Consider the following 57671-nt stretch of genomic DNA (forward strand, 5'->3'; position numbering starts at 1 on the left):
GCTCCAGCCTGCGCTCCCGGATGAACCGGGAGACCGTGGTCCCCTCCATCCTGAAGAGCTTGTGCAGGTATCCGGTCGAGATGTGCACCGCGGCGGCCACCGTGTCGGGCGTGAGGTTGGCGTCGTCCAGGTGCGCCTCGATGAAGGTCCTGATGCGCAGCAGAAGCGTCTGGGGAGAGCTCGGCGGCGGCGCCCCCGGCTTGCCGAGACGTTCGGAGAACAGGGTCGCGAGCAGGTCGAGGATGTTGTCGGCCAGCTGCAGCGACTGGTTCTCCCCGATCTCGTCCATCTTGGTGACGAGGTTCATCAGCAGCGGCGAGACCAGCGCCCCCAGCCCCTGGCGGCCGGAGATCCGGTTGGCCGTCACCTGGTGCATCTCGTCGCGGCGCAGTCGCAGGAACCGCTGCGGGAACATCAGCACCAGCATCCGGCACGTGTTGTCGAAGGCGACCGTGTACGGCCTGCCGGTGTCGTAGACGGCGAGGTCGCCCGGGGTGAGCGGCGCCTCGCGCCCGTCCTGCATGACCAGGCAGTAGCCCTGCAGCGGCATGCTCAGCTTGTAGTAGTCGTTTTCCGACCTGGCGATCAGGCGACGGGTCCGTTCGGCCCGGTGGGCGTCGGCGGCGACGTCGCTCACCAACATCACCCCGAGGTTCCGGCTGCGGATCTGCCCCCGGAACGTGTCGTCCTGGGCAAGGATCATGTCCAGCGGAACGAACGCCTCGGAGATGGCCGAGCGCCAGAAATCGGCACGCTCACGGGCGGGCAGGTCGGCCGTGCGCAGTAGAGACGACATGCTTCCTCCTGCAGGAATGGTGCACGTAGCGCCTCCGTTTGGCAATGCTCCATCACCATTCCCGCCACATTCCCGTAACCGGATCGGGCTGGAGCGTGTCAGGCAAGTGCTGTGCCGTCAGAGACAAGGCCGGCGGGCACGCCGCCCCGTACAACTGAGTGACCGTCCGCATCGGCCGGTCGGGGCAAGGACAGCGACTCACGGGGAGGCCGTGGAGAACATGGCAGCGTCGACGTTTCTAGGACCGCAGGAGAGCGCGCCGGAGGCCCCCGTCCTGGTGGAGTCGGGCAGGCTGCTCATCGGCGGGGAGTGGGGTCACGGAACCTCGGGGCGGACCTTCACGACCTACGACCCCGCGACGGCCGCCCCGCTGGGAGAACTGGCCGAGGCCGGTCAGGCCGACGTGGACGCCGCGGTCGAGGCGGCCAGGCGGGCCCTCCACGACCCCGCCTGGGCGCAGATGTCGCCGGCGCAGCGCGGCCAGGTGCTCTGGCGGATCGCCGAGCTGATCGAGGCCAACGCCGACGAGCTGGCCTACCTGGAGACCCGGGACCAGGGCCAGCCGCTGGGGGTCGCGCGGGGCGTGTCGGTTCCCGGCGCGGCCGAGCACTTCCGCTACTACGCGGGCTGGACGACCAAGATGGAGGGCGCCACGTCCCCCATCTCGCTGCCGAACACGCTGCACTACACCCGCAGGGAGCCGGTGGGCGTCTGCGCGCTGATCACGCCGTGGAACTTCCCCCTCATGATCCTGACCTGGAAGCTCGCCCCGGCACTGGCCTGCGCGAACACCGTGGTCATCAAGCCGGCCGAGCAGACGTCGCTGACCGCGCTGCGGCTGGCCGAGCTCTGCGCCGAGGCGGGGGTGCCCGCGGGCGTCGTCAACCTCCTCACCGGCGGCCCCGAGGTCGGCCGGGCCCTGGTCGCGCACTCCGGCGTCGACAAGGTGTCCTTCACCGGCTCGACCGAGGTCGGCCGTGAGATCATGCGCGTCTCCGCGGGCAACCTGAAGCGGGTCACCCTGGAGCTGGGCGGCAAGACCCCCACGATCGTGGCGCACGACGCCGACATCGACAGGGCGGTCGCGGGCTGCGTCCAGGGCGCCCTGTTCAACAGCGGCCAGGTGTGCGCCGCCTACGCGAGGTTCTACGTCGACCGCAAGCGGGTGGCGGAGTTCACCGAGAAGGTCGCCGCCGCCGCGGCGGCGCTGCGGCTCGGCCCCGGGCTCGCCGACACGACCGACCTGGGCCCCCTCGTCACCGAGGAGCACCTGCGCAACGTCGACGGATACGTCCGCTCGGGCGTCGAGCAGGGCGCCGAGCTGGTGACCGGGGGCGGCCGCGCCGACGGCGACCTGGAGAAGGGCTTCTTCTACCGCCCCACCGTCTTCGCCGGGGTGACCGACGAGATGACGATCGCCCGCGAGGAGATCTTCGGGCCGGTCATCCCCATCCTCGCCTACGACGACCTCGACGACATCGCCTCCCGGGCCAACGACAGCGAGTTCGGGCTGGCCGCCTCGGTGTGGACGAAGGACCTGGTCACCGCGCACACGCTGGCCGCGGCCGTACGGGCGGGATCGGTGTTCGTCAACATGCTGCACGTCCCGGACCCCGCGGCTCCCTGGGGCGGCTTCAAGGCCAGCGGGATCGGCCGGGAGATGGGCCCCTACGCGCTGGAGGCGTACACCGAGGTCAAGGGAGTCTTCGTCAACCTCGACCGGTGACGTCCCGGTACGCCGGATATCGATGACGTCCCGGCACGCCGGAGACCGGTGACGGTCCGGCGAGCCGGGAGCGAGGCCGACGGGCGCCGATGTTATGGGGAATCGGCGCCCGTCATCCGGCTCTGGCGTTGAGCTCCAGCGCCGGGATGTCGAGCGCGGCCAGCAGCACCGGAGGATCGAACTCGGACGCGGGCCTGATCTCGACGTTGACCTTCCTGGTGACGATGTCGCGCCGGATGTTGATCGGCCCGCAGGTGCCCACGGTCGGCGTCTGCCCCTGGGAGAACTCGCCGCCGGAGAGCCGGTGCACCAGGAGGTACCACGTGCCCTGCGGCACGTCCTGCAACATGTAGGGGCCGGGGCGGCTGAGCAGGGTGTACTGGATGGGCGGGCCCTCCAGGATCCAGTTCGGGAACAGCCCGACGAAAACACGGCCGACCCGTTCCGGCGACGCGCACAGGACCTCGCCGTGGACGATCGTCGGCCGCGGTGGCGAGATGGTCCGGTCTCCCGCGCCGTAGAGCAGGGACATGTCCCCGCCGCTCTGGCGGTACTGGCTGGGCGCGATGCCCACGCTGCCCTTGAAACGCGTGCTGAACGTGCCGACGCTGGTGTATCCGACCTGGTTGCTGATATCGGCGATGGTCAGTGACGTCCGCCGGAGGAGTCGTTTGGCTTCCTGTAGTCGTACGGCCGACAGGAACCGGCCGGGGGAGATGCCGATGGCCTGGCGGAAGACCCGTGAGAAGTGGAACTTGCTGAACATGGCGACCTGTGCCAGGTCGTCGACGGTCAGTTCCTCACCGAAATTCTCCCGCATCATCTCGATCGCCCGCCCGACGGCCTGCAGGGCATCGCTGTCCATCGCTCTGACGTTTGGTAGAGATGTCACACACATCAATGCCACACAATCGACTCGTCCAGATATCGGTGCCCGGCGTGCGGTAGACGTCGATTGACGTTTCGGCGGCCCGCCTCCGGCTGGGAAATTGTCCTCCCGAATTGTCCACTCGTCAATTCCGTATCCCTCGCGGACGGGGGCCGAAAACGGAGTATTTTCCGGGAGGTTATCGGGCCGCCGGAAGGCGCTGACGGGTTGAGCTGCGAATACGTAATCATGTTTCGGGTCCCCGGCATCGGACCCCCTCGTGTGTTCCGTTCCCGTTCTCGGGTCGCCGTCCACCCGCGGTTCGCGAGTCGTTCTCGCATATGTGGGGCGGCCTCGCCGGCTTCACGACATGAAATGCGATATGAAATGTTCGTGTCAGGCGACCGCGATAAACGGCCGCGGGCGGCGGGGCGGCGGGAAAAGCACCCGCCCCGGGATCCACGCCGGCACGGCCGTCGTGTGACGTGACGCTCACACGACGGCCGCACCGACCGTCCATCACGCCGGTGAGGAAACCGCGCTTTCCTCGGGAGCCGTGGCCGGGCGCCGGAGCGCTCGGCTGATCAGCACCGCGAGCGTGAGGAAGACGACGGCGCCGACCACCGCGGCGATGTTCAGGCCGCTGGTGTAGGCGTCGCGGGCGACGCGGAGGAGTTCTTCCGCCGCCGCCGCGGGCATGTCGTGGGCGGTGGCCGCGGCCCCCGCGATCGAGCTGTGCGCGTTCTCGGCCGCCGCGGGCGAGACTCCCGGGACCGGCACGTCGGCCATGGTGAAGCGGTAGACGGCGGTGCCCACGGTGCCCAGCAGCGCCAGGCCCAGGGTGGAGCCGAAGGAGTTGCTGGTCTCCGACATCGAGGCCGCCGCTCCGGCCCGCTCCGGCGGTACGGACCCGACGACCAGGTAGGCGCCCAGCGCGAACAGCGGACCGGCGCCCACGTGGACCAGGACGCCGCCGAGCACCACCAGGGCGAGACCGCCGACCGTGTGAACCTGGGTGATCAGCAGGTAGCCCACGATGCCGACCACCAGGCCGCCGACGATCGCCGTGCGCTGTGACATCTTCTTGACCAGCATCGGGGCCAGCTGGGAGCCGATGGCGATCGCCACGCCGATCGGCAGCAACCACAGCCCGGCCTCCGTCGGGGTGAGCCCGAGGACGCTCTGCACGTACTGGCTGATCAGCAGGAACGTGCCGGCCATGGAGGCGGCGGCGAACATCAGGGAGGCCAGGATGGCGCTGAACGACCCGTTGCCGAGCAGGCGCAGGTCGAGCAGCGGATGCGCCAGGCTCTTCTGCCTGCGGGTGAAGAGCGTGCCGGCGACGATGCCGATCGCGATCGCCACGATCGGCACCACCGGCGACGCGATCTGGTCCGCGGCGAGCTCCTTGAGGCCGTAGATGATCGGCAGGATCGTGACGAGCGACAGGGCCACGCTGACCAGGTCGATCGGGCCCGCGGCGGGGTTGCGGTACTCGGGCAGCAGGAACGGCCCGGCCAGCACCAGCAGCAGCACGACCGGCACGCCGACCAGGAAGGCCGAGCCCCACCAGAAGTGGGCCAGGAGCAGGCCGCCGACGACGGGGCCGAGCGCGGCGCCGAGCATCATGCAGCTCACCCACGCGGCGATGGCCGTTCCGCGCTGCCTGGCGTCGAGGAACATGTTGCTGATCAGCGCGAGTGTCGAGGGCATGAGGGTCGCGCCCGCGATCCCCAGGAGCGCCCGCGCGGTGATCAGCATCGCGGGGGAGGTCGAGTAGGCCGCGACCACCGACAGGACGCCGAACAGCGCCGCGCCGATGAGCAGCAGCCTGCGGCGGCCGATCCGGTCTCCGAGGTTGCCCATCGTGATCAGGAAACCGGCCATCAGGAAGCCGTAGATGTCGGTGATCCACAGCTGTTGCACACCGCTGGTGCCGAGATCCGCGCTGAGGCTGGGCAGTGCCAGATACAGTGCGCCGATGTCCAGTGAGACCACCAGGGTGGGCAGGGCCAGGGCGGCCAGCCCGATCCACTCGCGCCGTCCGGCCCTCACCGGGGGCGCGTCGGGCGTCGTATCCGACATCGGTTCTCCCTCGTCTTCGTCGGAGCTGTCGCGTGCCTGAACGACACCGCTCACTGTGGTTTCTGGTGTGTGTTCCGCCGGTAAATTGACCGCATACTCTGACGCGGGCGGCTGCCGGCCGAAATCGTCCGGCCGTCGGATGGGCTGTTCACCGCCACATCATCGCCGTGGGCACGGGCCCCTGTCGTTGAATCGTCGCAGTTCACCACCGTACGGAGCATCTTGGGGATTGCCATGTGATTCTTCAGGGTCGTTCCGTGACTCTTAAGCGTCGCTTTGCGGTCCCGGGGATATCGGACGGCCCGCCACCGCTTTCTGTCCGGCGATAACTGCCGGAAATTGTGTTATATGTCGCTTTTGGTGGCGCTGTTCCGGGAGGGGGGTGTGGCGCGGCCGAGGGGCGCGGGGCGTGACCTCCGGCGTTCCGCCGCCCGTTTCCCGATGCGTGCGGGGTGGGGAGACTCGCGCGATAAAAGTGAGCAATCCAGGAGATGCGTCGCCGAGCTATGGATCACTAGCCTCTGCCTGTCAAACCGAACAATGCCCCCGTTTTCCCGGCAAACGGCGGCAGAGCCGGGTGGATTCGCCCTAGGTGGTACTTTATGAGCAACATATCGCCTGAAGCAGCCAATCGATCCACTGTCCCATCCGTTCGGCTTCCGTCACTGACGGGAATGCGATTCATCGCGGCGGTACTGGTCTTCCTCTTCCACGCGGGCTTCCAGGGCGTGTTCGCCTCACCCGACGTGGCAGGCGCCTTCTCCTCGGTCGTCAGCGGCGGAGGCTGGACCGGCGTCGGGTTCTTCTTCGTCCTCAGCGGTTTCGTCCTGACCTGGTCGGTGCGCCGGGACGACACGGCCCCCCGCTTCTGGCGGCGCCGGTTCTTCAAGATCTATCCCAACCACCTGCTCACCTTCGTCGTCGCCTTCCTGCTGCTGACCTTCGTCTCGCAACAGGTCATCGCCCCCGGCAACGCGGTCTTCAACCTCCTGCTGCTCCAGGCGTGGTTCCCCCCGCTGGAGATGAATCAGACGGTCAACACCGTCTCCTGGTCGCTCTCCTGCGAGCTGCTGTTCTACCTGGCCTTCCCGCTGCTGATCCGTGTCGTCGGCCGCATCAGGGACGAGCGCCTGTGGCTGTGGGCCGGCGCCGTGATCGCGGTGATCGTCGCGCTCCCGCTCGTGGCCGCCGCGCTGCCGGACCAGCCCGCCCTGCCGTGGACACAGGCGTACTCGCAGCCGCAGTGGTGGCTGGTGTACGTCTTCCCGCTCTCCCGGACGCTCGACTTCGTCTTCGGCATGCTGCTGGCCCGCCTCGTCCAGACCGGCCACCGGATCCCCCTGGGCCTGGGAGGCGCCGCGGTGCTCACGGTCGTCGCCTACGCCGTGGCGCCGCTGCTGCCCGGGACCTTCCCGCTCGTCGCGGTGGCGATCGTCCCGCTCGGCCTGCTCATCGCCGCGGGCGCGGTCGCCGACGTGAACGGCCGGTCGACGTGGCTGTCCGGCCGGACGATGGTCTGGCTCGGCGAGATCTCGTTCGCCTTCTACCTGTGGCACCGGCTGGTCCTGGTCTACGGCGACCAGTGGATCTTCCGGAACGGCAGCTTCGGCACCCCGGTCGCCATCGCGGTGCTCCTGGCGCTGTTCGGGATCACCGTCCTGGTGTCCTGGCTGGTCTTCTCGCTGTTCGAACGCCCCATCATGCGGCGCTTCGCCGGCTCGCGCCGCAGTGACGCCACCGGTGCCGGGACGGTCGCGTCCCAGCCGCCCCTGCCGAACGTCGCCCCCGGCGCAGGCATCGGCGACTGACACCGCCGACACCGCCGACACCACTGGTACCGCCGACACCACTGGTACCGCCGGTGCAGCTGCGTCGCCGGCACCGCTGACCACCGCGCCGGGCAGTCCTGGCCGCCGGCTCCGGGCGCGGTCGGTCCCGGGCGTCGTCGTGGAAGGGGACCGTTTCCACGACGACGCCTGGGACGCCCGGGACGCCCGGGATCACACCCGCTGTCTCGCGCGGTCGCGCCCGTTCAGCCGGACGGGCAGGGTGCGGCAGCCGTTCATGATGAACGTGCCCTGCCCTTCGATCTCCTCGGGCGGCACCCCCAGGGTCAGACCGGGGAAGCGGTCGAACAGCGCCCTGAGGGCGATCTCGGTCTCCATCCAGCCCAGGGGCATGCCGATGCAGCGGTAGATGCCGTGCCCGAAGGACAGGTGCGCCTTGTCGGCGCGGGTGGCGTCGAAGCGGTCCGCGCTCGCGCCGTGGACGGCCGGGTCACGTCCCGCCGCGGCGAACGCGATGAGGACGGGTTCGCCCTTGCGGATGGTGACGCCGCCGATCTCGATGTCCTCGACCGCGAACCGGAACGGCAGGTGCGCCACGGGCGCCTCGGCGCGGAGCGTCTCCTCGATCACCTCCTCCCAGGAAACGTGTCCGGCCGCCAGCAGTTCGCGCTGCCCGGGATGGATGAGCAGCGCGCGCACCGTGTTCGTCACCAGGTTCGTCACCGGCTCGGTGCCGGTGCCGAGCAGCAGGAGCAGCGTGCTCAGGAGCTCGGTGTCGTTCAGCTGGGAACCGTTGTCCTGCGCCGAGATCAGGTCCGTGGTCAGGTCGTCCGCCGGAGCCCGGCGTTTGGCCTCGATCAGCTCCCGCATCTCCCGGCGCCTCCGCTCGGCGTCGGCCGCCAGGTCCTCCGCGGTCCTGGTCGTGTCGACGTGGGCGTCGCTTCCCGGGAGCACCCCCGCCCTGGCCCGCTCGGGCACGCCGATGAGGTCGCCGATCACCCGTGCCGCGAGCGGGTGCGCGTACCTCGCCTTCAGGTCGACCACCTCGTCCGGCGCGGCGGCCGCCAGCTCGTCGAGGAGATCGGCGGCGATCTTCTCGACACCCGACCGCATGGCCTCGACCCGGCGCGGCGTGAACGCCTTGGCGATTAGCCTGCGCAGGCGGCTGTGGTCGCTTCCGTAGGCGGTGGACAGGTTCTCCATCAGCGCCCAGCCGATCAGCGGGAAATCGTGGCCGATCTCGCCCGCGGCGAAGGCGGTCCAGTGCTTGCGCGGGTCCTTCGACAGACGGTGGTCGGCCAGGGCCCGCATGACGGCGTCGTAGCCGGTTATCGACCAGGCGAGCACGCCGCCGGGGAGCTCGATCCGGGCGACCGGCCCCTGCGCCCGCATCCGCGCGGCCTCTTCGTGGATGTCACGGCCGGTTCTGTCGATGACGACGGGACAGAGATTTTCCATACGAACTCCACATCACCGTGAGAATGATCTCCGCTGTCTACGTGCATCGCCGGGACGCGCTCGGAGTTCTCGGATCCCCGGAGATCCGGCGGCTGCGGTCTTCGCGGCGTCGTGCGGGCGACGGCGGGGACACCGGAGCCGGACCGGGCCTTTACCGACGTCGCGGGCACCGCCATTGGCGCGCCCCTCCGTTACGGGATCGTTGAAGCACTGTCGGCTGTGAACGATGATGGGGCGTTTTACCTATGCCCTGCATCTTTCACCGTGCGCTTCACGAAGCCGTCATTCGGGTGTCACCCGCCGACCGAAGTCGGCATAAGTGAGCAATCAGGAAGATGACAGGGCGGAAATGGCGCGTCCACGATCTAGCGGTCAGGCATTCCACACCGTGTGGAAAAGGCAAATCGAGTTGCGGGGGCGACCGCCTGTGTACAGCCGGTACGAAGACGAGACTGCCCGTCCGCCGATTGGGAGCACATGCTGAACCGAAGGAACTTCCTGGTCCTCAGCGGTCTCACCGCGGGCGGGGCGGTGGTGACCCCGGCCCTGCTGAGGACGTCCACGGTGGCGGGCCAGGCCGACCCGCCCCATCATTCGCAGCATCCGGGCGGCGGCTCCGGGGGTGCCGTCGCGTCGGTCGCCGTCGCCCCCTTCTCCGTGCGCATGCCTCTGCTGCCGACGCTGAGGCCGGTGCGCTCCACCCGGACCACCGACATCTACGAGATCGCCATCCAGCCCGCGAACATGAACATCCTGCCCGGCCTGAACACCCCGGGCCTCACCTACGGCGGCGGCTTCGTCGGCCCCACGATCCGGACCAGGACGGGACGCCAGGTCGCCGTCACCTACCGGAACCTGCTCGACATGCCGGCGAACGTGCACCTGCACGGCGGACACGTTCCCGCGAGCAGCGACGGCCACCCGATGGACCTCATCCAGCCGGGCCAGGCGCGGCTGTACGAGTATCCGAACACGCAGCAGGGCGCGACGCTCTGGTATCACGACCACGCCCACCACATGGAGGCCGAACACGTCTACCGGGGGCTGCACGGTTTCTACGTGATCGAGGACGAGGACGAGAGGCACCTGCGCCTGCCCGACGGGAACCACGACGTCCCCATCATGATCCGCGACGCCCAGTTCGACGACACGGGCGCGCTGGTCTACGGCAACCCGGCGCTGCGCACCACCATCCTCGTCAACGGCAGGCCGCAGCCGTACTTCCCCGTGGACGCGCGCAAGTATCGCTTCCGGCTGCTCAACGCCTCCAACGAGGGAACCTTCCGGCTGAACCTCGGCAACGCGGGGATGACGCAGATCGCCTCCGACGGAGGCCTGCTCTCCGCGCCCGTGCCCCGCGATGAGATCGCGCTGAGCGCGGGCGAGCGGGTCGAGATAGTGATCGACTTCTCCCGTTACCCGGTCGGCACCCAGCTGGTCCTCGCCGACGGGACCAGGGGGCCGGTGCTGAGGTTCGACGTCGTACGGCGCGCGGACGACAGGAGCCGCCTGCCGGACGTGCTGCGCCCGCTTCCCCCTCTGCCCCCGGCCACGAACCAGCGCGACGTGGTGTTCTCCTTCGACCTGACCGGCCCGGCCCCCGTGGGGCTGATCAACGGCAAGCCGTACGATCCGGCGCGCGACGACTTCCGGATCAAGCGGGGCACCACCGAGATCTGGCGCGTCACCAACGCCGACACCGAGTTCGGCTTCATGCACAACTTCCACATGCACCTGGCGCAGTTCCGGGTGCTGGACCGCGACGGGAAACCGCCGACGCTCGACGACGCGGGCCGTAAGGACACCGTGTTCGTCGCGCCGGGCTCAACGGTCAGGGTCCAGGCCACCTTCGACACATACCTCGGCAGGTACGCCTACCACTGCCACTTCCTGGAGCACTCCTCCGTCGGGATGATGGCGCAGATGGAGATCATCCCCTAGCGGGGGCGGGGCCGGCGGGCGCTCGTCCGCCCACCGGCCCCGCGGGTGCCCGGCGTCTACTTCTTGACGACGCGGTAGCGGAGGTTGGCCATGTCGCCCGGCCCCTCGACGCTGATCGTCTCCAGGGCGACCCAGTCGCCGCCCGGGTTGTCGAAGAGCCGGACGCCGTCTCCCACCAGGACCGGCACCAGGTGGATCAGAAGCTCGTCGACCAGGCCCGCCTCGATGCACTGCCGGGCCACGTTGGCGCCGGTCACCACGACGTTCTTGCCGTTCGCGGACTCCAGGGCCGTGGCGATGACGTCGCGGACGTCGCCGGAGAAGAACGTGATCGTCGGGTCGACCGACTCGGGGGGCGGCTGACGGGTGAGGACGAACAGCTGCCCCTGCAGGGCGCCGCCGTAGACCTTCTTACCGGTGTCGGGGCCGAGGTTGACGCTGCGCCTGCCCGCCACCATGGCACCGGTCGTCCGGATAATCTCCTGAAACATCTCAGGAGAAACTCCGGAATGCCCGAATGTCCAGTCCATTTCTCCCTTCGGGCCCGCGATGAAGCCGTCCAAGGACATCGTCACGTGCCACAGCACTTTTCCCATACCGCGTCTCCATAGAACTCGTCGTCCGTCCTCTTTCGGCCTCCCACCTTTTCACTTCCGCCGGTGTGAATGTGGCCGAATCATGAAAAAGAACGGCGAGCGGAGCCTCCGGTGTCCTTTACGAAAGACCTGCCGCCCTTCTCTCCGCGCCGTCGGGAAGGGTGAACAACGGATGTCCCGGCCGTTACCGGGACCGGTTTCCGGAGGAAAGGGAGGCGTTGTACTCCTCCAGCAGCCTCTGGGCCTCGGCGCTCGCCCGGGTGAACCGGTCGGCCGGATCGGTGCCGGAGAGCAGGACGTCGTGCATCGCCGTGGCCGTGACCTCCTGGATCGCGGAGAAGTCGCCGAACAGCGCCCCCCGGGTCGCGGGGGAGTCCTTCGTGGCGTCGAGCTGGTCGACGCCGACCCTGAAATGCGGGTTCCGGTCGAACCAGCCCTCCCGCGCCTGCCGGTCGACCGCCGTGCGGGTGGTCGGGACGAAGGTCCGGTCCAGCTCGTACATGTCGGCGGGATGGCGGGGGCCGGAGAGATACTGCAGGAAGGCCAGCGCGCCGTCCCGGGTGGCCTCGTCGAGGCCGGAGGCCAGCCAGAGGGACTCGCCGCCGATCAGGTTGCCCGCGCAGGGGACGCGCCCGTTGTGCGGTGCCCGGCCCACCGCCACCCGGAACCCGGCCTCGCGCGCCGCGCGCAGGATGGGCCCGGTCTCGACCGAGGAGTTGAGCAGGAAGGCGGTGCGCTGCGCGGCGAAGGCGTCGAAGGTGCCCTGCCAGTCCATCTTCTTGCCGGTGTAGAGGTAGTGGCCGTCGCGGTGCAGGCGATGCCACCACGTGACGTAGGCCATCATCTCCGGCGAGGTGAGGTCGACCTTCTCGGCCCGGCCCGAGCGCCCGTTGTCGTGGTCGGCCAGCAGGCCGCCCTGCTGGGCGACCGCCTGCTGGAAGAACCAGCCGTAGTTCGCCCAGGTGATCCCGTGGGACGGACCGTCGCGCAGCCCGGCGACCGCCCGGCAGGCGTCCTCGACCTCCTCCCACGTCCGCGGCACCTCCCGCACGCCCGCCGCCTCGAGCAGCGTCATGTTGGCGTAGAACAGGATGGTCGAGGTGTTGCGCGGCATGGACAGCAGCCGGCCGCCGAGGGAGTAGTAGTTGCGGACGGTGGCCACGATGTCGTCGATCACGACCGGTTCGCCGAGGATCTCCTCCCGGCCGCCGATCGCCTCCTCCAGCGGGACGAACAGCGGGCCGCCGTCCTTCGAGCGGGCGTCGTGGGCCTCCTGGGTGAACGGGTGGTGGTAGGCGACGACGTGCGGGGCCGCACCCCGCTCGACGGCCTGGGCGATCTCCCGCGGGGTCGTCCGCACGTCGACGGGCCGGATGTCGATCGCGTACTCCGGATGGGCGGCGCCGAACTCCTCGGCCCGCCTCCTGACGGGATCGAGCAGCTCCGGCCAGAGGAACCAGTGGTTGAGCCAGACATTAATAATGATCTTGCTTGACAATTCAATTCTCCTTGTTGTGTGGTTCCCGGTCGCACCGAAAAGGCATTTTCCGGGTGCGGTGCCGGTGATATGCACAACTGTCTCTCAAAATACACATGTTCCGTGCCGGAGACCGTTCCCGCATCTTCTGGATTGCTCACCGAGAATCGCCGGGAATCGCCGTCGAATATCACGGTTGACCGCAACCCAGGAGATGCAGCGCCGTCTCGGGTGACATGACACTGACCCCATGGCCGTTTTCGAAGGCAGAACCGAAGTCATCACCCGCGGGGCCGGGCTGCCCGGCCCGCCGCGCGCTCCGGCCGGGGAGCGCCGGGACCCCTACGTGCTGCGCGCCCTGTCCGGCCCCGAGGAGACCGCGCTCGCCGACGCCGTGCTCGCCGACGCCTTCGGCATCGAGGGGCTGGTCGACGGCCCGCCCGAGCACCTTGTCTTCGAGCCGTCCCGCAACCACGTCGCCGAACACCGGGGCGAGATCGTCGCGAACCTGGCGGCGCTCACCAGGAGGATGACCGTTCCCGGCGCCGTCCTGCCCGCGGCGCACATCACCCGCGGGGGCGTACGGCAGACGCACCGCCGCCGCGGCCTGATGACCCGTCTCCTGGGCGGGCAGCTGCGCGAGTCCCGTGACGTGCACGGCGAGTTCCTGGCGGTGTTGTGGGCGAGCGAGGGCCGCATCTACCAGCGGTACGGCTTCGGCATGGCGAGCCAGAACCAGACCTTCCTGATCGACAACCGCGAGGTGCGGCTGAACCGGCCGCCCGACGGGTCCGCGGGACAGCTGCGCGAGGCGGCGCCCGCGCGGGTGGGCCGGGAACTGCGCGCGGTGTACGAACGCGTCCACCCGAGCCGTCCCGGCTGGTCCAGCCGCGACGACAACGTCTGGCACCAGCTGCTGGAGGACCCGCCGCCCCCGTTCCGGCAGGGCTACTCCGCCAAACGCGCGCTCGTGTTCGACGGCCCGGACGGGCCCGAGGGGTACGCGATCTGGAAGCGCAGGCAGGAGTGGGACGGCGGCGTGGCCAAGGGCGAGGCGAGCGTGGTCGAGGTGGTCGCCGCCACGCCCGTCTCCTACGCCGCCCTGTGGCACTTCCTGCTCTCGGTCGACCTGACCAGGACCGTCCGCTGCGACTTCGCCGCCGTGGACGAGCCGCTGCTCCTGCTGGTCAACGAGCCCCGCGACCTCGGCGTCTCGGTCAGCGACGGGCTGTGGGTGCGGCTGCTCGACCTGCCGGGCGCGCTGTCCGCGCGCCGCTACGCCGTCCCGCTGGACGTGGTGATCCAGGTCACCGACGCGATGCTGCCCGAGAACGCCGGCCGCTGGCGCCTGACCGTCCGCGACGGCGAGGCGGCCTGCGTCGCGACCGCCGACGATCCCGACCTCTCCGGCGACGTCGCCGACCTCGGCGCCGCCTACCTCGGCGGCGTCTCGCTCGGCGCGCTGGGCGCCGCCGGACGTGTCCGCGAGCACCGGCCCGGCGCGCTCGCCACCGCGAGCGCCGCCTTCGGCTGGCACGTCGGGCCGTCCGCGCTCGACATTTTCTGACCGGGACGGCGGAATTCGGCAAGCCAAGAGAAACGTGCCGTCGCAGCTGAATGTGAGAACACCGACGTGGGCACAGTAGAACAGTTCTCCGAGGCTCCGGGGAAACCGGTCGCCGGCCCGCCGGAATATCCCGTGCGCCAGGCGCACCGGATAACCGGAATCCTCGACACCGACGCGTTGCGGGCCGCGTGGCGGGAGGTCGTCCGCCGGCACGGGATTCAGCGCGGCGCCTTTCTGGAGTTCGCCGACATGAGCGCGCCGCCCGTCGGCGAGGTGAATTCACGGTTCGAGTGGTTGTACGCCGGACGGCAGGCCGAAGGGGACGGCGGGCGGCACGGCGGGCCGGGCGCGGAACCGCCCACCGCCCGGAAACCCGAACCGCCCGCCGCCCGGAAACCCGAACCGGACGGCGGGCCGGGCGCGGATCCGGACGCCGGTCGGGAGAAGACCCCCTCCGGCGCCTCCGCCGGGGAGGCGGCCGCCCGGCTGATCCTGGTACGGCTGGCCCGCACCGAACACCTCCTGCTGCTCGCGCTGCGCCGGGAGGTCGCCGGCGGCCGGTCGGCGGCGATCCTCACCGCGGAACTGTCGGCCTGTTACGAGGCCGTGCTCGCCGGACGGCCGGCCCGGGACGCGCTGCCTCCCCTCGCCGTGCCCCTCGCCGTGCCCTTCACCGTGCCCCTCACCGTGCCCCACCCCGGCCGGGCGCGGCGGCACGACGAGCCGGACGCCGCGGGATCCGAACGCGACCTGGACTGGTGGGTCTCCGCGCTGACCCCGCCCCCGCCGCCGACGACGCCGCCGGTGGACCGGGCCAGGCCCGCCGGGGACACGACCCACGCGGGCCTCCAGCCGTTCGAGTGGGACGACGACCTCGGCCGCCGCCTGGCGGAGGTGGCCGAGGCGCGGGACACGACGCCCGGCGTCGTCCTGCTCGCGGCGCTGCATACCCTGCTGCACCGCTACGGCGACGCCGACCGGGTGGCCGTGGGCGTGCCGGGGACGCCGGATCCGCGGCCCGGCGTCCCCGGCACGCTCCACCCGATGGCCCCACCGCGCGTGATCTGCGCGGACTTCTCCGGGACTCCCACCTTCGGCGAACTCCTCGCGAGGGTGACGCGCTTCGCGCGGGAGGCGTCCGGCCACCGGGCGGTCTCCCCGGACCGGCTCGCCCGTGCCCTGGGCGGAACCTCCCCGTTCACCGTCATGGCGGTCCTGCCCGACGGGCCCGAACCCGAGCTCAGGCTGCCCGGAACCGTCACCGGGCGGGAACGGCTCGCCGAGCGGGGACCGGTCACGGCCAGGGCCGATCTCACCCTGGTCGTGGACAGGGTCCGGCCCGGGATCGCCGGTGCCCTGGAGTACCGGGCCGCGCTGTTCGACCGGTCGTCCGCCCGGCTCGTGCTGGAGCAGCTGCGCACGCTGCTGACGGCCGCCCTCGCCGAGCCGGACACCCCCGTCGGGGAGCTGCCGCTCGACGAGCCGGAGTCGGTCCGCCGGGCCGTACGGGAGGCGGACCGGATCGCGGACGCCGTCCCGGCCGAGCTGCCGGTCCACGGGCTGGTGCGCCGGTGGGCCGAGCGGCACCCGGAGGCGGAAGCGGTGGTCTGGGACGGTTCGGCCACTTCCTACCGCGAACTCCGGCGGCGGGCGGAGACCGTCACCGCCGCGCTGCGGGCGCTCGGCGGCGTCGGCGGCTCGCCCGTCGTGGTGCGGGTGGCGCCGGGGCCGCTGCGGTTCGCCGCCCTGCTCGGGGTGCTCGGCGCGGGAGGACACCTGGCCTGGTTCGGCACCGGCGACGCGGGGGAACGGGGCAAGGCGATCATCGAGGATTTGCGGCCCGCCTGCCTGGTGGTGGACGGCACAGCGGCCGGGGACGGACTGGCCCGGTGGTACCGCGAGGAGCTGAACGGCCGGGTGCTGGACCTGGCCGCCCCGCGCCCCGAGGACCCGCGCCACGAGGACCCGCGCCACGAGGACCCGCGTCTCGAGGAGAAGGCGGACGAGGACCCGGGGGAGGGGGCGGCGCCGTACGACGGGCCGGACGGCAGGGCGTACGTCGCCCACACCTCAGGCTCGACCGGAAGACCGAAGGGCGTCCCCCAGACCCACGCGGCCCTGGCGCAGTTCACCACCTGGATGGCCGCGGAGTTCGGCATCGGCCCCGGATCCCGGGTGGCGAACTGGGTGGCGCCCGAACACGACCCCGCCCTGTGCGAGGTCTTCGCCACGCTCGTCTCGGGGGCCACGCTGTACCCGGTGCCCGAGCGCGTCAGGCTGAACCCGGACGCGCTGGCCGACTGGCTCGTGGAGCAGCGGATCACACTCATCCAGACGGTTCCCAGCTTCGCCGGGGAACTGCTCGGCGTGATCGAGGGCAGGGAACCCGCCGAGCGGCCGTCGTCGCTGCGTCACATCCTGCTGATGGGGGAGGCGCTGTCCGGCGAACTGGTCAACGGCCTGCGCGCGGCGCTGCCCGGGACCCGGCTGGTCAACCTGTACGGCCCGACCGAGACGATCGCGGCCACCTGGTACGAGGCGGAAGGCGCCGTCCACGGCCCGGTGCCGATCGGACGGCCCATCCCGGGGCGTCAGGTGCTCGTCCTGGACGACGCGGACCGGCCCTGCCCGACCGGGGTCACCGGCGACATCGTCGTCCGCACGCCGTACGTCACCTCCGGCTACCTCGGCGCCGGAGCGGGAGACGACTCGGCCTTCAGGCCGGTCCCCGGCCTCGCCAGCCCTGAACCCGGCCACGGCTCCGGCTCAGGCCTCGACCGCGGCCCCGACGGCCCCGGGGCCGGGGCCGTGACCGCCGGCTGGTACCGGACCGGGGACCTCGGCCGACGGCGCCGGGACGGACTGCTGGAGTTCCGCGGACGCGGGGACTTCCAGGTGAAGCTCCTCGGCAACAGGGTCGAGCTCACCGAGATCGAGGCGGCGCTCACCGAGCACGACTCGGTGGCGGAGTGCGCCGTGGTCCCGCTCACCGGCCAGGACGGGCTGGTCACCCGCCTGGTGGTGTGCGTCGTGCCACGCGACACCCCGCACGGTCCCGCCGGCTCACCCAAGGTCTGGCGGGACCACCTGCGTCGCAGGTTCGGCGCGTTCACGCTGCCCGCGTCATTCGAGACCCTCGGCAGTCGGCTCCCGCGCAACCTCGCGGGCAAGGTCGATCGGCGCGGGCTTCGCCAGTCCATGAACAGCCCCAAAAAACCACTATGAGGTGAAGAACGTGACGTTGATTGACACCGGCCTGTCGGTTGACTTCGACGGCGAGAGCCTGGACATCGCCGGGATCCGGAGGGTCGCCGAGGATCGGGTGCCCTGCGGTGTGACCCGGGAGGCACTGGCCAAGGCCGCCGCCAGCAGGCGGATGTTCGAGGAGATCGTCGAGCAGAACATTCCCATTTACGGGGTCACCACCGGCTACGGCGAAATGATCTACATGCTGGTGGACACCTCGAACGAGGTCGAACTCCAGACCAACCTGGTCCGCAGCCACAGCGCCGGAGTGGGGCCGCTGTTCGCCGAGGACGAGGCACGCGCCATCGTCGCCGCCAGGCTCAACGCCCTGGCCAAGGGGCACTCCGCGGTACGCCCCGACGTGCTGGAGCGGCTGGCGCTCTACCTGAACCTGGGCATCACGCCCGCGGTCCCGGAGATCGGGTCGCTGGGCGCCAGCGGCGACCTGGCCCCGCTCTCGCACATCGCCGCCACCGTCATCGGCGAGGGCTACATCCTGCGCGACGGCGCGCGGGTGCCGACCGGCCAGGTGCTGCGCGAGTACGGCATCGAGCCGCTGCAGCTGCGGTTCAAGGAGGGGCTCGCGCTGATCAACGGCACGTCGGGCATGACCGGCCTCGGATCCCTCGTCGTCAGCCGCGCCATGGACCAGGTACGGCAGGCCGAGACCATCACGGCGCTGGTGATCGAGGCCCTGCAGGGCTCCAACAGCCCCTTCCTGCCCGAGGGGCACGACGTGGCGAAACCGCACCGCGGCCAGATCGACACCGCGGCCAACATGCGGGCGCTGATGCGCGGCAGCGGGCTGACCGTGGACCACGCCGTGCTGCGCGACCAGGTGCAGGACAGCAAGCAGAACGGCAAGAGCGTGCAGCGCACCGACGTCTACCTGCAGAAGGCGTACTCCCTGCGCGCCATCCCGCAGGTGGTCGGAGCCGTCAGGGACACCCTCTACCACGCGGTGACCAAGCTGGAGATCGAGCTCAACTCGGCCAACGACAACCCGCTGTTCTTCGAGGGGCAGGAGATCTTCCACGGCGCGAACTTCCACGGCCAGCCCATCGCGTTCGTGATGGACTTCGTGACGATCGCGCTCACCCAGCTCGGCGTGCTCTCCGAGCGGCGGACCAACCGCCTGCTGAACCGGCACCTCAGCTACGGCCTGCCCGAGTTCCTCGTCAAGGGCGACCCGGGGCTCAACAGCGGGTTCGCGGGCGCGCAGTACCCGGCGACGGCGCTGATCGCGGAGAACCGGACGATCGGCCCGGCCAGCACCCAGAGCGTTCCCTCCAACGGCGACAACCAGGACATCGTCAGCATGGGCCTGATCTCCGCGCGCAACGCGCGCCGGGTCCTGCGCAACAACGACACGATCCTCGCCCTGGAACTCCTCGCCGCGGCCCAGGCGGTCGACCTCGCCGGAAGGCGCGACCGGCTCAGCCCCGTCGCCAGGACCACCTACGACATGATCCGCGCGTACGTGCCCACGCTGGACCACGACCGCTACATGGCCGACGAGATCGAGCTGACGGCGGCGGCGCTGTCCCGCGGGGAGTTCCTCGCCGCGGCCCGGCAGAACGGCGTCGAGCTGCGCTGAGCCCACGCCGGAGCATCCGGCGGACGCACACAGGAATGACGGACGTGGCCGGGGGGCGCCACCGAGGCGTGACCATCGGCGATGGCCGGCGTTCGGAGAAAGGAGTTGAACAGTGACCGAACTGATCAGGGTGCGGCCCGACGCGGAACTCGACGACGTCGTCGACATCCTCGAACGCGAGGGGGCGGTGATCGTCGAGGACCTCGCCGACGGCGTCACCCTCAAGGGACTGTGGAACGACCTCGGCCCGGTCCTGGACGCCGCCAACCACTGCGAGCGCGGGTACGACGGGCACCGGACCCGGCGCGTCTCCTCGCTGTTCGCCCGGACCCCCCACCTCACCCCGGTGGTGATGCAGCCTCTCTACCTGGGATCGGCCCGCAGGATCATGCAGAAGCCGGTCCACATGTGGGTCGGGCGATCCCGGGTCGAGGTGGTCCCGACCATTCAGATCAGCGCCACGCAGGCCATCCAGATCGACCCCGGCCAGGGCAAACAGCCCCTCCACCGGGACGACTCACTGCACCTGCGCCGCCATCCGGGCCCGGCGAGCCGGGTGCAGCTGATGCTCGCCATGACGGAGTTCACCGCCGAGAACGGCGCCACGCTGGTCATCCCGGGAAGCCACCACTGGGACGACGAGACCCCGCCCCGCTACGAGGAGGCGTCCCCCGCCGCGATGCCGGCCGGTTCGGCCCTGATCTGGCTGGGCGGCGTCTACCACAGCGGCGGCGCCAACACCACGGACGGGCCGAGGGTCAGCCTCACCGTCTCGCTGGACCTGGGCAACCTGCGCCAGGAGGAGAACCAGTACCTGGCGGTGCCCAGGGACGTCGTCATGACCTACCCCGAGGAGCTGCGGCGGCTGCTCGGCTACGACCGCTGCCCGCCCGGCGTCGGATGGTTCGAGATGCAGGACCCGCACATGGTCCTGGAGCACGAGAGTCTCGAACAGGCCCGTGCCGCGGCGGCCCTGATCGGCCCGGAGGACCGGTGACCATGAGCGCTCTCGAAACCCACGTGACCCACGTGCCGGACGCCTCGCGGGCCCGGGCCCCGCTCTCCCTGCAGCAGGAGTTCCTGCGCCTGTTCGACAGGGGAGAGGGGGTGGGCGCGTTCGGCCCGCGCTACCACCACGTCGACGGCTGGCACGTGCGGGGACGGATCGACGTCGGCACGCTGCAGGCGGCACTGGACGACGTGGTGGCGCGGCACGAGGCGCTCCGCACGTCCCTGGTGCGGGACGAGGACGGCTGGTACCAGGGGATCCTGCCGCCCGGCCCGTCCTCCCTGCTGGTCCGCGACCTGCCGGAGGCGGCCGGGGACGACCGCGACCGGCGCGTCCAGGAACTGCTGAACGAGGTCGAGGCCGGCACCTTCGACCCGCGACGGCAGCCGCTGCTGCGGGCGATCCTCGTCCGGTTCGGCGACCGTGACGCGCTGCTCATGCTGAACGCGCACCACCTGGCGATCGACTCCTGGTCCATGCAGCTGATCCTCCGCGACCTCGCCGCCCGCTACGCCGCCCGGAGAGGGCACGCCGTGCCCGCGCTTCCCCGGGCGCGCCAGTACCGGGAGTACGCGGCGGACCAGCTGGCGGGCTCGGCGGACGCCGCCGTGCTCGCCGCGCGGGAGTACTGGCGGGAGAAACTGCGGGGCGCGCGGCTGCTGGCCATGCCGACCGACCTGCCCCGGTCGGCCGGTTCCTGGGAGACGACCTCGTGGCACCGCGTCTCGACCGGCGAGGATCTGCGGGCCGCGACGGCGCGGTTCGCCGCCGCCACGCGCAGCTCGCCGTTCATGGTGCTGCTCGCGGCCTACAAGGTGCTGCTGCACGAGATGACGGGCACCACGGACATCGTCGTCCCGACCTTCACCCCCGGCCGGAACGAGGCGCGCTTCCAGGACACGGTCGGGTCCTTCTTCAACTTCGTCCCGCTCAGGACCGACCTCGCGGGCTGCCGTACGTTCCGGGACGTGGTCGGGCGGGTCCGCGCCACCTGCGTGGAGGCCTACGCGAACGAGATCCCGCTCCTGCACGTCCTGGCCGAGGCCCCCGAGCTGATGGCCCCCGCCCTCGGGGACGACCTCGCGCCCTGGGTGTTCCAGGTCGTCCAGCCGCCCCTGCAGATGGACGGCGAGCTGATCGGCGACCTGGAGTACTCCGCGATCTGGCGCAGGGAGCTGTCCCAGGAGACCGGGTCGTACGTCCCGGACGGCATGCTCTGGTGCCTGCACCTCGGCCCCTCCGGGGGGCTTCTCGCCAATCTGGCGTTCAGCCGCGGCCTGATCCGTGAGGACAGGGTCGGCGAGCTGGCGGCGGAGTTCTTCCGGACGCTGGGCGCGGGGATCTCCGACCCCGACGGCCCGCTGCACCGCCTCCCCGCACGAACCGAGTGACCGACTGTGACCAGAGCTGGAGGGTTTCGCATGACGGATGACCACATCGCGGCCGCCGAACGGCGCGTCGAGCAGATATGGAAGGACGTGCTCGGCCTGCCGGAGGCGCGGCCCGACGCCACGTTCTTCGAGTCCGGCGGGCAGTCCATCGCCGCGGTCAGGATCGTCGCCCGCATCGAGAAGGAACTCGGTGTCGACGTCGACATGGGCGACCTGTTCGAGGACCCGGACCTGGCGACCTTCAGACACGACGTCGCGGTCAAGGCGGGCTCCGTGGCGCGGGAGGACGCCCGGTCCGCCTGACGCGAGAAGCCGATCCCGTACGAGCGGAAAAGGACGGCAGTGACATGACGGTGACGACATGGCGGCGACGACATGACGGTGATGACATGGCGGTGACGACATGACGGTGACGCGGCGGCGCCTTCCGAACGGCCTGGAGGTGACGCAGGTCGACCCCGGTGAGGCGGCCCTGCTCTACCGGGAGATATTCGTGGAGAAGTCGTACCTGCGCGACGACTTCCCGGTCACGAGCCCGCGGGTCGTCTTCGACATCGGCGCCAACATCGGGCTGGCCTCGATGTTCTTCAAGCAGTGCTTTCCCGGGGCGTTCGTCGTCGCCGCCGAGCCGGGCCCCGACCCGTATCTGGCGCTGCGGGAGAACTTCGCGCGGCACGTGCCCGGCGGGGTGACGCACAACGTCGCCCTGGCGGAGCGCGGCGGCGTCGCGCGCTTCGGCTACTACCCGGCCGCTCCGGCCGAGTCCGGCCTCTACGCCGACCCGGCCGGTGAGACCGAGCTGGCCAAACGACTCCTCATGGAGAGCGGCTTCACCGAGCCGGAGGCCGAGAGGTTCTCCCGGGAGCGGCACCGTCTCTCCTACGTCGAGTGCCGCACCGTCACCCTCTCCGAGCTGATCAGGGAGACGGGAGTCGACAGGATCGACCTGCTGAAGATCGACGTGGAGAAGAGCGAGTGCGACGTGCTCGCCGGAATCGAGGAACCCGACTGGGCCAGGATCCGGGAGACGGTGATCGAGGTCCACGACGTGGACGGCAGGCTGGCCCGGGTTCTGGCGCTGCTACGCGGCCACGGCTTCCAGGTCCGCACCTGCCAGGAGAACCGGCTCTCCGGCACGGACATGCACATGCTCTTCGCCACCAGGACGGACTGAGCCGCCGTCCCCCGTCACCGGGAGGACCCGGTACGGCCCGGACCGCCCGGCGGCCGGAGGGCAACCACGGAGATGCGTCGCGTCGTGGCGCGGTGCCAGTCTCGGGTGGTGGCGGGCAGGAAACACGCTCTTTTTCGCTCTTCTCGCAAAGGAGGACCCGATGGAGATCACCGAAGCACCGCCGAGGGCGGAGCTCGTTCGCCGTGCCGCCGAACTCGTGCCCCTGCTCCAGAAGAACGCGATCTGGGCGGAGGAGAACAGATGCCTTCATGACGAGACGATCGAGGCACTGACCGACGCCGGCATCCTGAAGATGAGGGTTCCCACCCGTTACGGTGGCTACGAGTCCGACATGCGCACCGTCGTGGACGTGATCTCCGAGCTGGGCCGGGGTGACGGCTCCACCGCCTGGACCGTCGCGGTGTGGGCGATCAGCACGTGGGTGGTCGGCATGTTCCCCGACAACGTGCAGGACGAGGTCTTCTCGACCCCCGACGTCCGGGTCAGCGGAATCCTGAGCCCGAGCGCGGTAGGGGTGCCCACAGACGGCGGTGTCGTCCTCAACGGCCGGTGGTCGTTCAACACCGGATCCCGGCAGAGCCGGTGGAACACCAACGCGGCCGTACTGGCCACCCCCGACGGGGGATACGAGCCGATCATGACGCTCATCCCGCTGTCGGACCTGCAGATCGTCGACGACTGGCACACGGCCGGGCTCAGGGGCACGGGCAGCGTCACCACGGTCGCCGAGGGGGTCTTCGTCCCGCACGAGCGCGTGCTCCCGGTGGGCCCGCTGCTCCAGGGGCAGCACCGCTCCGAGCGGAACGCGGACTCCCCGATGTACCGCTCGCCGTTCATGCCGATAGCCTGCACCACCGTCAGCGCCCCGGCGCTCGGCCTGGCGAAGGCCGCCAAGGAGGCCTTCTTCGAGCGGCTGCCCGGCCGGAAGATCACATACACCGCCTACGAGAGCCAGCGCGAGGCGCCGCTCACCCACCTGCAGGTCGCCGAGGCGGCCATGAAGATCGACGAGGCGGAGTTCCACGCCCACCGCGCGGCCGGTCTCATCGACGCCAAGGTCGCCGCGGGCGAGCAGTGGACGCTCGAGGAGCGCGCACGCGTCCGCCTCGACATGGGAGCGGTCAGCCTCCGGGCGAAGGAGGCCGTGGACATCCTCAACACCGCGAGCGGCGGATCGTCGATCTACACGAGCGTGCCGATCCAGCGCATCGAACGTGACGTCCAGACCCTCAACCTGCACGCCATCATGCACCCCAACACCAACCTCGAACTCTACGGCCGGATCATGTGCGGCCTGGAGCCCAACACCCTCTACATCTGACGCCCGTGTCCAACGCGGCGACCGCACCCTCTCACCGTGTCCGGTGGTGCGGTGACCGAGTCCCCCACGGGGCCAACGCGGTGACCGCACCCCCTCGCCGCACCTGACGTGGCGACCGCACCTCCCCGCCGTACCTGACGCGGTGACCGCACCCCCTCGCCGTATCTGACGTGGTGACCGCACCTCCTGCCTCCCTGCCGTATCTGACGTGGTGACCGCATCCTCTGCCTCCCCGCCGCGTCTGACGCGGTGACCGTGTCCGCTCGCCGTGCTCGTGGTCGTCCGGGGCGCCGGTGCGGTGAGCGGTGGAACAGAGCGGATCGGCGCCGGTGAGCGGTGCCCGGCCCGGTACGAGTTCCCGGTCAGAGCACCAGCCGTCCCGCGCCCGCCCACGGCCGTGCCACCACACGGCCGTGGCAGGGGGGCGCGGCGTACCGCCGACCATTCGAGAGACGAAGGATCTTCGCGCCATGGCACTCACCTCGCACGTTCTCGAACAGGACTTCCCGCCCCCGCCCGAGCCCGGACTGACGCCGTCGGAGATCATCGCCAGGGCCGAGGCCATGGTGCCGACCCTGGTCGAGCGTCAGGCGGAGACCGAGGAGCGCACCTTCTATGCGCCGGACACCCACGAGGCGTTCGCCGCCGCGGGTTTCTACCGGATCCTGGTTCCCCGGCGCTACGGAGGTTACGAGTTCGGGCTCGGCACCTTCATGCGCGTGGTGATGACGCTGGCACGAGGCTGCCCGTCGACCGGATGGATGTACTGCCTGGGGGCGGCGCACGCGCTGGTGGCCGCCACGCTGTTCGAGGAGCGGGCGCAGGCGGAGTTCTTCGGCGCGGGCGACTTCATCTGCCCGGCCGTGGTCGCCGCCACCGGCACCGCCGAGCGCGCGGACGACGGGCACTGGGTGGTCAACGGCACCTGGGCGTACTGCTCGGGCGCGCCGTACGCCACGCACTTCATAGGGCACGCGCTCGTGGCGGGCGAGCAGGGACAGCCGCCGCGTCCCCTCATGTTCCTCATCCCGCGCGACCGGTTGCGGGTGCTGGACGACTGGGGCCGGCAGCTCGGCCTCAAGGGCAGCGGGTCGCACAGCATCACCGTCGAGAACGCGCGGATTCCCGACCACTTCGTCCTGGACGCGACCCACCTCAGCGACGTGACCGTCACCGGCGGGACCCCCGGTCTCACCCTGCACGGCAACCCCCAGTACGGCGGTGCCCCGCTCAGCTCCATGGCCGTCGAGGGCGCGGCGCTGGCGGTCGGGATGGCCCAGGGGGCCCTCGACGTCTACGAGGAGCTGGTGCGCACCAAGCAGACGCTCACCCCGCCCATCGTCACGCGCGCCGACAGCCCCGACTACCAGCTCTGGTACGGCAAGGCGTTCGGCATGGTCGCCGCCGCCGAGGCGATGGTGCTGAGCGCCATCCAGCAGTGGGACGACCTGTGCGCGCGGGGCCCGGCGGCCTTCACGGTGGAGGAGGACTTCCGGATCGCCATGATCTGCCGCGAGTCGGCCGCACTGGCGTGGCGGGCGGTCGAGGAGGTCATCCAGCCGACGGCGGGATCGGGCGCGGTCCGCGCGGGGGAGCGTCTCGAACGCATCTGGCGTGACCTGTCGACGGGGCACAGCCATGCCGGATTCGCGGTGCTCCTCACCACGACGATCAACCGCGCCCTCGCCCAGATCAGGCTCGGACGGCAGGCCGCCGAACACTGACCGGCCCTGAAGAACCGGGTCTCCACGTTTAAGGAGTTTCGATGAGCAATGACGCCACGACCCGTGCGGTGGTGCTGGGCGGGAGCATCGCCGGGCTGTTCGCAGCCAGGGTGCTCTCCGACGCCTACGACGAGGTGCTCGTCGTGGACCGCGACGTGCTGGTGGGGGTGAGCGAGCCGCGGCGCAGCCGCCCCCAGGGGCGCCACATCAACGCCATGCACTGCCGCGGGCGGATGGTGCTGGAGGAGCTGTTCCCCGGCATCACCGAGAAGATGATCGCCGACGGCTGCCCGAGCGGGGACATGGCGGGCGACGTGCGCTGGTACTTCAACGGCAGGCGGGCCAGGCCGAAGGACATCGGCTTCCTGGCGGTGCCCGCCACCGCGCCGGTCATGGAGCACTACATCCGCGAGCGGACGCAGGCCCTGCCCAACGTGAGGTTCGTCGAGCGGCGCGACATCGTCGGCCTGGTGACGACGGCGGATCGCAGTCGCGTCACCGGCGTGCGCGTCCAGGAACCGGGTGACAACCAGAACGAGGAGGTCATCGACGCGGACCTGGTCGTCGACGCCACCGGTCGTGGCTCGCGCACTCCGGTCTGGCTGGAGAACCTCGGCTACCCGCGGGTCCGGGAGGAGCGGACGAAGATCGGCCTGGGCTACGTGACCCAGCACTACCGGCTGAACGCCGATCCCTGGAAGGGGGACCTGGCGATCATCCCGGTCGCGTCCCCCCAGGTGCCACGTGGCGCGATCTTCACCAAGACCGACGGCGGCAAGGTCGAGCTGACCGTCTACGGCCTGCTCGGCGACCACCCGCCGACCGACCAGGAGGGCTTCTACGCCTTCGTCAAGTCGCTGGCGGTCCCGGACATCCACGACGCCCTGCGGCACGCCGAGCCGATCGACGAGCCGGTCGCCTTCCGTTTCCCGACCACTCTCCGGCGCCGCTACGAGGACATGACCCGCTTCCCCGACGGCCTGCTGGTCACCGGTGACGCCGTGACGTGCTTCAACCCGGTCTACGCCCAGGGGATGAGCGTCGCGGCGGTCTCGGCCCTCGTCATACGCCAGCACCTGCACACCGGTGCCGCCCCGCAGCCCCTGCAGTACTTCCGCGACCTCGCCCAGGAGGTCATCGACCCGCCGTGGGAGATGACGCACACCGTGGACCTGGGTTTTCCCGGCGTCCCCGGGCAGCGCACGCCGAAGGTCCGGGTGGCCCAGGCCTACCTGAGGCTGGTGCAGGCGGCCACGACGGTGGACGGCGAGGTCACGGGCGCCTACATGCGGGCCGCGGGCATGGTGGACCGTCCGGAGGCGCTCATGCGGCCTCGCATGGTCCTGCGCGTGCTGCGCAACCAGCCGCTGGTCCGGGCGCTCCTCTCCGCGCGCGGGAGGAACCGCGCCGTCGTCCCGGCGGGCGAGAGATGACCTCCCGGTGACCGGGACACCGCGGGCGGGGACACCGGCCGCGCCCGCCGTCCCCCCCGGGCGGGCCACGGGAGTGCGGAAGATCCACGTATTCAGGGAGAGCCGATGACCGATCGTGAGGATGCCTCCGCCGGCCCCGCGCGGGCGCGGCCGAAGACGCGCCCGCTGACGGGCGAGGAGTACATCGAGAGCCTGCGCGGCGACCGCGAGATCTACCTCTACGGAGACCGCGTCAAGGACGTCACCGCGCATCCGGCGTTCCGCAACCCGGTCCGGATGACGGCGCGGCTGTACGACGCGCTGCACGATCCGGAGACGCGCGGCGTGCTGACCGCCCCGACCGACACCGGCGGCGACGGTTACACGCACCGGTTCTTCACCACGCCGCGCAGCGTCGAGGACCTCGTCGCCGACCAGCGGGCCATCGCGGCCTGGGCGCGGATGAGCTACGGCTGGATGGGGCGCAGCCCGGACTACAAGGCCTCCTTCCTCGGCACGCTCGGCGCCAACGCCGACTTCTACGAGCCGTTCGCGGACAACGCGCGGCGTTGGTACGCCGAGTCGCAGGAGAAGGTCCTGTACTGGAACCACGCGATCGTGCACCCTCCGGTCGACCGCAACAGGCCTCCCGACGAGGTCGCGGACGTCTTCATCCGTGTGGAGAAGGAGACCGACGGGGGCCTGATCGTCAGCGGGGCGAAGGTCGTCGCCACCGGCTCGGCGCTGGCGCACTACAACTTCATCGCCCACTACGGCCTGCCGATCAAGAAACGGGAGTTCGCGCTGATCGCGACGGTGCCGATGGGCGCGCCCGGGGTCAAGCTGATCTGCCGCCCGTCCTACACCGCCATGGCGGCGGTCATGGGCAGCCCGTTCGACCACCCGCTGTCGTCGCGGCTGGACGAGAACGACACCATCCTGGTGATGGACAAGGTGTTCGTCCCCTGGGAGAACGTGTTCGTCTACGGGGACCTGGGCAAGGTCCAGATGTTCACCGGCCGTTCGGGGTTCGTCGAGCGGTTCACCTTCCACGGGTGCACCCGCCTGGCGGTGAAACTGGAGTTCCTGGCCGGTCTGCTGGCCAAGGCCCTGGAGATCACCGGCACCCAGGACTTCCGCGGCGTGCAGAGCAGGCTCGGCGAGGTCCTGGCGTGGCGCAACCTGTTCTGGGCGCTGTCGGACGCGGCCGCGCGCAACCCCGTCGAGTGGCGCAACGGCGCGCTGCTCCCCAACCCCGCCTACGGGCTGGCCTATCGGTGGTTCATGCAGCTCGGCTACCCGAGGATCAGGGAGATCGTGCTGCAGGACGTGGCCAGCGGGCTGATCTACGTCAACTCCAGCGCCGACGACTTCAGGAACCCCGACGTCCGGCCGTATCTGGACAGGTTCGTCCGCGGATCCAACGGCGTCGAGGCCGTCGAGCGGGTGAAGCTGATGAAGCTGCTGTGGGACGCGGTCGGCACGGAGTTCGGCGGACGGCACGAGCTGTACGAGCGCAACTACTCGGGCAACCACGAGAGCACCCGGGTCGAGCTGCTGTTCGCGCAGCTCGCGGGTGGTGAGCTCGACGGCTTCAAGGCCTTCGCCGACCGGTGCCTGGACGAGTACGACCTGGACGGCTGGACGGTGCCCGACCTCGCCTCGTTCGAGGACATGCGCAAGGCCACCAGGGGCCTGTTCCAGTGACGGAAAGGGTGAGGGCGGGCCGATCGGCCCGCCCTCACCCTTTTCACGGGACGTCCCGGCGCCCCCGCGCCGGGCACGGTCAGTAGCCGGGCAAGGTCAGTAGGTGACGACGGCGCGGAAGCGGACGCCGCCGTCGGCCGCCCTGGTGACGGCGTGGCCGATCTCCTCCTTGGCGAAGGTCTCGACCACGGGGGTGACGGCGCCGCGGGCGGCGAGGTCGAGCGCCTCCGCGAGGTGGTTCAGGCCGTTGTGGGTCGCGCCGACGATCCGGTGGCGGTGTGACCAGATCGGGGGGAAGGGCGGGAGGGTGAAGCGGCTGGTGGGGTCGATCGTGGCCAGGACCATGCGGCCCTCGGGGCGGATGCCCTGGAGGGTGGCTGCGGCGGCCTCGTTGGAGATGCCGGTGACCAGGATGACGTCGGCGCCGCCCGCCTCGCGGAGTTCCCCGCCGTCGGCCACGACGATGTCCGCGCCGAGTTTGCGGGCGTAGTCCTGCTTGTCGGGGGTGCCGGTGACGGCGACGGTCTCGAATCCGCAGGCCCGGGAGAACTGCAGCGCCAGGTGCCCGAGGCCGCCGACACCCAGTACGGCGACGCGCTCGTGGGGCCGGGGACACCCGGCGCGCAGGGCCGACCAGGCGGTGTAGCCGGCGCACAGCATCGGGGCGGCCATCTCGTAGGAGAGCCGCTCGGGCAGGAGCACCGTGCTGGCGGCGGCCACGGCGACGTATTCGGCGTGCCCGCCCTGCGAGGTCATCCCGGTCATCACGGGTTTGGCGCAGTTCATCGCCGACTGCCCGGTGAGCGGGAGGTTCAGCCTGCAGTAGGCGCACCGCCCGCAGGTGCTCTGGACCCAGGTGGTGCCGACGCGGTCACCGACCTCGCGGGTGGTGACGCCGGGGCCGAGCTCGACGACCTCGCCGGCCGCCTCGTGCCCGGTGATCACCGGATCGAGCGCGGGGAAGCCGAAGACCCCCCGGGTGAGCCAGATGTCGTTGTGGCAGATCCCGCAGGCGTGCACCCTGACGAGCACCTCGCCGGGACCCGGCCGAGGGGTGGGGACCTCGCGGATCTCCCATGTGCCGTTGACCTCGGGAACGACGGCTGCCTTCATCGGCTGTCTGATCCTTCCGCGTGACGGGATGGGGCCGGGTCCGGAGAGGGAGAGGGCGGGCCCGCCGTACCGGGAACCGCCGTGTCCGCCGGAGCGCCGCCGGGGTGCCGCCAGGGTGCGCGGTCCGGCCCGCCTCCCGGCACGCCGGGCCGAAAGCGGCGTCAGCCTCAGTCTCGTACCGCCCGTGCCGCGATGCTTCTCCTGGATTGCGACCTTTGTCTGATCGGACCGGGACGGGAGATGCCGGGATTGTCTAACGTGGCCGGTATGTACGCCCACCTTGACGACGACCTGCGCCACCTGCCCGAGCTGCTGGAGGCCACCCGGGCGTACGCCGTGCGGATCCTGCGCGGCCTGGACGAACGACCGGTCGCCCGGCCACCGGCCCGGCCCCGCCCGGTGGCGCTGCCCGAGCGCGGCACCGGCCTGGCCGGGGCGATGGAGGAGTTCGCCCGGCGCTGGGAACCGGGATTCTCCGGCAGCGCGGGCCCCCGCTACCTGGGCTTCGTCACCGGTGGCGCCACCCCGGCCGCGCTGGCGGGCGACTGGCTGACCGGCACCCTCGACCAGAACCCCACCTCGGCCCTCGACTCCGGCGCCCCCGACCTCGAACGCGAGACCCTCGCCTGGCTGCGCGAGCTGTTCGGCCTGCCCGCCGGATACGAGGGGGCCTTCGTCAGCGGCGCGACGATGTCGAACCTCACCGGTCTGGCGATCGCCCGCGAATGGCTGGGCGAACGGCACGGCGTCTCGGTGTCCGACCAGGGGGCGGCCGCGCTCGGCCCGGTGCGGGTGCTGTCCGGCAGCCCGCACTCCAGCATCGGCAAGGCGCTGTCGATCCTGGGGCTGGGACGTACGGCGCTGCACCCGGTCGAGCTCCTGCCCGGCAGGGAGGCGGTCGACGTCGCCAGGCTCGCCGACGCGCTGGCCGCGCTCGACGGGCGACCGGCGATCGTGGTGGCCAACGCGGGAACGGTGAACACGGTCGACTTCGACGACCTGCGCGCGATCATCGGGCTGCGGGAGCGGTACCCGTTCTGGCTGCACGTGGACGCCGCCTTCGGGGCGTTCGCCGTCCTCTCCCCGGAGCACGCCCACCTGCTCGACGGCCTCGCCGAGGCCGACTCGGTCTGTGTGGACCTGCACAAGTGGCTCAACGTCCCCTACGACGCCGCGGTGCAGTTCACCAGGCACCGCGACCTGCAGGCCGGAGTCTTCCAGAACGCCGCCGCCTACCTGGGCACGCTCGGCGAGAACCCGGACTTCATCCACCTCACCCCGGAGAACTCCCGCCGCCTTCGCGGGCTCCCCGCCTGGTTCACGCTGGCGGCCTATGGACGCGAGGGACACGCGGAGATCGTCCGGCGTGACATCGCCCTGGCGGCCCGGCTCGGCGAGCTGATCGAGGCGATGCCCGCCTACCGGCTGCTGGCCCCGGTCCGGCTCAACGTGGTGTGCTTCACCCTGGCCGACGCCCCGGGGCGCGTCGGCGAGCTGGCCGATGCGATCACCGCCTCCGGAGAGGCGTTCCTCACCCCCACCGTGTACGGCGGCCTGCCCGCGCTCCGCGCCGCGTTCAGCAACTGGCGCACCACCGGCGCCGACGTCGAACGCGTGGCCCGGGTCCTGGCGGAGTTCGTCTGAGAACCGGGAGGCGGCGTGTCAGCCGCCGGACGTCTCCGCCTCCCGAAGCGTCCTCCGGACGTCCCCGCCTCCCGAAGCGTCCTCAGGCTCTGCCGGCGTGCGACTCTCTGCCGGTGATGCGGTGCCGTATCCCGTCGTGTCCGATCTGACGTCGCGCGTCGTGGCGCGGAGGGCACGGACATGACAAGCCGCGATCGTCTCCGGCCGTCACGCCCGCCGCGAACATCACAACGGCCGGTCGTCATTCGCGACGATCTTCGCCTAGGGTGGAGATCGGGTTAACGGCAGGCAGGCGTTAACACCACGCCACGTCGCCGACGATCCGGTCGCTCCCATCCCGAGCCCGGCGAGTCGGCGGTGCCCCCGGAGACACGGCGCTCGCGACGATCGCGCCGGTCCCCCCTTCCGGCCGCCGCGCGGTCGTGACCATCCCGGTTTCCCCCTTGGAGGTTCGGCAGGTGTCGGCGTCGGCTCAGCCTGTCTCACGTCCCCCGGTGGCGCGGCGGCCGAGTGCCGCGAAGCCACGGTGGCACGCGTGGTTCGCCGGATACGCGGGTCTCACCGCGATCGGGGCCGCCGTCGCGGTCATGCTGGCCATCGCCGTGCTCGGGCCGTCCGCGGCGGTTCCCGACCTCGGCGGCGGTGGCCTGCCCTGGTCCCTGCGGACCGCCCCCTCCGACACCCTGGTGCTCCGGCTGAGCTGGGGGGCCGTCATCGCCGGTGGGCTGGGGGTGGGCGCCGGGCTGTACGGGCTGCGCCGGAGGTGGCGGCCCCCGGTGGGGCTCCTCGCCGCCGGCGCGGTGATCGCCGTCCTCGCCCTCACGCTCGTGCCCCCCGCCGGATCGACGGACGTGCTCAACTACGCGATCTACGGGCGCATCGCCGCCCTCGGGCACGACCCGTACGTGACACCCCCCGCGTGGCTGCACCGGATAGGCGACCCGGTCGGTGAGTTCGCCCCGCTGGCCTGGCGTAACACCCCTTCGGTCTACGGGCCGCTGGCCACGTGGGCGCAGATGGCCGCCTCCCTGCTGGGCGGCGGGTCGATGGCCGGCACCGTGCTCGCCCTCAAGGCCATGACCGGGCTGACCTTCCTGCTGTCGGCGTTCATGCTCGACCGGCTGGCCGGGCCGGACCCCGAGCGGCGGGCCCGCGTCCACCTGCTGTGGAGCCTCAACCCGCTGATGCTGTGGCACGTGGTGCTGGGCGGCCACATCGACGGCCTGGGGGTGGTGTTCCTCGTCGCGGCGCTCGTCGTCCTGCGCGGGAGCGGCGTGTTCAGGGGACTGGCGGCGGGGGCCCTGCTCGCCGCGGCGGTCGCCGTCAAGGCACCGTTCGTCCTGGCCGGGGCAGGCCTGGTCTGGGCGGCCCGCCGCTCGGTGGTCACCCTGTCGGCCATGTGCATGGGCCTGTTCGCGGCGCTGGTCACGATGTACGCGACCCAGGGGCCCGAGGCCCTGGGAAACGTGGCGGGCAAGATCGGGGCCCGCTCGCTGGCGGATCCCTGGCGGGTGATCACCGACGCGCTGGGCATGGGGACGGAACCGTCCCTGCTGGAGGGCCAGCTCGCCCTCGGCGCCGCCCTGCTGATCGGGCTCCTGCTCTGCTGGCGCCTCGCCCCGGGACCGTCCGGCCTGGACTCCGTGCGCCCGGCGCTGGCCTGGTGCCTGTGCTGGCTGCTCACCTCACCGGTGCAGCACCCCTGGTACGACGCCCTGCTGTTCCCCCTGCTGGCCCTCATGCCGGCCGGCCGCCTCGACGGGCTGCTGATTGTCAGGGGGGTCGTGACGAGCCTCATCTACCTGCCCGGCGCCGTCGGCCTGCTCTCTCTCCAGCCCACCCCGTTCATCACCTGGATCGCCGAGACCTACCGTCCCTGGCTCGCCCCGCTGGCCGGCGTCCTCGTCATCGTCTGCGTCGTCGTGCTGAGCCTCGTGGGCGCCCTCCGCCCCCGGGCACCGGCCTCGGCCTCCGCGCGGGAATGATCCCGGCCGGATCCGCGGCGGGCGGTTTTCCGCCGTTTTTCACCCGTCTTTCACCGTCGATACCGCATACGGCCCCGCGACCGGGGAACCGGTTCATAGGCAACCGGCCGGACCGATCCACCGACACGAGGGACGACTGACATGCGGCTCAGCCTCGCCACCGAACCCGCCTCCGCCGACCGGCCCAACGAGGACTTCGTCGGGGTCACCTCCGGCGCGGTGGTCCTGCTGGACGGGGCCGGGGTGCCGGCAGGCATGGGATCGGGCTGTTCACACGGCGTCGCCTGGTACGCCCGCACGCTCGGCTCCACCCTGCTGGCCGCGGTGACCCAGAGAGCCGACCCGCTGGCCGACCTTCTCGCCAACTCGATCAAGACGGTCGTCTCACTGCACGACTTCACCTGCGACCTGTCCCACCCCGGATCCCCCTCGGCCACGGTCGCGATGCTGCGCCGTACGGACGACAGCCTGGAATGGCTGGTGCTGTCCGACTCCGTCGTCGTCCTCGACACCGGTGACGCGGAGCCGACGGTGGTCTGCGACGACCGGGTGGAGCGGATCGGAGCGCGTTACCGGGCGGAGCTGAAGGGGGGCCTGTGGAGCGGAGGCCCCGAGGACGCCGAGGCGTTCCGCCGCTACATCGACATCATGCGCGGCCACCGCAACCGCGACGGCGGTTTCTGGGTCGCCTCCGTCGACCCGCTCGCGGGCGAACAGGCCCTCACCGGCGCCCTCCCGGCGGACCGGGTACGGGCGGTGGCGCTGCTGAGCGACGGCGCCTCCCGGCTCGTCGACCTGTTCGGCCTGGCCACCTGGCGGCAGGTCCTCGACCTCCTCGAACACGACGGCCCCCGGGAGCTGATCGGCCGGGTCCGCGAGGCCGAGCGCGGCGACCCGGACGGCTCCCGGTGGCCTCGCGGGAAGGCGCTCGACGACGCCACGGCCGTCTACGGCCGTCTCTGACCGCCTACTCCACCCACCACCAGCGACAGGTACCTCATCCACCACGGTACGGCCGGTGCCCGGGCCGTCATCGGTACACGGCGACGGCGGCCTCGTTGACGAGTGTCTCGACGATGCCGACGACCTCCCGCACCACGGGGGAGTGCCCGTCGGCGATGGCGCGCAGGTGGCCGATCAGCTGAGCCGACGGCCGGCCGAGGTAGAGCTCCGCCTCCACCCGCAGCACGCCGACCAGGCCGCACAGCGCGGCGCACCGCGCGTCCGGCTGCTCCCTGCCCTCGGCGGCGGCGCGCACCCCGGAACACGCCCGGACGATCGAGGTGATGTCGGCGACCTGGTAGCGGGTCTGCGGCAGCACGCCCATGCGGCGTTTGGTCACCCGGAGGAGGACGTCCGCGGCCACCAGGTCCTCCCGGGTGCGGTCGTAGACGTTCTCGGCGGCCTTCTTGATCCAGAACTTGACGTCCACGGTCGAACGATCCCCCGGGACCAGTGCGACGAAGCCGTCGGTGGCCGTGTCCCCGAGGGGAGTCCGGTCGCGGACACCGCCCTGACCCCGGGCGACGGCGACGCGGTCGCTCAGGGCCAGTTCGAGCAGCACGGCTCCGGAGAGCCCGAGGGCCATCGAGGACTGATGGATCAGGGGCCTGCCGGACTGGTCGTGGGCGATGAGGTACAGCTCCTGGTGGAGCGGCAGCCGGGTCATGGCGGCGGATGTCCTTTACTGCGGGCGTCCCGATCTGGCGGACGGCGGGCGTAGGCGGCCCCCGATGACGGGGCGGGACCCGCGCGGCCGGCCCGGCAGGTCCCGCGGACCGCGTACGGTGCCGCTCACGTCGATCTCTCCGTGGTTCCCGGCACAGGGACCTCCGGCGCGCCGAGGTCCGGCAGCGTGGGCCAGCGGCCCGCGACGTACATGCCCGCCAGGACCAGGGCGCCGGCGCCGATCCAGAGCAGGCCCACCGTCTGCGCCATGACGTTGGCGTTGATCACCACGAAGATGAGGATCGCCATCCCGATCAACGGCACGGCCAGGTGCGACCAGAGGTCGGCCGACCGCCGGCGGACCACGTAGTGCACGATGACGGACAGGTGCAGGACCACGAAGGCGACCAGCGCGCCCATGTTGACCAGGCTTCCGAGCAGGTCGATGCCGTCCTCGCGGCTGGACATCCACAGCCCGAGCACGACGGACAGCCCGGCGACGAGCAGGGTGGCGTTGGCCGGCACGGAGTGCTTGACCGACACCTTGGCGAGGAAGGACGGCAGCTGCCGGTCGCGCGCCATCGCGAAGAGCAGGCGGGACACGGCGACCTGGGCGACCATGGTGTCGGCCAGCCCCCAGGAGAGCGCGGTCGCGGTCGACGCGATGCGCGAGAGCCACTCGCCGCCGGCGACGGTGGCCGCGTCGTAGAACGCGGTGCCGGAATCGTGGGCCAGCAGGCCGGCGGGGTCGGGCACCAGCAGGGCGGCGACCCAGACCTGAACGATGAACAGCACACCGGCCAGGATCAGGGCCAGGCGCATCGCCCTGCCCACCTGGGCCGAGCCGCCGGTGGACTCCTCGACCAGCAGGCTGATCCCGTCGAACCCGAGGAAGGACAGGACCGCGACGGAGACCGCGCCGAACACCAGCGGCCAGGAGAAGGTGTCCGCGTTGAACAGCGGCGAGATGCTGAACCCCTGCCCCTTGCCCTGCATGAGGGCCCAGACACCGGCCGTGAGGAACAGGGCGAGGACGACCAGCTCGGCGATGATCAGTGCCTTGGTGAGCCTGACCGTCATCCGGATGCCCCGCAGGTTGATCACGGTGTTGACGGTCACGAAGACGAGCAGCCACATCCACACCGGAACCTCGGGCACGGTGTCGTGCATGGCGACCGAGGCGACCAGGTACAGCAGGCAGGGGGCGAGGAAGTAGTCGAGCATCACCGCCCATCCGGTCATGAAGCCGACCGGTGCGGCGATGCCACGTCCGGCGTAGGTGTAGACCGAGCCGGACAGCGGGAACGCCTTGACCATCTGCGCGTAGGAGGCGGCGGTGAACAGCAGCGCGATCATTCCGATGAGGTAGGCCAGGACCGGCATGCCGCCCGAGCGGGAGTAGACCAGGCCGAAGATCGCGAACGGGGCGATCGGCACCATGAGGATCAGGCTGTAGAACACCAGGTCGGCCAGCCCGACCCCACGCCGTAATTCCTGCCGGTAGCCGAACCGTTCGATGCTCTCCTGCGGCTGCACGACAGCCTCCCATATCGTCATCTGTCAATGTGCGGAGCACGCCCGTCTGTCCGGATGGGAATACGGACAGTGGCGAAGTGTGCCTGGTGATCCTTCCGTAACGCACGGTATGTCGCAAGCGGCAAAGTTATGTCCGTATATGTCAACTCGGAGTGGCGGCCGCCTCCCGTCAAGTTCTCTCCCGGATGCCCGCTCGAACCGGCGACCGAGGCCGGCGCCGTGCTCGGGATCACGACCCGGGACGCCGTGATCCTCGGGCAGGGGATTCAGGTGATCTGTTTCGGCGGAGCCGGACAGGTTTCGGACAGCCCGTTCGCGCGGAACCGGAATCACCGGGCCGTGCCCGGGGGAGGGCGGGACGGGCGGTGTCCGGGTTCGCGGGCGGAGGCGCGCGGTGTTCAGGGTTCGCGGGCGAAGGCGCGCGGTGTCCGGGGTTCGCGGGCGGAGGCGCGCGGTGTCCGGGCGTGACGGGGTGGGGCCTGGGGATCGCCGGGCCGGGCCCCGGGGATCAGGGAGCCGGTCTGAGAGCCAGGTCGAACCAAACGCCCACTTCGTCGCTCAGGCGGAGCGCGCCGAACAGGGCGGAGTAGGGCTTGATGCCCCACCGGCTCTGCACGATCGTGACGGAGCCCCGTACGCGGCCCTCGGCCAGCAGGCCCTCGATCGTGACGGGACGGGTGACTCCGGCGAGGGTGAGGTCGCCCTCGACGCGGAACGACTCAGCGGTGCCGCTCACCCCTGCCGAGCGGAACGTGATCGTCGGGTGCCGGGCCGTGCCCAGGACCTTCTCCCGGATGTTCTTCGCGATCTCCCCGCGATCGGAGTCGCTGAGCGGTTTGACGCCGCCGGTTCCCTCGCGCACCTCCAGCGACGCGGCGTCCACCTCGACGGTCACCGAGGAGCGCGCCGGGTCGGCGACGTCGATGATCGCCTCACCGTGCCAGTCGGCCGGTTCCAGCGTGAGGTCGTGCCCGGCCTTCGCGCCCAGCCCGGTGCGGGTCGTCCGCACCAGCAGCCGGCCGCTCTCCGGACCCAGCGGATATGTGCCGGTGGCGATGTCCACCCCTCCAGGCTAACCCGCCCTCTCGCGCGGCCTCCAGCCGGGCGCGTACCGGTGCCGGGGGCCGTGACCGGGGCGGGTGCCCGGCGGTACGGAAATCCCCCGGGCGATCGCGGTGAGGCCCTCACCGGACACCGGGGCGGGCGGTCAGGACGCCAGCAGGGCCTCCAGCGCGCGGAAGTCGTTCTCGGCGCCGCTGCCGACGAAGGTGTTGCGCCAGTCGCCGAAGAAGTTGGGGAACGCGGTCCTGATGTAGAGCCGGTGCGCGGGGAGCAGCGTCTGGATCTGGCCGCGCAGCGCGTTCAGCTCCACGCCGTACCCCGCGTAGGGAACGGCCAGGTTCCGCGTGTTCTGGCTGGTCGACCAGGTCTGGTAGCAGCGGCGGAAGAGCTGGTCGAGACCGGCGACGACGTCGTGGGCCGGGACGAGCTGTGCCCTGCCGGCCAGTTCCTGCGCGACGCTGCCGGGCTTGGCGACGACCGTCCTGGCCGGGTCGGTCGCGAGCGGCGGCGAGTAGACGACGGGCCCGGCCCGCACCACCAGCGTGCGGTCGGCCGGATACGCCTTGGCGGCCAGGAGATACTGACGCAGCTGGTCGTAGGTGATCTCCTGTTCGATCGGCCCGGTGGTCATCTTCCGGACCCACTCGCCGATGCTCGTCGGCCCGTCGGACACCGAGGGGTCCAGCAGCACCGGTTCGGGCTTCTTCTCGCCCGAGGGGATGTAGACGATGGGGGCCACGTGGTACCACCACTCCACCTGGAGGCGTTCGCCGAAACCGGGCTGGTCGCCGCCGTGAGGGGTGTTGAGACGCAGCCCGCCCGCCGCGATGGCGAACACCTTGTCCACCTGGTAGCCCGAGAGGGCGAGCAGGTTCGTCATGAGCTCGGCGCGGGCGAAGCACCCGTCGGCCGGATACCGGTACGGGATCGGGGTCGGCACGCCGCTGGGCGGGGTGAAGCGCGCCTCGCGCAACGCCGCGAACAGCGCGAGCAGTTCGTCCTCGGCGGCCAGGAGGCCGCTCGGCACCGTGACGAGGTCGGTCTCCCGCACCCAGCCCTGCCTGCCGGTTTCGGGGCCCTCCAGCAGGCGGATCCGCCGCCAGCCCGGCGGCGCCTCGAAGACGAACACCCGGACCGTGGTGCGGACCTGGGTCACGGGCGCCGCCGGGCCGATGGCCGGGGCGGGATGGACCGCCACCGGCGATCCCGTCGTGCCGCGGATCTCGTAGGTCATTGTTGTGTTCCGTTCCTCACTGAAGGGGGAGAAGGGGCATGAAAAGGCGGGCGGGCGCGGAGGCCGCCCCTGCCGGTCAGCTGCTCATCTCGGCCTCGTCGCCGCTTCCGCCCCCGTCGCCCTCACTCATCTCGCCGCCCCCCTGACCCTCCGAGTCCTCGGATTCCGAGTCGTCCATGTCGTCGTCGAAGGCGGAGCCGGCGAACGGGTCGGGGGGAAAGCCCTTGAGCCTCGCCGCGGCGATCTTGTTGGCCGCGATGAAACGCCGGTACACGCTCAGAGCCGCCAGGTCGGCGGGTTTCCACCCGGTGGCGCGCGGCAGGAAGGGGAAGCCGGGATAGAGGTCGATCACCTCGACGGTCTCCTGGCAGAGCCGCAGCACCTCCCGGCGCTCGGCGGTACCGGCCCCGCTGCCGGGGAGCCTGCCGACGGCCGTCTCGTACGGCACCAGCCGCGCCGTCAGCGCCCCCAGCCAGTGGTCGGTGGACCTCTCCTTCGGATTGGCCGACGCCAGGCCCCTGGACCAGGCGAACACCTTGCGCGCGTCCGCCAGGAACACGTCCCAGTCGGGATGGTGGACGCCGACCGCCCGCAGCTCCACGGGCACGCCCCGCCCTGTCTTCGGGTCGGGGTCGGCGGGGCTGTGCACCGACGGGTCGAGCCCGGTCTCGTTCATGCCGCCGAACACGCGTGCCTGGGCCACGACGGCACCGTGCCCGAACGCCGACATCACGTAGTCCTTGATCGTGATCTTCGGCAGGGAGTCCAGCTTGCGGGAGTCGTCGTCGTTGAACGCCCCGATGATGTCGTCGCCCATCTTCTCCCACACGAGCGCGGCCTTGCCCTTGAGCGCGCTCCGCACATCGGGGTGCAGCCCGTTGAAGACGGTCTGCAGCGGCACCCGGGACAGCGCCGCCACGAAGTTCTTCGGCTGCGAGACGACGGTCCCGCCGGGGCTGTTCTCCACGATGTCCGCGAAGGCGGCGGCCTGGACGAAGACGAGGGCCAGGAAACCGACCAGCTCGTCCACCTGGTCGGACTTCACCGCTCCCGTGGGGAGCAGCTTGGCGAGCTTCTTCGCCACGGCTTCGGCCTTGGCGGCGTGCTCGACGATGTTGTTCCCCTTGGCCGCCTGGCGGGTCAGCTTCGCGAGCTGGGTCAGCGCGGGCGCGAGCCGGTCCGGCGGGATGCCGATCGTGTAGTGGATCAGCAGCTGGTACCCGGCCGGGACCTTGACGGTCTGCGGGGCCACCAGCGCCTCGCACACGTGCTTGAGCTGGTAGGTCTTCACCGCGGCGGAGTCGATCCTGGCGGTCAGGAACTCGGTGTACCGTTTCGTGGACTTTGCGCTGATCAGGGTTTTCAGCAGTTCGTCGGTGGTCTGTTCGTAGAGGTCGTCGACGAGCGAGTCCAGAATGGCCAGGCGCGCCTCCAGCTCTCCCTTCGCCTCGGTTTCGCTTCCGGCGTGCTGGTCGAAGTGGGCCAGTACGAACTCGGCGTTGGAGTAGGTGGCGTTCTTGGTCGTGGGGTGCAGCCGATAGTCGCTGACCAGTTTTCCCACGAAGGGGAGCTGGAGAATCTCGGTGTCTCCCGCGAAATTCTTCTTGTCCGGGGTGAGCACCGGGCGGGCCACCTCGACCTCCATGCCGAACGCCATGGCGCCTCCTCGCACGTGTGGAAGCCGGAGTCGTCTTCCGCCCCTCTGGCCGCCCTCGATTCGAGGGGGCGTGCCGATTATTGCTGTCAAAACCCCGCGAAATCAATAAATCCGATTTTGGTAGCATAAATTGACAAAGTGGTTGATTGTGAAAAAAGTTCACTTTAAATGGCGGCGCCCTCGGGGGGTCTCGCGCGATTTCGGGTGATGCCCCTTCGGGTGATGCTCCTGGGGGAAATCTGCCTAATTGTGGAGCTGTTGCCGATGGAAGCCCATACGTGTAGATCACGGGGCTGATCGGTGGTCGTCCGCCGTCGGATCCGAAAAAGACGTGAGGATCGGGCGTGCCGCCCCGAGGTGGGAGCCGATGGCCGGGGGAGAGGTGGGAACGGCCGGTGACCCTCTATCCTCCGGATACGGCAGGCGGGATCGCTGAGGTGCGGTTGATGGACGAAGGTGGCGTGGGGCGGCGGGAGCGCAGGAAGCGCGCGACCCGGGCGGCGTTGAGCGAGGCCGCGTTACGGCTGTGCGCCGAGCGGGGGGTGCCGAACGTCACCGCCGAGCAGATCGCCGAGGAGGCCGGGGTCGCGCTGCGGACCTTCTTCAACTACTTCTCCTGCAAGGAGGAGGCCGTGGTCGCGGGCGACGCGGTCATCGCCGAGGCCATCGTCACGGCCTTCAGGGGGCGTCCCGCCGCCGAGCCGGTGCTGGTGGCGTGGCGCGCGGCCGTGCTCGAAGCGGTGGACGAGGACGAGTTGCGCTTCCGCGCCGAGCATCTGCAGGCCCTGCGGGGCGACCCGGCGCTGCTGCCGTACCGTCTCAAGGCCTTCGCCGCGCACGAGCGCGAGCTGGCCGCGGCGGTGTCGGAACGCGCGGGGGTCGCGGACGACGACCTGTATCCGGGGCTGGTGGCGTCGTGCGCGCTGAGCGCGCTGCGGGTGGCCACCCAGCGCTGGCTGAGCGAGTCGGGCCCGCTCGGCGTGCTCATCGACGCGGTGGTGGCCCAGCTCGACGCCGGGCTGGGCGCACCGTTCGACCGTTCTCGGGACTGAGGCGGGGTCAGGCCTGGCCGGGGGCGTCCCAGGCGACCGGCAGGGAGTGCACGCCGTACACGAACATGTTGTCGCGCATCGGTACCTCCTCCGGGCGGCAGGCCAGCCGCAGGTGCGGGAAGCGGCGCGCCAGCGCGGGCAGGGCGACGCTCAGCTCCGCGCGGGCGAGCTGCTGCCCGAGACACTGGTGGATGCCGTACCCGAAGCCCAGGTGCGGGTTGCGCTCGCGGGTGAGATCGAGGGCGGCCGGATCCTCCCAGTGGGTGGGGTCCCGGTTGATCTGCGGCGTCGAGATCATCACCGTGCCGCCCTCCGGAATCCGCTCACCGCCGACCGTCACCTCCTCGGTGGCGATGCGGAGGGGGCCCATGTGGACGATCGGGACGTAACGCAGCAGTTCCTCGACGGCCCTGTCGGCCACCTCGGGGTCGTGGCGCAGCAGCTCCAGCTGGTCGGGGTGCTCCAGCAGGGCGAAGACAGCCAGACCGATCGTGTTGGCCGTGGTCTCGTGCCCGGCGGCGAGCAGCAGGTTCGCGATGCCGACCAGCTCGTCGTCGGTGAGCTCCCCGGCGTGGTCGCCGTGGATCAGCCCGGAGATCAGGCCGTCGTCGGGCTGGGCGTGTTTGGCCGCCACCAGGTCGTGCATGAACTGCCGCATCTCGTCGCGGACCCGCAGTACCTCCTCCAGCGGTGTGTCCATGCGGAGGACGGTGGCCGTGCGGCGCTGGAAGTCGGCGCGGGACTCGTACGGGACGCCGAGCAGCTCGCAGATCACCAGGGACGGCACGGGCAGGGCGAACGCGCTGATCAGCTCGGCCGAGGTGCCCGCGGCCTCCATCGCGTCCAGGTGGGCGTCGACGATCTCGGTGATGCGCGGGACGAGCGCGCGCATCCGGCGCAGGGTGAACTGGCCGACGACGGCCTTGCGCAGGCGGGTGTGCTCCGGCGGGTCCATGGCCACGAACTGCCCGGCCCTGGCACGCGCGCTGAACAGCTTCTCGCGCATCTCCTCGGGGACCGCGAGCAGGGAGTTGCGCCGGTTGAACCGGTCGGCGCTGAACCGGGGGTCGGACATCACGGCACGGGCCTCGTCCATGCCGGTGACCACCCATATCTTCTCGCCGGTGTCCAGGGTCACCTGGCCGACCGGCGCCTCGGCGTGCATCCCGGCCAGCGCCTGGGGCGGGTCGAAGGGGCACCGCCTGGCCGTCAGCTCGGCGGGCAGCCGCACTCGCAACGTGGCCTGATCGGACGGGGAAGATCGCTCGGCGCGGGGAACCTCGGCTGTAGAACGAGTCATCAGCGCTCCTGTGGTGGATCACAGTGGATGGTGCGTCCTCTTCCGACCATACCCAGACTTGCACGCCATGCAACTTTGACTTTTTCTCCCCGTCGACAACGATGTCAGCCCGGCTCCGTGCCACCGGACCTTTCTGTCATCGGATCTCTCGGTCACCGGACTTTCCCGCCGTCGCCGGTACCCGTACCCGTGCCGGTGCCGGTGCCGTGGATCGGCGGGCGGAGACGGGGGCCGGATCGGCGCGTCGCCGATCTCGGATAACGCCGTTCCGTTGATGGATTCACCGCCTCTGCACCATACTGGCCCGACGTTTATCTCTGGCCTGCGGCCCGGACGTGGCGCGTGATCGCGCGGCACGGACGGGGCGATTCGCGTACCGAGGAGACGTCCTCGAAACACGGAGTCGCTTCTCCGCGGGTCACTTGGCATGCGATCGATACGAGGACGGTGTTCGCGAGAAGATGTCATTGATCAAAGCCGATAACCCGCGACGGGCGGCCCGCACTCTCACAACGGCCGCGATCCTGCTCAGCGTGCAGCTCCTGTTCTCGGGATGCGGGCTGGTCTCCGAAGCGCTGCGGGTCGACCCCGCCGTTCTCGACGACGTGCGCGGCATCGGCAAGGTGCTGGCGGAGGCCACCACCGAGACCCCCGGTCAGGCGGGCGGACCCGACAAGATGACGAACACCTTCGTCATCGACGTCGGAGGAGTGAACGCCCAGGACTCCCTCAAGAAGGCCAGAGGCATTCTGCTCGCCCACAAATGGGTGAGCGCCGCCGAGGAGCCTCCCGGCGGGGTGCGGGTGAAATCCCCCGCGTGGGAGGGCGCGTACCTGAACGTCAGGTCATACGGATCCGTGACGCTCGGGAACTATCCGGAGGAGATCAAGAAGGCGGTCGAGGCGGCGGCCGACCCGGAGGTGCTCCTGATCGTGGACACGGAGCAGGTCCCGGCCTGACCGCGCGGCGGGGGGTCGCCCCGGCCGCCGCTTCCGGCTGCACGAGGCCGCGGAGCGGGTCTACCGGGGCCTCGACCTCGCCACGCCGGCCGCCGAGCTCGGCTATGCCGACCAGGCCCACCTGACCCGCGACTTCACCGCCGCGGTCGGCATGTTCCCCGCGGCCTACGCCCGGCGCGGTGGCCGGGCCCGCCCCTGACGTCCACGGGGGATCCGGCCCCGGCGCCGGGTTCCCCTACCCCGGACGCAGCGCCGCCAGCCGCCGCCGCCCGAGACTGCTGGCCGCGACGCCGACGCCGGCCGCGCCGAGTGCGATCAGGAAGGCCGCGAGGGGGCCGTACCGGTCGGTGAGGGTGCCCGACAGCAGCGCGCCGATCGCGTAGCCGACGACGACGGAGGAGGAGAGCACGGTCATGACCCACGAGATCTTCGCCACCGGGACCGTCATCTCGGCCTGTGTGTAGGCGGTGACGAGGATCGGCGCGATGGTGACACCGGGCAGCACGATCAGCAGGGCCAGCAGCCACAGACCGCCGATGCGCAGTCCCCCGGCGAGCGCGAGGGGCAGGGTGAGCACGAGCAGCAGGACGAAGCCCGTCCGGAGCCTGCGGGCGAGCGTGAAGGACGCGGGCAGCATCGGGACGAGCACGCCGGCGAGGGCGCTGCTCAGCCCGAGCAGCGCGTAGATCAGCCCGGCCGCCCCGTCGGCGCCGGCGTCGACCGCGCGCCAGGTGATGCCGGCCTGCACCGAGCCGAAGTAGCAGCCGAGGCCGGTCAGCCCGGCGGCGAGGAGGAACACGGGAACGCGCAGCACCGGGGCCGCCGCGTCCTCCTCCCGGTTCTGGCCCCGGGTGACCATGGTGGCCGTGGGATGGAGGGCGAAGGCCACGCACATCGTGACGGTGAGCCCGGCCGCCACGAGCACCGCCGTGGGAGGCGAGGTCGCCGTCGCGATGATGCCGACCAGCGCGGGCCCGAGGACGAACGCGAACTCGTCGCCCGTCCCCTCGAAGCTCATCGCCGTGGGGAAACGATCCATGGGCAGCCGTCCCCGGTGGGCCAGAGCGGTCCAGCGGGCCCGGGACAGCGGGCCCACCTGCGGCACCGAGAAGCCCGCGACCGCCGACGCCGCCAGCGCCGCCCACGTGGGCGCGTCCCGCTCGACGCACACCACCAGCAGGACGAGGGCGGCCGTGTGCAGCAGCGCCGCCACCAGTCCGGCCGGCCGGTGCCCGTACCGGTCCGCCGTCTGCCCGACGAGCGGTCCGCCGGCCGCCTGCCCGAGGGCGAAGACCGCGGCCGTGGCGCCGCCGAGCGCGAGGGATCCCGTGGCCCCGCTGACCAGCAGCAGCGCGCCCAGCTGCCCCATGCTCGCGGGGATGCGGCCGATCAGGGTGACCGCCAGGAACCAGGAACCGGTGGTGGCGGGCAGGGCCGAGTAGGCGCGCAGGGCGTTCCAGCGGCTCATCGTGAGGGGTCCTCGCCGTAGTCCGGGGGCGTGACGCCCTCCGGGGCCGCGGTGTCGTCCGGGGCCTCGGTACGGAGGTCCACCCCGTACTCCATCAGCGCCTCGCGCGGGATCGCCTCCAGCGCCCGGATGTTGGTCGCCGCGAGGTTCACCGGGCAGGCGCAGCCGGCCAGGTACGCCTCGTACCACTTCGAGGCGATGACGCACCAGTGGTCGCCCGGCTTCAGCCCGGGGAAGGCGAGGTCGGGCCGGGGGGTCGCGATGTCGTTGTCGACCGTGGACTGGAAGGCGATGAAGCGTTCGTCGACGATCGCGCAGACGGTGTGCCCCTTGGGGTTGTCGGGACCGGTGTAGCAGTAGCCGTCGCGGCGATATCCGGTGATCGGGTCGAAGCCGCAGGCCTCGAGCGGCTCGCCGAAGATGTTCAGTGCCTGCTCGGTCATCGTCCGCTCCTCGCGGCGGGGAGGCCGCCCGGGGCCTCGTGGTGGTCATGACGGGACGGGGGTGGGGGGCAGCGGAAGACGCGCTCCTCGAACTCGGCCGCGACGCGGATCAGGCGCGCGTCCGTGCCGGGCCGTCCGACCAGGAGCATGCCGACCGGCAGCCCGTCCACGAATCCGCACGGAACGCTGAGCGCCGGGTGCCCGGTGAGGTTGAACACGCAGTTGTTGTCGTGCATCTCGAAGGGGAGATCGGTGTCGATCACCGCCTCGCGCGGGTCGGCGGGGAGCGGGTGAGGCGGCATCGGGACGGTCGGCAGGACGAGGAGGTCCACCTCGCGCAGCGCGCGGTCGATCTGCTCGCGCAGCCGCAGCCGCAACTGCTGCGCGTACGCCATGACCTTGCCGTGGGTGGCGTCCCGCAGCAGCGTGGCGCCGACGAGCGCCAGCACCCCTCCGGCCGGTATGTCCTGGGGACGGCTGACGAGGGCCTGGCCGAAGGTCTCCCCGAAGTTCGGGTGGTAGGGGCCGAAGTGGTTGTTGCCCTGGAGACGGGACTCGAAGACGGTGGTGAGGCCGCCCTCGATCGAGATGGGCAGGTGGATGTCCCTGCCGTACCGGTGCAGCGGCACCGACACCTCGGACACGGTCAGCCCCAGCCGCTCCAGCGCCCGCGCGGCCTCGCGGACCTCGCCGTCGAGACGCGGGTCGGAACGGCCCGGCCAGCCGAATCCCTCGGCGAGGATTCCGGCGCGCAGCCCGGCGATCTCGCGGGCGTACCCGCCGGTGTACGACTCGTGCTCTCCGCCCGGGGGCGGCGTGGCGGTCGCCTCCAGGAAGGCGACCAGGTCGGCGGCGTTTCGGGTGAGCACGCCGATGTGGTCCAGCGTGCGCTCGGTCGGCATCGCGCCGTCGTAGTCGATGATCCCGTATGTCGGTTTGAGGCCGAAGACGCCGCACCAGGCGGCGGGGTTGCGGACCGAGCCGCCGTGGTCGGTGCCGATGCCGTAGTCGGCCTGCCCCGTCGCCACCAGGACCGCGGCGCCGCTGGAGGAGCCGCCGGCCGAGCGGCGCGGGTCCCAGGGGTTGCCGACGGGACCGTGCGCGCTGGTGAAGCTCGATCCGGAGTAGCACAGGTCCTCACAGACCGACGTGCCGACGACGACCCCTCCGGCGTCCCGGACCCGGCCGACGACCACCGAGTCGGACCCGGGGACGAAGCCGGCCATGAGGCGGCTGCCCAGGGTCATCGGCACTCCGCGTACCGCGATCGACTCCTTGACGGTCACCGTCCGCCCGGCGAGCGGCCCGTTCCCCGGCAGCCCGGGGTCGTCGATCCGGTGGAGCCAGGCACCGTACGGATTGTCCGGGCCGCGCGGGACCCGGGTGACCGCGACGGGCGGTGGTTCCGGGGCGCGTCCCTCGGTCGCCAGGTTCCGCACGCGGCCGTAGACGTCGCGCATCCGGTCGATCGCGGGGCCGAGCCGGTCCACCAGTTCGGGGTCGAGTCCCCACCGGCCGGCGACGGCGGCGAGATCGGCGGGGGTGAAGGCGGGGATGTCCGTACCGCTCACGCGTGGAACTCCAGTTCCTCGGCCGCGCCGGCTTCTCCGGAGCCGGCCTCCTCCAGTGCCCGGCTCGCCGCGGCGAACGGCTCCACCGGAATCGGGGTGATCCCGGCTCCGACCCGGCCGCGTCCCGGTTCCCGGTGCGCGAGGCCGTTGTTGATGACGGGTTCGACGCCGGTGGCGCGAACCCTGTGCACGTCGATGCCGAGCGCCGTTCCCCGGAAGTCCTCGGCCGGGATGAGGAAACGCCCGCTCGTCCCGGCGCAGACGGTCCGCATGCGCGCGGTGATCTCCTGGGCCTGGGCCATGTCGCCGCCGACGAAGGACATGATCGCGGGCGCCGCGGTCATCGCGAAGGCGCCGAAGCCGGCGGTCTCGGAGATCATCGAGTCGCCCATGGTCGGGGTGACGTCGTCGAGGGTCGCCCCGTCCAGCAGGACCGGGTCGCCGATCGGCGCGGACACGGTGAACCAGCGGTCACCGAGCCCGCTGACGCGGATGCCGAACTCCCGTCCGTTGCTCGCCATGGCCGTGACGATCGGGCTGCCGGGGATTCCGGCGGCGGCCAGCGTGACCGCCTTGGCCGCCGAGATCGCGAAGGGCAGTGCGAAGTGCCCGTTGCCGGCCATGAACGAGACCACCTTCGCGATGTCCTCGCGTTCGAATCGGGTGCGCAGCAGGCCCGGGGTGAGCGCCACCAGCAGGGTCGCGCTGGTCGCGACCAGCCGGTTGTGGCAGTCGTCGCCCCGCCGCAGCCCCTCGGCCACCAGGGCGAGCAGGTCGAGGGGGTCGGAGTGCCGGAGGGCCTCGTCGAGGGCCGGGGCGAGCACGTCGCCGAGCCACCGCAGCCGTGCCAGGGTGATGTCGTCGTACGACCCGTAGCGCATGGCGCCGCCGATGCCCTCGTTCAGGGGGGAGAAGGTCCTGATGCCGTCCGTGGTCTCGGCGACCACGACGGGGGTGTTCGGCGTGATGATCCCGGCCATCGCTCCGACGGCGTTCGCGTCGTGGCAGGGGCTGATGCTCACCTCGCCGCGATCGATGATCGCCTCGGCCTCGGCGACCGACCCGGCCTCCCGCTCCAGCAGCAGGCCCGTGATGATCGCGCCCCGCATGGGCCCGGGTATGCCGGCGAGCTCGATCGGCGGTCCGGCGTGCAGGAAGCGCCGCGGCCCGACCCGGTCGGTGGCGTCGCGTGCCTTGCAGACGTGGCTCAGATGGACGTCGGTGCCGTTCAGGGCGTCGAGGGTCGCCCGCGTGGGATCGGACATGGTGGTGCTCCTGGTCGGTGGGAAGACGGAAAGAGGCCGCGGCGGCGCGCGAGGACGGACGGGGCCGCGAGGAGGCGGACAGACGGGCGGACGGGCAGGGGGCGAGAGGAGATGGACGGGGAGCGCGGGGAGATCGACGGGAGCGAGGGGAGCGAGGGGAGACGGGCGGGGTGCGGGCGCGGCGGGGACGCCTCGTCCGCCCGCCGCGGTACGCGGCGAGGTCCGGGCGCTGCTTTCGGGCGGCGCTTTCGGGCAGTGCTTTCCGGCGGCGCTTTCAGGCAGTGCTTTCCGGCGTGCCGCGGAGGTGGCCGGAACCCGCTAGGCCGACGGGGCCTGGTGCTGCCGCTCGGCCAGGAGCCCGCGGACGATCTCCCGGTTCAGCCGGGCGTGCCTGCGCGCGTGTTCGGCGGCGAGGTCGGCCGAGCCCGAGGCGATCGCCTCGAACCACGCGGAGTGCTCCTCGAACAGGTCGTACGGGTCACCGGTCTGCCGCAGAAGCCAGTGCAGGCGCCCCTGCAGGGGTTCCAGCACGGAGTGGAGCAGGACGTTGTGCGACAGCTTCAGGATCTCGTCGTGGAACGCCTCGTTGGCCGTGCCGAGGGCGACGCGGTCATCGGCGTCGAGCGCTCTGCGGCAGCGGTCGAGGATGCCCCGCACGCGCCGCAGCTCGGTCTTGGTGGCCCGGGTCGCCGCCTGCTGGCTGGCCAGGACCTCCAGTGCCTCGCGTACGTCGAACAGCTCCTCGACGTCCTGCTCCGAGAGTTCCACGACGACCGCGCCCCGGCGGGGAATCGTCTTGACGAACCCCTCGCTCTCCAGCGCCCGGATCGCCTCGCGCACCGGCAGCCGGGAGACCCCGAGCTGGGCCGCGATCTCGGTCTCGACGAGGCGCGTGCCCGGGGGATACACGTCGTCGATGATGCGCTGGCGAAGCTCGTCGCGGACGCGGTCCCTGAGCGGCTTGTAGTCGGCGTCGATGTCGAACGAACCCGGCGCGTCCGCCTGCCTGCTCACAGGGCCGTCTCCCCGATCTTCCGTCTCGGTCCCGGACCGCTGCCGACCGGTGCCGGTCGCTCGGTGCCCTCGAAAGGATAGCGCCGCCGGAAGTCGTCGGCCGCCGCGTCGAAGGTGGTGAACTCGACCCCGGGCAGTTCGAGCCAGCTCTCGAAGAGCCGTTCCAGCATCAGCAACACCTGCGGCCGTCCGGACACGTCGGGATGCAGTGTCACGGGGAAGACCCCGTAGTCGAACTCGCGGTAGACCCAGTCGAACTGGTCGCGCCACAGCTGTTCGACGTCGCGGGGACTGACGAAGCCGTGGCTGTTGGGGGACTTCTTGACGAACATCATCGGCGGCAGGTCGTCGACGTACCAGTTGCCGCAGAACTCCACGAGGTCCACCTCGGTGCCGTGCTTGAGGGGCTTCATCCAGTCGTCGGCCCGCCCGCTGTAGTCGATCTTCGTCCACTCGTCGCCCACGCGGGCGTAGAAGGGGTGGAAGTCGTTGTAGTTCTGCGAGTGGCCGTAGGAGAAGCCGTACTCCTTGAGGAGGGCCGCGGTGTGGTTGCTCATCTCCCACCAGGGGGCGACGTAGCCGCGCGGCGGGCGTCCCCACAGGCGCTGGATCAGCTCGACGCAGCGGCCGAGCACGTCCCGCTCCTGCTCCAGGGACATGTCGACGGGGTTCTCGTGGGAGTAGCCGTGCGCCCCGATCTCGTGTCCCTTTTCGGCGACGGCCGCCATCTCGGTGGGGAAGGTCTCGATGGAGTGGCCCGGGATGAACCAGGTGGTCCGCAGGTCGTACCGCTCGAAGAGCTGGAGCAGACGCGGGGTGCCCACCTCGCCTGCGAACACTCCGCGCTGGATGTCGTTCGGCGAGTCCTCGCCGCCGTAGGAGCCGAGCCAACCGGCGACGGCGTCGACGTCGACTCCAATAAGGATCTTGATGTCCTTGGCCATGGCGTTCCTCATCTCTGCCTGGAGGCTGCGGGCGGGGCGGCGAGGAGCCGGCCGTACCCGGTGATCGGCGTCGTGTCCCCGGCCAGTCCGAGGGCGTGCCATAGCGTCGCCGCGACACTGTCGAGCACCGGGACGCCGCTCCGGCCCTCCCAGCGGGCGGCGAGGTGCGCGGCGCGAACGTTGGTGCACACCACCGCGACGGCGTCGCAGCCCGCGGCGACGAGCCCGTCGAAGGCCTCGTCCAGCTCCGCGGTCGTGACCAGCGCGAAGTCGTAGTTGGTGGTGTGACCGAAATGGCGGGCCGCGTGCACGGGGAAGCCGTGGTCCGCGTAGCGCACGGCGATGGCGTCGCCGACGTCCCGCGTGTACGGCGTGAGCAGGCCCAGGCGCCGGGTCTCGAAGGCCCGCAGCGCCGCGAGGAGGGCCAGCGTCGAGGTCGTCACGGGAGTGCCCGTGACCTGTTCCATGGCACGGCACAGGTGTTCGTCCTGGTCGGGGCCGAGCCACGAGCCCGAGGTGCCGTTCCAGGCGACGACGTCGACGCGGGCGTCGCCGAGGAGGCGGGCCGCGTCGACGAAGGAGTCCTGGCCGAACTGGCGGGTGTCCGTGGGATCAAGGCTGATGCTCGTCACTCGAATCCGGGTGAAGTGGACCGAGACGTCGTGCCGGGCGGCCAGCAGTTCGCCGGTCACGGGCTCCACAACGGTGTTGGAGGACGGGGTGATCATGCCTACCCGACGGGCGGTCGGCTGCACAATGCCTCCGCTCAAGGGGGTCGAATCGGGGATACGGTATACAGGATCCTAAGGAGCCGCCCAATGGAAAACAAGTCGTTGACAGTGTTATAGGCCGCCCTTAATCTCCATATACCGCAGTACCGGATACCCACTGTGATAGCTCTCCGATGACGACCCCCAAGCGTCGGAGCAGCGAGGATCCCTGCAGACGCAGGTATCGCACACGTCCGCCCATAGCTCCGGATCATGGCCTTTGAGACGCCGCCGGAGGGACCAGGGCGCGTTCCACTCAGTGCCCAGGAGACCGTCGTGTCACCTACCGTCCGCGCACCCCAGGCAACGGCTTCCGAACGCCACCCGGTAGACGAAGTCCTGCCCATCCCCCAGATGTTCTTCTTCGGCCTGCAACACATGCTGATCATGTACGCGGGCTGTGTGGCCGTCCCGCTCGTGCTCGGCGCGGTACTCAAACTCGACACGCACACCATCGCGTTGATCGTCAACGCCGACCTGCTGGTGGCCGGAATCGCCACCATCGTCCAGAGCGTCGGGCTCACCCGCTTCTTCGGCATCCGGATGCCGGTGGTCGCGGGCGCCTCGTTCACCTTCCTCACCCCGATGATCCTGATCGGCTCCGAGTACGGCCTGCCGACCATGTACGGCTCGATGATCGCCGCCGGCATCTTCGGAATACTGATCGCCCGGCCGTTCTCCAAGGTGCTGAGGTTCTTCCCGACCCTCGTCACCGGCTGCGTGATCACGATCATCGGACTCTCACTGATCAAGGTGAGCGCCGATCTGATCATCGGTTCCGATCCGGCCGCGGCGGACTACGCGAGCGTGCGGTACATCCTGCTGGCCTTCGCCGTCGTGGCGATCATCGTGCTGGTGAGCCGCCTGTTCGGCGGGTTCGTCCGCAACGTGGCGGTGCTCTTCGGCCTCGTCATCGGGGCGGTGATCGCCTGGTTCATGGGCCTGACCGACTTCTCGTCCGTGGGCGGAGCCAAGTGGTTCGGCTTCTCCACGCCGCTGCAGTTCGGCGCGCCGGAGTTCCGGCTCGTGCCGATCATCGCGATGTGCGTGGCCATGGTCGTGGTCTTCAGCGAGATGACCGCGTGCGTTCTCGCCATCGGGAACGCCGTCGGCAAGAAGGTCACCGACAAGGACATGGCCCGGGGACTGGCGACCGACGGCCTCGCCGCCCTGCTCGCCGGGTTCATGAACTCCGTCCCGGACTCCACGTTCGGGCAGAACGTCGGGCTGATCAGCCTGACCAAGGTCAAGAGTCGTTATGTCATCACGGTCACCGGCGTACTCCTGGTGATCATGGGTGCCATCCCCAAACTCGGCGAGGTCGTCGCGAGCCTGCCCGGTCCCGTGATCGGCGGCGCCGGTCTGGTGATGTTCGCGATGACGGCGGCCGTGGGCATCCAGATGCTGCAGAAGGTCGACTTCGAGGGCAACCAGAACCTGCTCATCGTCGCCGTCGCTCTCGGCGTCGGCATGCTGCCGGTCGCGGTACCCGCCATCTACCAGAACTTCAGCCAGGACGCACAGTTCATCCTCGGCAGCGCCATCACGGCCACCGTGCTGGTGGCGTTGCTCCTCAACCTGCTCTTCAACCACCTGCTGGTGCGCAAGAGCCCACCGGCAGCCGTGGCGGCCGAGAGAACAGACACCGATGAGAGCCCCGGGACACCGGTGGCGGACGGCGCGGTCTGACTCTCACGCCCCGGCGTCATCTCACACGTATCGCAGTACCCCTAAGGAGCACCACGATCATGGGTCAGGCGCCCGTCTCAGCGAACATCCGGCGGATCCTCAAGGTCATCGAAGAGGGCTCGCGCGACATGGCCACCGGCTGGAACCTCCCCCGCGAGTGCTATGTCGACCCGGAGTTCTACGCCTTCGAGCAGGAGGCCGTCTTCATGCGGCAGTGGCTGTGCCTCGGCCGCGTCGACGAGATCCCGAAGCCCGGTGACTTCGTTCGCATCGACATGGGCGACGAGCCCCTGATGATGGTCCGCGGCAGGGACATGGAGATCCGGGTCCTCAGCCCGATCTGCGCGCACCGGGCCCACCTGGTGTGCGAGGGATCGGGGAACACCGGCAGGCTCTTCCGCTGTCCCTTCCACGCCTGGACCTACGGGCTGGACGGAAACCTCATCGCGGCGCCCTCCATGAACGACACCATCGGCCTCAAGAACCTGAAGGGAGAGGCCTATCTGCCCTCGCACCGGGTCGAGATCTGGAACGGCTTCGTCTTCACCAACCTCGACCCGGACGCGAAGCCGCTCGCGCCCACGCTCACCAAGCTGACCGCCGAGCTGGAGAACTACCACATCGGCGACATGGTGAGCATGCCGGTGGCCGAGCTGCGCGACAACAACTGGAACTGGAAGTCCCAGCTGGAGAACGGCATCGAGCCGTACCACAGCGCCTACCTCCACGGCATGCTGCACGACTTCGCGCACGTCAGGCTGACCAGCTTCGTCGACATCAGCCCCGACGAGGGCGCGGTCTACCACCCGACCGGCTTCTACCACGCCGACGCCGGCTTCAACCCGACCACCAAGGCCCTGCTCCCGGTGATCCCGACGCTCGGTGAGAAGGAGCGCAACCAGGTCATCTTCGCCTCGATCCCGCCGAACCTGGGCTTCGGGGCGGTGCCGGAGGGCCTGTTCTACTACCTCGTCCTGCCGGCCGGGCCCGAGCACATGAACCTGCGCATCGGTCACCTGTATCCGGAGGAGTCCACCAAGCACCCCCGCTTCGAGCAGCTCTACAAGATCGCTCAGGACGGTCTCGTCCTCTTCCACCAGCAGGACGCCAGCTCGGACCTCTCCCTGCAGAAGGGCATGCGCTCCCGCTTCCGCCGTCCCGGCCGCTACTCCTACCAGGAGGAGTCGCTCCTGCAGTTCAACCAGTGGCTGCTGAAGCGCTACCAGGACTACGCGGACTCGGTCGACGGCGCCCTCGAGCCCTCGGCCACCTCCTGACCGGCGAGACCACCCCTTTGCGTGAGGACACGACATGAAAATCACGGTTGACCGCACCCTGTGCGACGGGAACGGCGTGTGCATGGGCATCGCCCCCGACGTCTTCGACATCGACGACGACCTGTACCTGCACATCGCGGACGAGATCCCGGACGACCCGGCCACTCAGGCCCAGGTCCGGCAGGCGATCACCTCCTGCCCGGTCCTCGCCCTGACCCTGGAGGAATAGGCGACCGTGGTCGGCAACACCTCGCAGACCATCGTGGTGGCCGGCGGCTCCCTCGCCGGCCACACCGTGGTCGCCGAACTCGACCGGCGCGGCTTCACCGGCGAAGTCGTCTGGGTACGGGGCCCCGAGGGCGAGGCCCCCTACTCCCGGCCTGCCCTGTCCAAGGAACTCATCCAGGGCAAGGTCACCCCCGAGGCGATCCGCCTGCCCGCCCCGGAGGAGTACCGTATCCGGCTGCGGATCGTGGACCGCGCGGTGTGCGCGCGGCTCGACCCGGACGCCGACCGGGTGCTGGTCACCCATGAGACGGAGGCCGGAAAGGAGCCGTCCGACGGCGAATGGCTCCCCTTCGACGCCCTGTTCGTCTGCACCGGGATGCGCGCCCGCCTGCCGGAGGGGTTCGCGGGGCTGCCGGGGGTCCACTGCCTGCGGACCCTCGCCGACGCCGAGCGGATCAGGGAACGGCTGGCCGACCGGCCCCGCACGGTGGTCGTCGGCGCCGGCCTGGTCGGCAGTGAGATGGCCGCGTCGCTGCGGTCCTGCGGCCTGCCGGTGGAACTGGTCGTGCAGGGGCTGCTGCCGATGGAGCCCGTGTTCGGCGCCGAGCTGGGACGGTTCTGCCTGGACCAGCACCACGCCCGCGGTGTCACGACCCGGCTGGGGGCGACCGTCACCGCGCTGTCGGCGGAAGGGCCCACGGGCCCGGTCACGCTGACCTTCGACGACGGCGGGGAGACCTCGGCCGACCTGGTCGTCCTCGGGCTCGGCGCGGTGACCACCTGCGGCTGGCTGGAGGGCTGCGGGCTCGACCTCTCCGACGGTCTCGGCTGCGACGAGGCCCTGCGCACCGCGCGGCCGAACATCTTCGCGGCCGGGGACGTCGCCAACTGGAGGAACCCCGTCTTCGGGCGCCGGATGCGGGTCGAGCACTGGAGCAACGCGTCGGCCCAGGCACGGCACGCCGTCGAGAGCTGGCAGGCCGGGCAGGAGGGCCGGGAGGCCCCGGCCTTCGCGGACGTGCCGTACTTCTGGTCCGACCAGTACGGGCTCAAGTACCAGATGGTCGGGCACGCGCGCGGCCACGACGAGGTCCAGGTCGAGAGGACGGGGACGGACGGACATCCGTTCGTGACCTACCTCCGGGAGGGCCGGGTCGTCGCCGCGGCCGGGATCAACGCGCCGCGTGCGGTGATGCGGATGAAGGCCCGCATCCAGACCGAAGGAATGACGACCCAGGGGGTGTACACAAGGTGAACGTCGATCCCACCGGGGACGGCACGATGCACGCACACGACGGCGGCCGGGCCGGAGACGGCACGACGCACGCGAACGGCGGCCACGACGGCGGCCGGGCCGGGGACGCCGCGCTGTTCGAGGTGATCCGGGACAACATGTGGTCGCTGCTGAGCGACCGCTACCGCACCAACCGCCGTGCCTCCCACGAGCCGACCGAGGACGAGTATCTCCACGACCGGCCCTTCTGGCCCGCGTTCACCTTCGAAGAGGTGAGGTACGCGGTGGAGGAGGGCAAGGACCGGCTCCTGGTGATCTTCCACGACACGGACGTCCCCGACGGCACGCTGGGCTTCCGGATCGACCTGGTCGCGGCCATGGCCGAATGGTCCCGGCGGGTCGGCGGGCGGCTTCCGCACGAGCACCCGGAGATGTTCGCGGCGGAACTGATCTGGTTCATGGTCTGCTTCATCGGCGTCGCCGACTTCGACGGCGCGGCCGGTACGCCCGGGTCCCCGCACTGGATCAACAACGGCTCCGAGATCTTCGGAAAGCTCAAGAACAACCCCAACATGAACACCTTCGACTCCCACCACTGACGTCTCTCCTGACGTCCCCGCTGATGTCCCTCGGCCCGGGCTCGGGCCGACCGAAAGGCCAGGACCACCCATGGCAGTTGTCGAGATCGAAAAGCCCCGCGACGGCGTCGCGATCGTCAGGCTCAACCGGCCCGAGGTGCGAAACGCGCTCAACACCGAGGTACGTGAGCTGCTCGCCGCCGCCATCGACACCCTCAACAAGGACGACGACATCGGCGCGATCGTCCTGACCGGCGGCGACACCGTCTTCGCCGTCGGTGCCGACCTGAACGAACAGGCCGACCGCGACGTGGTGGGCGCGATCCGCGCCTACACCCACCAGGCGTTCTGGTACAGCGGCAAGCCGGTGATCGCCGCCGTGAACGGAGACGCGTTCGGCGGTGGCAACGAGTTCATCCTCCAGTGCGACTTCGTCATCGCCGCGGAGAACGCGCGCTTCGCCCAGACCGAGGTCACCATCGGCCTGGTGCCCGGCGGCGGCGCGACCCAGCGGCTGCCCCGGACCATCGGACGGCAGAACGCGCTGTACGCCCTCCTCACCGGCATGCCCATGAGCGCGGCCGACGCCCACCGGCTCGGCTACGTCTCCGAGGTGGTCGAGGGAAACGCCGTCGACCGCGCCGTGGAACTGGCCGCGCTGATCGCGTCCCGTCCGCGCCTGGCCGTACGGCAGATCAAGGAGGTCGTACGCCTCGGCCTGGACACCTCCTTCGAGGCCGGGATCGCGCTGGAGCGCCGGGGCTACCAGCTGATGTTCGGCACGCAGGACCTGCGCGAGGGCTTCGCCTCGGTGCGGGAGGGGCGGGAGCCGAAGTTCACCGGCGACTGACGACCCGCGTCGGTGCCGGGCGCGCCGCCGAGCCGTACCGCCGGCTGTGACAGCGCCTCCGCGCCCGGGACCACCGGCAATGCGACCGGGCGGGTTCCCCGATCAACGAGGATCGGGGAACCCGCCCGGTTCGTCGGTCAGGCGCCGACGTAGGCCGCGAGGTGCTCGCCGGTAAGGGTGGAGCGGGCGGCGACGAGGTCGGCGGGGGTGCCCTCGAAGACGATCCG

General features: G+C 70.8%; 47 protein-coding genes (2 of these 47 cut by a window edge). 26 read left to right on the forward strand and 21 right to left on the reverse strand.

Features of this window, described 5'->3' with window-relative positions:
• Positions 1 to 796, reverse strand: partial view of a helix-turn-helix domain-containing protein gene (locus tag AB0N02_RS16625; protein WP_363946657.1) — the 5' portion only. Its footprint begins 236 nt before the window's first position; only the first 796 of its 1032 coding nucleotides appear in the window; the start codon lies at positions 794 to 796; the stop codon falls past the left edge of the window.
• A 220-nt stretch (positions 797 to 1016) separates the two neighbouring features.
• Here AB0N02_RS16625 and AB0N02_RS16630 point away from each other — a divergent pair, with 220 nt between their 5' ends.
• Positions 1017 to 2522, forward strand: coding sequence for an aldehyde dehydrogenase family protein (locus AB0N02_RS16630; RefSeq protein WP_363946660.1), 1506 nt, complete (start codon positions 1017 to 1019; stop codon positions 2520 to 2522).
• A gap of 112 nt (positions 2523 to 2634) precedes the next feature.
• Here the strand turns inward: AB0N02_RS16630 and AB0N02_RS16635 are convergent, their stop codons facing one another.
• Positions 2635 to 3387 (reverse strand): AraC family transcriptional regulator, encoded by a 753-nt coding sequence (locus AB0N02_RS16635; RefSeq protein ID WP_363946663.1) that lies wholly within the window; start codon positions 3385 to 3387, stop codon positions 2635 to 2637.
• 522 nt (positions 3388 to 3909) lie between these two features.
• Entirely contained in the window at positions 3910 to 5475 is a 1566-nt protein-coding gene (locus tag AB0N02_RS16640) for an MFS transporter (protein WP_363946665.1), read from the reverse strand.
• 674 nt (positions 5476 to 6149) lie between these two features.
• Between AB0N02_RS16640 and AB0N02_RS16645 the strand changes: the two genes are divergently transcribed.
• Positions 6150 to 7283, forward strand: a complete 1134-nt coding sequence (locus tag AB0N02_RS16645; protein WP_363946667.1) for an acyltransferase — start codon at positions 6150 to 6152, stop codon at positions 7281 to 7283.
• Positions 7284 to 7475: 192 nt separating this feature from the next.
• Here AB0N02_RS16645 and AB0N02_RS16650 read toward each other — a convergent pair whose 3' ends face one another.
• Positions 7476 to 8720 carry a cytochrome P450 gene (locus tag AB0N02_RS16650; protein WP_363946669.1) on the reverse strand — a complete coding sequence of 415 codons (1245 nt, stop codon included), beginning with the start codon at positions 8718 to 8720 and terminating at the stop codon, positions 7476 to 7478.
• A gap of 477 nt (positions 8721 to 9197) precedes the next feature.
• On the opposite strand from AB0N02_RS16650, the gene AB0N02_RS16655 reads away from it, so the two are divergent.
• Positions 9198 to 10661, forward strand: a complete 1464-nt coding sequence (locus tag AB0N02_RS16655) for a multicopper oxidase family protein (protein WP_363946671.1) — start codon at positions 9198 to 9200, stop codon at positions 10659 to 10661.
• Positions 10662 to 10717: 56 nt separating this feature from the next.
• Here AB0N02_RS16655 and AB0N02_RS16660 read toward each other — a convergent pair whose 3' ends face one another.
• The gene (locus AB0N02_RS16660) at positions 10718 to 11257 is read right to left on the reverse strand and encodes a dihydrofolate reductase family protein (RefSeq protein ID WP_363946672.1); all 540 of its coding nucleotides are present in this window, start codon (positions 11255 to 11257) and stop codon (positions 10718 to 10720) included.
• A gap of 184 nt (positions 11258 to 11441) precedes the next feature.
• Entirely contained in the window at positions 11442 to 12755 is a 1314-nt protein-coding gene (locus tag AB0N02_RS16665) for an extracellular solute-binding protein (protein ID WP_363946673.1), read from the reverse strand.
• 229 nt (positions 12756 to 12984) lie between these two features.
• On the opposite strand from AB0N02_RS16665, the gene AB0N02_RS16670 reads away from it, so the two are divergent.
• The 11 genes from AB0N02_RS16670 to AB0N02_RS16720 all read left to right on the forward strand — a co-directional run bounded on the left by AB0N02_RS16670 (position 12985) and on the right by AB0N02_RS16720 (position 28903).
• Complete coding sequence (locus AB0N02_RS16670; protein WP_363946675.1) at positions 12985 to 14301, forward strand: GNAT family N-acetyltransferase; 1317 nt, start codon at positions 12985 to 12987, stop codon at positions 14299 to 14301.
• Between the two features lie 66 nt (positions 14302 to 14367).
• Entirely contained in the window at positions 14368 to 17526 is a 3159-nt protein-coding gene (locus tag AB0N02_RS16675) for an AMP-binding protein (RefSeq protein ID WP_363946678.1), read from the forward strand.
• Between the two features lie 10 nt (positions 17527 to 17536).
• The gene (gene cmdF, locus AB0N02_RS16680) at positions 17537 to 19144 is read left to right on the forward strand and encodes a tyrosine 2,3-aminomutase (RefSeq protein ID WP_363946681.1); all 1608 of its coding nucleotides are present in this window, start codon (positions 17537 to 17539) and stop codon (positions 19142 to 19144) included.
• Positions 19145 to 19256: 112 nt separating this feature from the next.
• A complete protein-coding gene (locus AB0N02_RS16685) occupies positions 19257 to 20141 on the forward strand; it encodes a phytanoyl-CoA dioxygenase family protein (protein WP_363946684.1) in 885 nt (294 codons plus the stop codon).
• Between the two features lie 2 nt (positions 20142 to 20143).
• Positions 20144 to 21544, forward strand: coding sequence for a condensation domain-containing protein (locus tag AB0N02_RS16690; RefSeq protein WP_363946687.1), 1401 nt, complete (start codon positions 20144 to 20146; stop codon positions 21542 to 21544).
• A 30-nt stretch (positions 21545 to 21574) separates the two neighbouring features.
• Positions 21575 to 21847: a phosphopantetheine-binding protein gene (locus AB0N02_RS16695; RefSeq protein WP_363946690.1), complete on the forward strand. Its 273-nt coding sequence runs from the start codon at positions 21575 to 21577 to the stop codon at positions 21845 to 21847.
• A 100-nt stretch (positions 21848 to 21947) separates the two neighbouring features.
• A complete protein-coding gene (locus AB0N02_RS16700; protein WP_363946693.1) occupies positions 21948 to 22718 on the forward strand; it encodes an FkbM family methyltransferase in 771 nt (256 codons plus the stop codon).
• Between the two features lie 160 nt (positions 22719 to 22878).
• Complete coding sequence (locus AB0N02_RS16705; protein WP_363946696.1) at positions 22879 to 24060, forward strand: acyl-CoA dehydrogenase family protein; 1182 nt, start codon at positions 22879 to 22881, stop codon at positions 24058 to 24060.
• A gap of 470 nt (positions 24061 to 24530) precedes the next feature.
• Positions 24531 to 25784, forward strand: coding sequence for an acyl-CoA dehydrogenase family protein (locus AB0N02_RS16710; RefSeq protein ID WP_363946698.1), 1254 nt, complete (start codon positions 24531 to 24533; stop codon positions 25782 to 25784).
• Positions 25785 to 25825: 41 nt separating this feature from the next.
• Positions 25826 to 27217 (forward strand): FAD-dependent monooxygenase, encoded by a 1392-nt coding sequence (locus AB0N02_RS16715; RefSeq protein ID WP_363946700.1) that lies wholly within the window; start codon positions 25826 to 25828, stop codon positions 27215 to 27217.
• A gap of 105 nt (positions 27218 to 27322) precedes the next feature.
• Positions 27323 to 28903 carry a 4-hydroxyphenylacetate 3-hydroxylase N-terminal domain-containing protein gene (locus AB0N02_RS16720; protein WP_363946703.1) on the forward strand — a complete coding sequence of 527 codons (1581 nt, stop codon included), beginning with the start codon at positions 27323 to 27325 and terminating at the stop codon, positions 28901 to 28903.
• Between the two features lie 96 nt (positions 28904 to 28999).
• Here AB0N02_RS16720 and AB0N02_RS16725 read toward each other — a convergent pair whose 3' ends face one another.
• Positions 29000 to 30016, reverse strand: a complete 1017-nt coding sequence (locus AB0N02_RS16725; protein WP_363946706.1) for an alcohol dehydrogenase catalytic domain-containing protein — start codon at positions 30014 to 30016, stop codon at positions 29000 to 29002.
• Between the two features lie 267 nt (positions 30017 to 30283).
• Between AB0N02_RS16725 and AB0N02_RS16730 the strand changes: the two genes are divergently transcribed.
• The 3 genes from AB0N02_RS16730 (at position 30284) to AB0N02_RS16740 (ending at position 34608) form a co-directional block, all read left to right on the forward strand.
• Positions 30284 to 31660: a pyridoxal-dependent decarboxylase gene (locus AB0N02_RS16730; RefSeq protein WP_363946710.1), complete on the forward strand. Its 1377-nt coding sequence runs from the start codon at positions 30284 to 30286 to the stop codon at positions 31658 to 31660.
• A 494-nt stretch (positions 31661 to 32154) separates the two neighbouring features.
• Complete coding sequence (gene mptB, locus AB0N02_RS16735; protein WP_363946713.1) at positions 32155 to 33645, forward strand: polyprenol phosphomannose-dependent alpha 1,6 mannosyltransferase MptB; 1491 nt, start codon at positions 32155 to 32157, stop codon at positions 33643 to 33645.
• A 141-nt stretch (positions 33646 to 33786) separates the two neighbouring features.
• Positions 33787 to 34608, forward strand: a complete 822-nt coding sequence (locus AB0N02_RS16740) for a protein phosphatase 2C domain-containing protein (RefSeq protein WP_363946715.1) — start codon at positions 33787 to 33789, stop codon at positions 34606 to 34608.
• A 67-nt stretch (positions 34609 to 34675) separates the two neighbouring features.
• Here the strand turns inward: AB0N02_RS16740 and AB0N02_RS16745 are convergent, their stop codons facing one another.
• From AB0N02_RS16745 to AB0N02_RS16765, 5 genes are all read right to left on the reverse strand, one after another.
• Positions 34676 to 35314 carry a GPP34 family phosphoprotein gene (locus AB0N02_RS16745; protein ID WP_363946717.1) on the reverse strand — a complete coding sequence of 213 codons (639 nt, stop codon included), beginning with the start codon at positions 35312 to 35314 and terminating at the stop codon, positions 34676 to 34678.
• 125 nt (positions 35315 to 35439) lie between these two features.
• The gene (locus AB0N02_RS16750; RefSeq protein WP_363946720.1) at positions 35440 to 36870 is read right to left on the reverse strand and encodes an APC family permease; all 1431 of its coding nucleotides are present in this window, start codon (positions 36868 to 36870) and stop codon (positions 35440 to 35442) included.
• Between the two features lie 487 nt (positions 36871 to 37357).
• Positions 37358 to 37912, reverse strand: a complete 555-nt coding sequence (locus tag AB0N02_RS16755) for a YceI family protein (protein WP_363946724.1) — start codon at positions 37910 to 37912, stop codon at positions 37358 to 37360.
• A gap of 144 nt (positions 37913 to 38056) precedes the next feature.
• Positions 38057 to 39145 (reverse strand): protein-glutamine glutaminase family protein, encoded by a 1089-nt coding sequence (locus AB0N02_RS16760; RefSeq protein WP_363946726.1) that lies wholly within the window; start codon positions 39143 to 39145, stop codon positions 38057 to 38059.
• Positions 39146 to 39221: 76 nt separating this feature from the next.
• Positions 39222 to 40802, reverse strand: coding sequence for a hypothetical protein (locus AB0N02_RS16765; protein ID WP_363946728.1), 1581 nt, complete (start codon positions 40800 to 40802; stop codon positions 39222 to 39224).
• A 446-nt stretch (positions 40803 to 41248) separates the two neighbouring features.
• Here AB0N02_RS16765 and AB0N02_RS16770 point away from each other — a divergent pair, with 446 nt between their 5' ends.
• Complete coding sequence (locus AB0N02_RS16770) at positions 41249 to 41854, forward strand: TetR family transcriptional regulator (RefSeq protein ID WP_363946730.1); 606 nt, start codon at positions 41249 to 41251, stop codon at positions 41852 to 41854.
• A 7-nt stretch (positions 41855 to 41861) separates the two neighbouring features.
• Here the strand turns inward: AB0N02_RS16770 and AB0N02_RS16775 are convergent, their stop codons facing one another.
• A complete protein-coding gene (locus AB0N02_RS16775; protein ID WP_363946732.1) occupies positions 41862 to 43154 on the reverse strand; it encodes a cytochrome P450 in 1293 nt (430 codons plus the stop codon).
• 467 nt (positions 43155 to 43621) lie between these two features.
• Here AB0N02_RS16775 and AB0N02_RS16780 point away from each other — a divergent pair, with 467 nt between their 5' ends.
• Both AB0N02_RS16780 and AB0N02_RS16785 read left to right on the forward strand, forming a co-directional pair.
• Positions 43622 to 44113, forward strand: a complete 492-nt coding sequence (locus tag AB0N02_RS16780) for a hypothetical protein (RefSeq protein ID WP_363946735.1) — start codon at positions 43622 to 43624, stop codon at positions 44111 to 44113.
• 37 nt (positions 44114 to 44150) lie between these two features.
• Positions 44151 to 44312, forward strand: a complete 162-nt coding sequence (locus AB0N02_RS16785) for a hypothetical protein (protein ID WP_363946913.1) — start codon at positions 44151 to 44153, stop codon at positions 44310 to 44312.
• Positions 44313 to 44348: 36 nt separating this feature from the next.
• Here the strand turns inward: AB0N02_RS16785 and AB0N02_RS16790 are convergent, their stop codons facing one another.
• The 7 genes from AB0N02_RS16790 to AB0N02_RS16820 all read right to left on the reverse strand — a co-directional run bounded on the left by AB0N02_RS16790 (position 44349) and on the right by AB0N02_RS16820 (position 51546).
• Positions 44349 to 45581, reverse strand: a complete 1233-nt coding sequence (locus tag AB0N02_RS16790; protein ID WP_363946737.1) for an MFS transporter — start codon at positions 45579 to 45581, stop codon at positions 44349 to 44351.
• Positions 45578 to 46024: a DUF2237 domain-containing protein gene (locus AB0N02_RS16795; protein WP_363946740.1), complete on the reverse strand. Its 447-nt coding sequence runs from the start codon at positions 46022 to 46024 to the stop codon at positions 45578 to 45580. The genes AB0N02_RS16790 and AB0N02_RS16795 overlap by 4 nt, the downstream gene beginning before the upstream one ends.
• On the reverse strand, positions 46021 to 47595 hold the full coding sequence (locus tag AB0N02_RS16800) for an amidase family protein (RefSeq protein ID WP_363946743.1): 1575 nt from the start codon (positions 47593 to 47595) through the stop codon (positions 46021 to 46023). Before AB0N02_RS16800 ends, AB0N02_RS16795 begins: the two co-directional genes overlap by 4 nt.
• A complete protein-coding gene (locus tag AB0N02_RS16805; protein ID WP_363946746.1) occupies positions 47592 to 48860 on the reverse strand; it encodes a DUF1116 domain-containing protein in 1269 nt (422 codons plus the stop codon). Before AB0N02_RS16805 ends, AB0N02_RS16800 begins: the two co-directional genes overlap by 4 nt.
• Positions 48861 to 49178: 318 nt before the next feature.
• A complete protein-coding gene (locus tag AB0N02_RS16810) occupies positions 49179 to 49874 on the reverse strand; it encodes a GntR family transcriptional regulator (protein WP_363946749.1) in 696 nt (231 codons plus the stop codon).
• Entirely contained in the window at positions 49871 to 50818 is a 948-nt protein-coding gene (locus AB0N02_RS16815) for a polysaccharide deacetylase (RefSeq protein ID WP_363946752.1), read from the reverse strand. Before AB0N02_RS16815 ends, AB0N02_RS16810 begins: the two co-directional genes overlap by 4 nt.
• Positions 50819 to 50826: 8 nt before the next feature.
• Complete coding sequence (locus AB0N02_RS16820) at positions 50827 to 51546, reverse strand: aspartate/glutamate racemase family protein (RefSeq protein ID WP_363946754.1); 720 nt, start codon at positions 51544 to 51546, stop codon at positions 50827 to 50829.
• A gap of 318 nt (positions 51547 to 51864) precedes the next feature.
• On the opposite strand from AB0N02_RS16820, the gene AB0N02_RS16825 reads away from it, so the two are divergent.
• The 6 genes from AB0N02_RS16825 (at position 51865) to AB0N02_RS16850 (ending at position 57444) form a co-directional block, all read left to right on the forward strand.
• Positions 51865 to 53277: a nucleobase:cation symporter-2 family protein gene (locus tag AB0N02_RS16825; RefSeq protein WP_363946757.1), complete on the forward strand. Its 1413-nt coding sequence runs from the start codon at positions 51865 to 51867 to the stop codon at positions 53275 to 53277.
• A 59-nt stretch (positions 53278 to 53336) separates the two neighbouring features.
• Positions 53337 to 54554 carry an aromatic ring-hydroxylating dioxygenase subunit alpha gene (locus AB0N02_RS16830; RefSeq protein ID WP_363946759.1) on the forward strand — a complete coding sequence of 406 codons (1218 nt, stop codon included), beginning with the start codon at positions 53337 to 53339 and terminating at the stop codon, positions 54552 to 54554.
• 34 nt (positions 54555 to 54588) lie between these two features.
• Positions 54589 to 54783, forward strand: a complete 195-nt coding sequence (locus AB0N02_RS16835) for a ferredoxin (RefSeq protein WP_363946762.1) — start codon at positions 54589 to 54591, stop codon at positions 54781 to 54783.
• Positions 54784 to 54789: 6 nt separating this feature from the next.
• Complete coding sequence (locus AB0N02_RS16840; RefSeq protein ID WP_363946765.1) at positions 54790 to 56037, forward strand: FAD-dependent oxidoreductase; 1248 nt, start codon at positions 54790 to 54792, stop codon at positions 56035 to 56037.
• Complete coding sequence (locus tag AB0N02_RS16845; protein WP_363946768.1) at positions 56034 to 56615, forward strand: hypothetical protein; 582 nt, start codon at positions 56034 to 56036, stop codon at positions 56613 to 56615. The genes AB0N02_RS16840 and AB0N02_RS16845 overlap by 4 nt, the downstream gene beginning before the upstream one ends.
• A 70-nt stretch (positions 56616 to 56685) precedes the next feature.
• The gene (locus AB0N02_RS16850) at positions 56686 to 57444 is read left to right on the forward strand and encodes an enoyl-CoA hydratase-related protein (protein WP_363946771.1); all 759 of its coding nucleotides are present in this window, start codon (positions 56686 to 56688) and stop codon (positions 57442 to 57444) included.
• A gap of 137 nt (positions 57445 to 57581) precedes the next feature.
• On the opposite strand, the gene AB0N02_RS16855 is transcribed toward AB0N02_RS16850, so the two are convergent.
• Positions 57582 to 57671 carry the 3' portion of an excinuclease ABC subunit UvrA gene (locus tag AB0N02_RS16855; RefSeq protein WP_363946774.1) on the reverse strand. 2301 nt of this gene lie beyond the right edge of the window, so the window shows 90 of its 2391 coding nt (coding positions 2302-2391); the start codon falls outside the window, past its right edge — the gene reads right to left on this strand; its stop codon occupies positions 57582 to 57584.

Source organism: Streptosporangium sp. NPDC051022 (genome assembly GCF_040683035.1).
In the GTDB taxonomy this organism is placed as follows: domain Bacteria; phylum Actinomycetota; class Actinomycetes; order Streptosporangiales; family Streptosporangiaceae; genus Streptosporangium.

Bases quoted from the DNA above. Each gene is read 5' to 3' on its own strand.
- AB0N02_RS16850 (WP_363946771.1), top strand. From the start codon at position 56,686: ATGGCAGTTGTCGAGATCGAAAAGCCCCGCGACGGCGTCGCGATCGTC.
- AB0N02_RS16765 (WP_363946728.1), bottom strand. From the start codon at position 40,802: ATGGCGTTCGGCATGGAGGTCGAGGTGGCCCGCCCGGTGCTCACCCCG.
- AB0N02_RS16790 (WP_363946737.1), bottom strand. From the start codon at position 45,581: ATGAGCCGCTGGAACGCCCTGCGCGCCTACTCGGCCCTGCCCGCCACC.
- AB0N02_RS16645 (WP_363946667.1), top strand. From the start codon at position 6,150: ATGCGATTCATCGCGGCGGTACTGGTCTTCCTCTTCCACGCGGGCTTC.
- AB0N02_RS16805 (WP_363946746.1), bottom strand. From the start codon at position 48,860: ATGTCCGATCCCACGCGGGCGACCCTCGACGCCCTGAACGGCACCGAC.
- AB0N02_RS16655 (WP_363946671.1), top strand. From the start codon at position 9,198: ATGCTGAACCGAAGGAACTTCCTGGTCCTCAGCGGTCTCACCGCGGGC.
- AB0N02_RS16695 (WP_363946690.1), top strand. From the start codon at position 21,575: ATGACGGATGACCACATCGCGGCCGCCGAACGGCGCGTCGAGCAGATA.
- AB0N02_RS16705 (WP_363946696.1), top strand. From the start codon at position 22,879: ATGGAGATCACCGAAGCACCGCCGAGGGCGGAGCTCGTTCGCCGTGCC.
- AB0N02_RS16660 (WP_363946672.1), bottom strand. From the start codon at position 11,257: ATGGGAAAAGTGCTGTGGCACGTGACGATGTCCTTGGACGGCTTCATC.
- AB0N02_RS16815 (WP_363946752.1), bottom strand. From the start codon at position 50,818: ATGGCCAAGGACATCAAGATCCTTATTGGAGTCGACGTCGACGCCGTC.
- AB0N02_RS16710 (WP_363946698.1), top strand. From the start codon at position 24,531: ATGGCACTCACCTCGCACGTTCTCGAACAGGACTTCCCGCCCCCGCCC.
- AB0N02_RS16690 (WP_363946687.1), top strand. From the start codon at position 20,144: ATGAGCGCTCTCGAAACCCACGTGACCCACGTGCCGGACGCCTCGCGG.
- AB0N02_RS16715 (WP_363946700.1), top strand. From the start codon at position 25,826: ATGAGCAATGACGCCACGACCCGTGCGGTGGTGCTGGGCGGGAGCATC.
- AB0N02_RS16835 (WP_363946762.1), top strand. From the start codon at position 54,589: ATGAAAATCACGGTTGACCGCACCCTGTGCGACGGGAACGGCGTGTGC.
- AB0N02_RS16630 (WP_363946660.1), top strand. From the start codon at position 1,017: ATGGCAGCGTCGACGTTTCTAGGACCGCAGGAGAGCGCGCCGGAGGCC.
- AB0N02_RS16760 (WP_363946726.1), bottom strand. From the start codon at position 39,145: ATGACCTACGAGATCCGCGGCACGACGGGATCGCCGGTGGCGGTCCAT.
- AB0N02_RS16650 (WP_363946669.1), bottom strand. From the start codon at position 8,720: ATGGAAAATCTCTGTCCCGTCGTCATCGACAGAACCGGCCGTGACATC.
- AB0N02_RS16670 (WP_363946675.1), top strand. From the start codon at position 12,985: ATGGCCGTTTTCGAAGGCAGAACCGAAGTCATCACCCGCGGGGCCGGG.
- AB0N02_RS16635 (WP_363946663.1), bottom strand. From the start codon at position 3,387: ATGGACAGCGATGCCCTGCAGGCCGTCGGGCGGGCGATCGAGATGATG.
- AB0N02_RS16740 (WP_363946715.1), top strand. From the start codon at position 33,787: ATGCGGCTCAGCCTCGCCACCGAACCCGCCTCCGCCGACCGGCCCAAC.
- AB0N02_RS16770 (WP_363946730.1), top strand. From the start codon at position 41,249: ATGGACGAAGGTGGCGTGGGGCGGCGGGAGCGCAGGAAGCGCGCGACC.
- AB0N02_RS16640 (WP_363946665.1), bottom strand. From the start codon at position 5,475: ATGTCGGATACGACGCCCGACGCGCCCCCGGTGAGGGCCGGACGGCGC.
- AB0N02_RS16725 (WP_363946706.1), bottom strand. From the start codon at position 30,016: ATGAAGGCAGCCGTCGTTCCCGAGGTCAACGGCACATGGGAGATCCGC.
- AB0N02_RS16745 (WP_363946717.1), bottom strand. From the start codon at position 35,314: ATGACCCGGCTGCCGCTCCACCAGGAGCTGTACCTCATCGCCCACGAC.
- AB0N02_RS16750 (WP_363946720.1), bottom strand. From the start codon at position 36,870: ATGACGATATGGGAGGCTGTCGTGCAGCCGCAGGAGAGCATCGAACGG.
- AB0N02_RS16775 (WP_363946732.1), bottom strand. From the start codon at position 43,154: ATGACTCGTTCTACAGCCGAGGTTCCCCGCGCCGAGCGATCTTCCCCG.
- AB0N02_RS16720 (WP_363946703.1), top strand. From the start codon at position 27,323: ATGACCGATCGTGAGGATGCCTCCGCCGGCCCCGCGCGGGCGCGGCCG.
- AB0N02_RS16700 (WP_363946693.1), top strand. From the start codon at position 21,948: ATGACGGTGACGCGGCGGCGCCTTCCGAACGGCCTGGAGGTGACGCAG.
- AB0N02_RS16795 (WP_363946740.1), bottom strand. From the start codon at position 46,024: ATGACCGAGCAGGCACTGAACATCTTCGGCGAGCCGCTCGAGGCCTGC.
- AB0N02_RS16820 (WP_363946754.1), bottom strand. From the start codon at position 51,546: ATGATCACCCCGTCCTCCAACACCGTTGTGGAGCCCGTGACCGGCGAA.
- AB0N02_RS16830 (WP_363946759.1), top strand. From the start codon at position 53,337: ATGGGTCAGGCGCCCGTCTCAGCGAACATCCGGCGGATCCTCAAGGTC.
- AB0N02_RS16730 (WP_363946710.1), top strand. From the start codon at position 30,284: ATGTACGCCCACCTTGACGACGACCTGCGCCACCTGCCCGAGCTGCTG.